The organism is Mesorhizobium sp. ES1-1, assembly GCF_020164785.1.
Classification (GTDB): domain Bacteria; phylum Pseudomonadota; class Alphaproteobacteria; order Rhizobiales; family Rhizobiaceae; genus Mesorhizobium.
Map to the genome: position 1 here is coordinate 1 of NZ_JAIUGX010000009.1, position 55,909 is coordinate 55,909.

Genomic DNA, 55,909 nt, shown 5'->3' on the forward strand with positions numbered 1-55,909 from the left:
CCCCTCTGTCCTGCCGGACATGTCCGGCAGGACAGAGGGGGGTGCCTGGGCGCCCGACGTCGATGGGAGGAACCAATCGATGCGTCCTCCAACCTTGGCTGACGCCGGCAACAACCCCGCTAAGGCCAGTGCCAGCGTGCTCTTGCCGGAGCCGCTTTCGCCTATGATGGCGAGGCGCTCGCCTGCAACGATATCGAGGCTGATCCCCTCCAGCGCTGCCGCCGCGCTGCCGTCGCGGCGGTAGGTCACGGAAAGGTCGCGGATCGAAGCCAGCACCGTCACGACAGGCCTCGCCTTGTCGCCGTCGTCTCGACAATGCCTTCACCGGCGAGATAGACGCCGAGAACCGTCAGCATTAACGCTATGCCCGGGACGATCGACAGGAATGGCGCGGTGCGCAGGACGGCGCGGCCTTCGGCGATCATGCCGCCCCAGGTAACCCGGTTTGGGTCGCCCAGGCCAAGAAAGGACAAGGCCGCCTCGGTGAGGATCGCCGCGGCGACGATCACAGACGACATCGCCAGCACCGGAGGCAGCGCATTGGGCAGCACTTCGCGAAAGGCGATTTCGAGCGGATGCATGCCGATAACCCTAGCGCCGGCGACGAAATCGCGTTCGCGGATGGAAAGCACTTCCGCCCGTGCAACCCTGGCGGGTCCGGTCCAGGTTCCGAGCGCGATGGCAGCGACGACAACGCCGAGCGACGGTCCGACCACGCTGACGAAGGCCAGCGCCAGCAGGAAGCTCGGCACGGTCTGGAAGGCATCGGTGATGCGCATCAGCACCTCGTCGACGAGGCCGCCGGCAAAGCCGGCCAGCGTGCCGACGAAGGAGCCGATGGCGAGTGCCGCCGCCGCTGCCGCAAGCCCAACCGCCAGCGAGGCGCGGGCGCCATGGAACAGTTCGGCCAGCACGTTTCGACCAAGGCGATCGGTGCCGAGCGGTAGCGACCAGTCGTGAAATGGCGGCAACAGGGGGGGGCCGGCGATCGCTTGCGGGTCGCCTGGAAAAATCAGCGACGCCGATAGCGCCATGGCGATGAGCGCCGCCAGGAGCAGCGTGCCGGCAAGGGCCTCGGGCGTGCGCAGGAAACGGCGAAGAGGGCTCACGCGCCGGCCTCATTGGCACCGACGCGTGGGTCCAGCAAGGCATAGGCGATATCGACGAGCAGGTTGATGACGATGACCAGAACGGCGCTGACGAGAATGATGCCAAGCAGCAGAGGGGTGTCGCGCGCGGCCACAGCTTCCTGGGCCAACCGGCCGAGGCCCGGCACCGAAAAGACGCTCTCGACGACAACGCTGCCGCCAAGCATCTGCGCCGACTGCAGGCCGAGCATGGTGACCAGGGGCAGCAGTGCATTGCGGGCGACATGGGCAAGCACGATGCGGGGGCGAGACAATCCCCTGGCGAGGGTGGCCAGCACGAAATCCTGCCGCCATGCCTCGGCCATGCCGGCGCGCATCATGCGCAGATAGAGCGCAAGGTAGATGAAGCCGAGCGCCGACACCGGCAGGACGAGATGGGTGGCGATGTCGGCGGCACGGTCGAGGCCGGTCTTGTCGGAGGCCAGCGTTTCGATGCCGCCGATCGGCAGCCAGCGAAGGTTGACCGCAAAGACGACGATCAGCAGCAGGCCGAACCAGAAGCCAGGCACGGCATAGAGCGCGAGCGAGCCGATCGACAGGAGGCGGTCGCGGGCACTGCCGGGTCTGGCGCCGGCATAGATGCCGAGCAGCGAGCCCAGCCCGAAGGAGAGCGCGGTGGCGCTGCCCATCAAGAGCAGCGTGTTGGGCAGCCGCTCAACGATGACGTCGCGTATCGGCCTCGAGAAGGTAACCGACTGGCCGAGATCGAGATGCAGCAATGCCCAGAGATAGGTGGCAAGCCGTGTAAGCTCCGACTGATCGAGGCCCCAGCGATGACGCAACAATTCGATCATTCCGGCGTCGCCACCGGTCGCGACGACATAGGCGTCGACTGCGTCCCCCGGCGCTGCCTCGAGCAAAAGAAACGTGCCGATGATGACGATCATCAGCACGAAGATGCTGCCGACGACGCGACGGCGCAGCAGGATGAGGGCTCGGCTCATGGAGGCGGGAGCGCGATATGCTGGCAAGGTCGGTGACGAGGCACCCCCCTCTGTCCGGCAGGACAGAGGGGGGCCTCGTACAACTCAATGGCCACGATTCTACTGCGAATTTTCATCCGCGAAATACTGTCATGATTCCAGATACGTGTCGGCCCAGTTCGACACCGCCCAGCGCGGGTTGTTGGCGATGTTGCCGACCGTCTCGCGCGCGACGCTGATGAAGCTCCATTCCGCGACGTTGATCAGTGGCAGGTCGGCGGCTACCTGCTTCTGGAACTCCTTGTAGAGATCGGTGCGGGCAGCGCTGTCGAGTGTCTCGGATGCCTTGGCGATCAGGGCATCGAGAGCGTCGTTCTTGTAGCCGCCCTGGTTAGAGAACGGCACGCCGCTGGGAATTCCGCTCTGCACCAGGATGGTTGTCGAGATCGCCGGGTCGCCTCGGAACACGGGCGGACCGACCGCAAGGTCGAAGGCGTGGTCGGTGTAGACGGCCTTTATGTGCGCGGCGGAATCATTGTTGACCAGCTGGGCGTCTATGCCGATTGCGGCGAGCGCCTGGCGCAGATAGTCGCCGAACTGTTTGGTCTCGTTGAAATAGGGTGCCGGCAAAAGCCTGAGGGTGAAGCGCTTGCCGTCCGGACCCTTCTTGTAGCCGGCTTCATCGAGCAGGGCATTGGCCTTGGCGACGTCGAAGGCATAGTTCGGCACATCAGCGGTGTAGAATTGGGGATCGTTCTTGGGCACGGGGCCGGTGGCGGTAGCGGCGTAGCCGAGGAACACCGTCTTGACGACGAAATCCTTGTCGATGGCATGCGCGATTGCCTGGCGTACTTTCAAATCCGCCAGTTCCTTTCTGCGATGGTTGATCTCGACGACGAGCTGATAGGTCAACCCTTCGTAGCCTTTGCTTATGACCTTGAGGCCAGGCACTTTGGAGATGCGGTCGAGGTCGGCCAGCGGGACGGCTGAAAAGGCGGCGAGCTGGATTTCTTCTGCTTCCAGCGCGCTGGCAGCCGAGGTGCGGTCGGGCAGCACCTGGTATATGATCTCGTCCAGATAGGGCTCGTCCTTGCCCCAGTAATCGTTGTTTTTCGTCAGCCGGTAGTATTGTCCGGGCTTGTACTCGCCGAATTTGAACGGGCCGGTGCCGATGGGCGCGTTGTTGGCCGGGTTGTCTTCAATCTTGCCAATTTCGTAAATGTGCTTCGGTACCACGCTGCTCAGCGCCGGCAGTGCGTTGCGGATCAACTGGAACGGCGTCGGCTTGGCGAATTTGAAGACCGCGGTGAGACTGTCGGGCGTCTCGACGGCAGCCAGATCCTTGAAAACTGTGCGGCCAAGGTTCTGCAGCGGCTTCCATATCTGCAGCGCCGAGAAGGCGACGTCGGCCGAAGTGAAGGGCTGGCCGTCATGCCATTTGACGCCGACGCGCAGTTTGAATGTCACCGAGAGGCCGTCGGCCGCGCCTTCCCAGCTCAGCGCCAGCCGTGGCGCAAGCCCATCCTTCCCCTCGTAGGAGGCTTCCGCCAGCGTCTCGACGATCTTGCTAGAGATGAAGAAGACACCGTTGGAGGCGACAATCGCCGGGTTGAGATTGCGGGGCTCGGAATCGGCGGCGAGCACCAGCCGTCCGCCCTTCTTCGGCGTTTGCGTCCAGCCTGATATCGGCATGGCGGCGGAGGCCAACAGCATTGCAGAACCGGCAAGCAGTTTGCGTCTGGAAATCGTGAAACCTGACATGATGGAACTCCGTCCTCTCCGCGACCCGCTAGGTCCCCGAACGCCGGTGAACCGTCAGCGTCCTTGACCTGCGATTATGAGCTTTGCGGAGCGTTTCGCCAGGGCCGTAATTGGCGCTTTCTGGCTTGGCGTTGGAATTTTCGTTCTCTGGACTAGTAGCGTCAAAAACTCGTATGGTAATCTGGTAGGACCAGATGCATGATATCTGCCGCGAAAGATTAGAAGGTGAGGTCCATTACCGGCGGCTTGGCCCTTGCTGGCTGCACCAGTGTAAACAAGAGGGCGCAGATTGCTGGCGGCGACGGGACCGGGAGTAGCGGCGGCGGTCCCAGGCGATATTCGGGGAGAGAGGCAATGAACATAGCTCCGGGCAAGAGTGCCGTCGGCAACGTCCCGTTCGACCAGGCAAGGGTCGACGGCCTCATGGAGGAGGCTGGTGTCGACGTCTTGCTCGCGACCTCGAAGCACAACACGCAATATCTGCTGGGCGGCTACAAATTCATCTTCTTCGCCGCCATGGATGCGATCGGCCACAGCCGGTATCTGCCCATCGTCGTCTATGAAAAGGGCGGACCGGATCATGCGGCCTATATCGGCAACCGCATGGAGGGTGGTGAGCACCAGAACAATCCATTTTGGACGCCGACGCTGCACGCCGCTTGCTGGGGAACGCTCGATGCCGCCAATCTTGCCGTCGAACATCTGCAAAAGATCGGCATGGCGGGTGCGCGCATCGGCATAGAGCCAGCTTTCCTGCCGTCCGACGCTTACATGCTGATCCGTAAGGCGTTGCCAGATGCGAAGCTGATCGACGCGACAGGCATGCTCGAGCGCATGCGCGCCATTAAAACCGATGCGGAGCTGGAGAAGCTGCGCACAGCCTCGGAGCTCATCACCGATTCCATGCTGGCGACCATCGCCTGGGCGCGCGAAGGCTCAACCAAGAGCGACATCATCGAAAGGCTGCGGCGCGAGGAAACCAATCGCGGCATCCATTTCGAATATTGCCTGCTGACGCTGGGGTCCAGCCACAACCGAGCCGCCTCGCCGCAGGCCTGGAAGACGGGCGAGGTGATGTCTATCGATTCCGGCGGAAATTATCATGGCTATATTGGCGACCTTTGCCGCATGGGCATATTGGGAGAGCCCGACGCCGAACTGGAGGATCTGCTGGCCGAGGTCGAGACGGTGCAGCAGGCAGCCTTTTCAAACGTCAGGGCCGGGACGTTGGGCGGCGACATGGTTTCGCATGCGGAATCTGTGCTGAAGGGTTCGAAAGTGGCGCCCTACACGGATTTCTTCGCGCATGGCATGGGCCTGATCACGCATGAAGCACCGTTCCTGATGACCAACCATCCGGTGACTTACGAAGGCACCTATGCGGACAAGCCGCTGGAGAGGAACATGGTGCTGTCGGTCGAGACGACGATGCTTCACCCGACGCGCGGCTTCATCAAGCTGGAAGACACGCTGGCGGTCACGGAAACCGGCTATGTGATGTTCGGAGACCGTGGCCGCGGGTGGAACAGGGGCGGGATTTCATAAGATCGTTGCGCTCGCCCCTCGATACTCTGTGGGGACAATGAGGGGCGGCGCCATTTATGGAAGAGGCGCTCACTGTCCCGGCGGGATCAGCCTGAAATCCGGTAGCTCCCGCAAGCCAAGTTCGGGACCGGCGGGGGAATAGACAACGAAGAGCTGCATCGGCCCGTCGCCCGTATTCAGCGTCGAGTGAAACCGGCTCTCCGGCACATAGATGGTACAGCCGGGACCGACTTTCTCGACCACCGGGTTGCCTTGCTCGTCCTCGACCATCTGTTCGCCATTGCCCGAGACGACGAAGATGATCTCCTCGGCACCAGGATGGTTGTGGCGCGTGTGGCCCTTGCCTGGCGGCAGGTCGACGACGCCGCCCGAAAAGCGGGTCGCGCCATTGACCTCAGGCGCCACGGTCAGCGAAAGCTTGCCCCAGTCGAAGCCAAAGGCGCTGACATCCTTGGGGTAGACAAACACCTTGCTCTTGTCGATCATCGCTCATCCCTTCCTTTTCTTGCCAATCTTCTCGCCGCCAAGCGTCACAGACTTGAAGTCGGCGGTCTGCCTGGCGATCGCTGCTTCCGCCGGCAGCCGTTCCATGGAACTGGCGCCATAGAAACCGTGCAGTCCCTTGCAGCGGCCGAGAATGTAACGGGCATCGTCGGGCATCGAGATCGGGCCGCCATGACAAAGCAGGATAACGTCCTTGCGGACCGAGCGCGCGGCATCGGCGATGGCGTCGATCTCGACCACGCAGTCGTCGAGCGACTTGGCCGAGGTGGCGCCGATCGAGCCGCCTGTCGTTACGCCCATATGGGCGACGATGATGTCGGCGCCGGCCTTAGTCATGGCGCGCGCCTCGTCGGGATTGAAGACATAGGGCGTGGTCAACAGGTCGAGCTTGTGCGCCTCGCCGATCATGTCGACCTCGAGCCCGAATCCCATGCCGGTCTCCTCGAAACTCCGTCGCATGGCGCCGTCGAACAGGCCGATGGTGGGAAAGTTCTGCACGCCGGAAAAACCCATCGTCTTCAGCTCGGCCAGCAGCAGCGGCATGATGACAAACGGGTCGGTGCCGTTGACTCCGGCCAGCACAGGGGTGTGCCTGACAACCGGCAGCACCTCGTAGGCCATCTCCTTGACGATCTCGTTGGCATTGCCGTAGGCGAGGAGCCCCGCGGCCGAGCCGCGCCCCGCCATGCGGTAGCGGCCCGAATTGTAGATGATGATGAGGTCGATGCCTCCGGCCTCCTCGGCCTTGGCCGATAGGCCGGTGCCGGCGCCGCCGCCGACGATGGGCACGCCTTTGTCGATCATTGCGCGGAATCTCTTCAATATATCCTTGCGCGGTATGGCGGGCATGTCGGCCGATCTCACTGTCTTGCGATGTCGAGGAAGGCGGCAGCGGCCGCCCTGGCGAATTCCGGATCGTTAATGTGCAGGGGCAACCGGGTCAGACGCCGCGTCGCATTGGGCTGGATGGTGCGTTCGATGGCATCGAACAGCACGGCATCGGCGGCCGGGTCATGAAACGCGCCGCCTTCGATGTCGAGCGCGGAGACGCCTTTTTCCGGGATCAGAAAATGCACGGGTCCGTCGCAGCGGGCGAGCCTGGATCCAATCCATTCGCCAATCTCCCGGCATTCAGACGCCGTGGTGCGCATCAGGGTGACATTGGGATTGTGCTCGTAGAACAGCCGGTCGCGATACTGAGCCGGAATGGTCGAGGGCGCCCAGAAATTGATCATGTCGAGCGCGCCTACCGACCCGACATAGGGCAGGCGGGTGCGGGCTATGGCGCCGAAACGATCTTCGGTCGCCGGCAGGACGCCGCCGAACAGGAAATCGCAGACTTCCGTGGTGGTGATGTCTATGACGCCGGACAACAGGCCGCTGTCGGCCAGCTTTTCCATGCTGCGGCCACCCGTGCCGGTGGCGTGAAAGACCATGCAGTCATAGGTGGAGCGCAGCTCCTCAACGATTGCCGTGACGCAAGGCGTGGTGACGCCGAACATTGTGAGGCCGATCGACCTTTTGCCGTCGGGCGGCGGCGCCGGCCTTGCTGCCATGCCCGATATAGCCTGGGCGGCATTGTGCAGAACCACGCGCGACAGCCGGTTCAAGCCGGCCATATCGGTCACGGAAGGCATCATGATGATGTCGGAGACGTCGACATAGGGGGCGGTGTCGCCGGAGGCGAGGGTCGAGACCATGATCTTGGGCAGGCCGAGCGGCAGAGCGCGCATGCCCGATGTGACGATCGACGTACCGCCGCCGCCGCCGATGCCGATGATGGCGGCAATGTCGTCTCGCGACTGGACGAAGCGGGCGAAGGCGATGCCCATCGCGGTGACGGCGGCACCGCGATCATTGCCGCCGAGCACGGCTCCGGCGCCGCCAGGGTGATAGCCGGCCATCTTCGTCGCGGTAATGTCCACGGGGACGGCGGCCTCGCGCGTCCCGACATCGACCCGCGAAACTGCAGCGCCGGTGGCGGCGATCGCATCAGCCAGGAAGGCGAGTTCCTCGCCCTTTGTGTCGGCGGTGCCCACTACATAGATGCGCTTCATTGGCGCCTTCCAAGCTTATTGCAAATTTTTGAGACGCGCGTATCGTATTGATATGGATGTCTCACGTCAACACGCTGCAACGGGCGACGACAGCGCTGGGGGAGCCGAGCGCGGTCCCCGCGCGCGCACCAAACGGCTGATGCTGGAGACGGCGATAAGGCTGATGCAGGCGGGCGTCACGCCTTCCGTCAGCGAGGTCGCGGAGGCGGCGGAAGTCTCCCGTGCGACTGCCTACCGTTATTTCCCAAGCCAGGCGGCCCTGGTGAAGGCTGTCGTCGACGAGGGGCTCGGGCCGATCCTGACCTGGCGGTCGAATTCGGCGGACGCCGGGCGAAGAGTAGCCGATCTGTTCGATACGGCCATGCCGCGCATCGATGCCTTCGAGGCGACGTTCAAGGCAGCGCTGAAGCTGTCGCTCGATCAGTGGGCAAGGCGTCAGGCCGGCACGCTGGGCGGCGAACCGGCCTTCACGCGCGGCCATCGCATCGACTTGCTGCAGGAGGCGATCGCGCCGCTCAAGGACAGGCTGCCGCCACGCGAGTTCAAGCGGCTGGCGCAGGCGTTGTCGCTGATCTTCGGGGTCGAAGTCCTGATCGTGCTCAAGGATATCTGGGGGCTCGACAGTGCCGGCACGATGTCGGTGGCGCAGTGGGCGGCTGGAGCGCTGGTGCGAGCGGCGGTCGCGCAATCGGCTGATGAGGGAGGATAGCAACAGCAGTCGATGCCGAAGATCTGGTTCGACCAGATTTAAACGGCTGCCGCTGATATTATCTGGAACCTTGAACGCCGATCAATATCGAAATCTATCATTGAGTAGGAAAAAGCGGGCAAAACAGACAGATAATGCGCCAATCGAGTGGTGGTGGCGTTTTCCCGGCACCAAGAAAGAGCTTGACGGCGGCGCAAAATTGGTAATACCAGATTGTTCAGAAAAAGCGGATCGAATGTGATAACGCGATCCATTTTCCGGCAGGGCGAGGAGGCTCCAACCGGAAAGGTGCGATCATGGGAGGAACTACCAGAGTCGGTCCAGTTGCCGGCTCGCACGATAAGGTAGAACGCGCACAAGGGAGGAAATCATTATGCGCAAGTTAGTGACCAGCGTACTTGCTGGTATCGGCCTGACGCTTGCCTGCGGCACATCCGTTTACGCGCAGGAAAAATCACTCACCATCTTCTGGGCGGAATGGGATCCGGCGAATTATCTGCAGGAACTCGGCAACGAGTACGAGAAGGAAACCGGCGTCAAGATCACGGTGGAAACCACGCCGTGGGCCGACTTCCAGACCAAGGCCTTTACCGAGTTCAATGCCAAGGGCAGCGCCTATGATCTCGTCGTCGGCGACTCGCAATGGCTGGGCGCCGCCTCCGAGGGCGGTCACTATGTCGACCTCACCGATTTCGTGAAAGAGAACAAGGTTCTCGACAAGATGGCTCCGGCCACGGTGAAGTATTACTCCGAATATCCGGGCAATAGCGGCAAATACTGGGCTATCCCGGCCGAGGGTGACGCTGTCGGCTGGGCCTATCGCAAGGACTGGTTCGAGGACCCGAAGGAGATGGAAGCGTTCAAGGCCAAGTATGGCTACGAACTCGCCGTTCCGAAGACCTTCAAGGAACTGACCGATATCGCGGAGTTCTTCAACAGGCCCGACCAGAACCGCTATGGCATCGCCATCTACACGCAGAACCAGTACGATGGTCTGGCCATGGGCTTCGAGAACGCGCTGTTCTCCTATGGCGGCGAACTCGGCGACTTCAGCACCTACAAAGTGGACGGCGTCATCAACTCCGACAAGGCCGTCGCCGCGGCCGAGAACTATCGCAAGCTGTTCGGCTTCACGCCTCCGGGCTGGACCAACGCCTTCTTCGTCGAGAACAACCAGGCGATCACTGAAAACCTGGCCGCGATGAGCATGAACTTCTTCGCGTTCTTCCCCTCGCTGATCAACGAGGCCTCGAACCCCAATGCCAAGAACACCGGCTTCTTCGCCAACCCGGCAGGTCCCGGTGGCGAGCAGTTCGCTGCGCTCGGCGGCCAGGGCATTTCCGTCGTCTCCTATTCCAACAACAAGGAAGAGGCGATGAAATTCCTGCAGTGGTTCATCAAGGACGAGACGCAGAAAAAGTGGGCAGCTCTTGGCGGCTACACCTGCAACAAGTCCGTGCTTGAATCGGCGGAGTTCCAGAACGCCACGCCTTATAACAAGGCCTTCTACGACACGATGTTCAAGGTGAAGGACTTCTGGGCGGTGCCGGAATATGCGGAACTGCTGCAGCAGCTCAACCAGCGTGTCTACCCGTACATCGTCAATGGTGACGGTACGGCCAAGGATACGCTGGACGCGCTGGCAAAGGATTGGGACGCCACGTTCAAGAAGTACGGCCGCGTCAAGTAAGACCACATGCAGTGCGGGGGAGGCACGAGCCTCCTCCGTTTTCTTTTTCAGCTACGGGAGCAGGTCTTGGCGACAACAATGATCACACCGCTGAATACCTCTTCCAGGGCGGCCTCTCGCGGTCTCAGCGATATTTCCATCCGCAATCTCTTCATCATCCCGACGATCGTGTTCCTGATCGTCTTCAACATCTTCCCGCTGATCTATTCTCTTGGCTATTCCTTCACGGATTTTCGCGCCTCGACCAATGCGCCGGCCAATTTTGTCGGCCTCAAGAATTATCGCGAGCTCCTCAACGACCCTTATATCTGGAACAATTTCGCGGTGACCGCGAAATACGTCATCGTCTCGGTCCTCGGCCAGGTCATCGTCGGCTTCGGCACTGCGATGCTGCTCAATCGCGATATTCCGCTCAAGGGCCTGATCACGACATTGCTGCTCTTGCCAATGATGCTTTCGATGGCGGTGGTCGGCCTGTTCTGGAAACTGCTCTATGATCCGTCCTGGGGCGTCATCAACTGGGTACTCGACCTCGGCAAGTTCCAGTGGCTCGGCGACCCGAAGATGGCGCTTTACGCGGTCGCGTTCACCGACATCTGGATGTGGTCGCCCTTCGTCATGCTGTTGTCGCTGGCCGGGCTTTCGGCGGTACCGAAGCATCTTTATGAAGCGGCCGCGATAGACCGCGCCGGACCGTTCTACACCTTCTTCCGCATCACACTGCCGCTGGTTGCGCCGATCCTGATGATCGCGGTCATCTTCCGCACCATGGAGGCCTTCAAGACATTCGACCTTGCCTATGTGCTGTCGACCCAGCCGAGCACCGAAGTGATTTCCATCCGGCTCTACAAGATGGCTTTCCAGGAATGGCAGACGGGGCGCTCCTGCGCGCTTGCCTACATCGTTCTGATCATGGTGCTGGCGATCACCAACATCTACGTGAAATACCTCAACAAAGTTAAGGAGCGCTGAGATGGCGGCCGTCCAGACCTCGGGAGAACGGGCGCTCAACAAGATTGCCATTGTCGCCGTTCTTGTGGTGACAATCATCTTCCTGGCGCCGATCTATTGGATCGTGTCGACCTCGTTCAAGCCGCGCAATCTCGCCACGACCGTGCCGCCGACCGTGGTGTTCGAGCCGACGATCTCGCCCTTCGTCAAACTGTTCACGAAGCGCTCCCAGTTGCGCAGCCCGCCAACGGCCGAAGAATATGCAGCCGCCCCCTGGTGGGAGCGGGTCGTCTTCGACGGCGGCGAAAAGATCGTGCGCGATGGCCAGGGCCAGGTGCAATGGTCGGGATATCCCAGCCGCTTCCTGAACTCGCTCATCATCGCCATCACCTCGACGGTGCTGGCGGTCGGCATGGGAACATTCACCGCCTACGGCTTCTCTCGCTTCAAAGTCAAAGGGGAGGCGGATCTGCTCTTCTTCATCCTGTCGACACGCATGTTGCCGGCAGTGGTGGTCGCCATTCCCATGTTTCTGATGTACCGGGCAGTCGGCCTCAACGACACGCATCTCGGCCTCATCATCCTCTACACCGCCTTCAACCTGTCCTTCTCCGTGTGGCTGATGAAAGGTTTCATGGACGAGATCCCGAAGGAGTATGAGGAGGCGGCCCTTGTCGATGGCTACACGCGAATGGAGGCGTTCTTCAAGATCGTGCTGCCGGAGGCCGCCACCGGCATCGCCGCCACCGCCGTGTTCTGTTTCATCACAGCCTGGAACGAATACGCGTTCGCTCTGATCATGACCAACCGCCGCGCGCAGACCGCGCCGCCCTTCATCCCCAGCCAGGTCGGTTCCGGCCTGCCGGACTGGACGGTGATCGCCTCGGGAACTTTCCTGTTCCTGCTGCCGGTTGCCATCTTCACCTTCCTGCTCCGTAACCACCTGTTGCGCGGCATGTCCTTCGGAGCGATCCGCAAATGAGTTTTCGCGCCATCAACCAGAAATATCTCGAGCCCGGATCGCAGATCCTGATGGTGCTGGGCATCGTTGCGCTCTGTCAGCCCTGGAACCTTTTGTTGCACGCCTATGGCCTGACCATCATCCTGATCGGGCTGATCGGCTTCAACATCACCTCGAAGATCGCGCCTGAGGAGAAGGCCGGCACCGGCCAGGTGCGAAATCCGGGAGCACAGCATTGACCCAGATCGAGCTTCGCGGCGTCCAGAAATTCTTCGGCGCTGTCCAGGTCATCAAGGACCTCAATCTCAAGATCGACGACAACGAGTTCATCGTGCTGCTCGGCCAGTCGGGATGTGGCAAGACGACGACGTTGCGCGCCATCGCGGGACTGGAGACGATCGACGAGGGCGACATCCTCATCGACGGCAAAGCGATCCAGCATCTGAAAGCCGCCGATCGCGACATCGCCATGGTTTTCCAGTCGTTCTCGCTTTACCCGCATATGAGCGTCTACGAGAACATCGCCTTTCCCCTGCGCGCTACGCGCAAGAGCAAGTCCGAGATCGACAGCGAAGTCCGCTCGGTCGCCAAGACGCTGCAGATCACAGATCTGCTCGAAAAGAAGCCGTCGGCGCTCTCGGGCGGTGACATGCAACGCGTCGCCATCGGGCGGGCGCTGGTGCGGCGGCCCAAGGCGATGCTCATGGATGAGCCGATCGGCGCGCTCGACGCCAAGCTGCGCGAGGAGATGCGCGCCGAGATCAAGCGGCTGCACATCAAGCAGGGTTCCACCACGATCTATGTCACGCACGACCAGATCGAGGCGATGAGCCTCGCGGACCGTATCGTCATCATGCATGAAGGCATGCTGCAGCAGGTCGGCTCGCCCGACGAGGTCTACTCGCGCCCGGCCAATCTGTTCGTGGCGCAGTTCGTCGGCAGCCCGGTAATGAATGTCGCGGACGCGGCCATATCCGAGACGACGTCTTCGGCATCGGTGACAGTCGGTGGCGCCGAAGCCGGGTTCGAGTTTCCGCGGACGTTGTTGTCGAAACTCAACGGCCATGCCGGTGGCGAGCTGGCGCTCGGCATTAGGCCGGAGGGCGTCCTCATTCGCCGCGACGCGGCGGAAGGATTCCTGCCTGTCGAGACGCAACTGGTCGAGCCGCTCGGATCCTTCGACATCGTCGATCTCAAAGTGGGCTCCAAAATGCTGCGCGCCCGCACCAGGAGCGGATTCGTCGGCGGGCCCGGCGAGAAAGTGTTTGCACGGATCGACCCAAGCCAGGCGCATTTCTTCGACAAAACGAGCGGCAAATCGCTTGGGGTGAGACTTTAATGGCCCATATCCAGCTCAAGAACATCTCGAAGACATTCGGCAATCATACGGCCTTGACCGGGCTCGACCTCGAGATCGCCGATGGCGAGTTCTTTGTCCTCCTCGGCGAGACGGGCGCCGGCAAGACGACGACCCTGCGATTGGTGGCGGGACTGGAGCAGCCCAGCGAAGGCCAGGTCTTCATTGACGGCGTCGACGTTGCGGCTTGGGGAGCTGCCGAGCGCGACGTGGCGCTGGTGCTGCAGCAATATTCGCTTTATCCGCGCTATACGGTGCGGCAGAACCTCGAATTCCCGCTGAAGCCGAAGAGCCGCCGGTTGCCCGATGCCGAGATCAAGGACCGGGTCGACCGCGCTGCGCGAACACTGAGGATCGAGCACCTGCTGGAGCGCAAGACCGACCGGCTGTCCGGCGGCGAAATGCAGCGTGTCTCGATCGGCCGCGCCATTGTGCGCAAGCCGCGCGTGTTCCTGATGGACGAACCGTTGTCGGCGCTCGACGCCAAGCTGCGCGAGGCGCTGCGTACGGAACTCAAGAACCTGCAGATGCAGCTTGGCGCAACTTTCCTGTTCGTGACACACGACCAGATTGAGGCGATGTCGATGGGCGACAAGGTCGGCGTCCTAAACCATGGCCACATCGTCCAGACCGGAACACCGCACGAGATCTACAACAACCCGCGCGACACCTATGTGGCGAGCTTTGTCGGTTCGCCGCCCATGAACCTGGTCGATGGCAAGCTCCTTAACGGCCGCGCCGTGATGGCGGAACCGAATTTCGAGCTGCCGTTTGCGGGCGGAGCCACGACGTTCGGCGGGTTGAAGACTGACGCGGCAACCGACGGCCGCCCCCTTGTGTTCGGCATCCGCCCGGAGGATGTCTATCTTGAAAGCGGCGCGCCGGTGGAGGCGCGCGTCCACGACGTCGAAAACCATGGCGTGGAGAAGGTCCTGACCCTGCGGGTGGGCGACACCACGTTGCGCGCCACGGTTCCCGCCAGGACTGATGTGGCGATTGAACAATCGGTGCGCTTCGCCTGGAACGCCGACAAGGTCGTGCTGTTCGACAAGGGAAGCGGGGTCAGCTTGCGGCACGCCGTCTGAGGTCCGCTGCTTCGGCGAGCCGAAGCAAGGCGCGGTAGGGAGATCGGCTCAGCTCGCTTCGCGGAGCTCGGCCTGTTCGTCGGCGCGAAGGTGACTTGGCGCCGAGCCTTTGACGCGCTTGAATGCGCGGCTGAAGGCGGCGTCGATTCATAGCCCAGACGCGCGGCAACGACTGAGATTGCGGCTTGATTTCCACGACGATGCCGGCCAACCCGGTTTGACCCTCTGCGACGGACGGCCGGCGAGTTCAGGCCGAGCGTCCGTCGAAGTCTAAGATCGACAAGGTGGAACGGTCGAGATCGGAGACGCAGTTGAGGTTTATGTAGGCGTTGCGCTCGCCGTCCTCGCGGACATCCTCGGCGAAAGGATGGATGCCGCAGGTCCGGCAGAAACGGTGTGCGATCGCACGATTGCCGAATGAGTAGGTGCCGAGGTCATCACCCCAGGCGTGAAGCGTCAGCGATTCATGCGGAATGGCACATAGCAGCGCGCCCTTACGTGCGCAGATCGAGCAATTGCAGCGCAGCGCATCCGTGACTTCAGCCACGAATTCGAAGGCGACCTTGCCGCAATGACAACTGCCTTTATGGAGCATCGGGTTTCCTTCCATTCTCCGAGGGTGCAAAACGGGTTGCGCCGGGCTAAGTCCCATAGCCACGCGCTGGCTGTTGATCCAAGGACGTTCAAGGCACTCGGAGTCCGACACCGAAAATGCAGTCAGTCCGCGACCATCTCGAAACCATGCTTTCGCGCCTTGCGGCTCGTGCCGCCGATGAGCGCGTGTTCACCAGGCTCTATGCCGACGCCGCGCGGGCGGCGGCCGACGCCAGCGATGCCCGCAAGCGCGTTGGCATGACGCTCGGACCGCTCGACGGCAGCATTGTCTCGATCAAGGACCTCTTCGACGTCGCCGGCGAGACGACCACCGCCGGCTCGCTGATGCTCAAGACCGCCGCGCCCGCTTTGCGCGACGCCGCGATCGTCAGCCGGTTGCGGCAGGCAGGTGCCGTCATCATCGGCAAGACCAACATGACGGAATTCGCCTTCACCGCGATCGGCGATAACATGCACCATGGCACGCCCGGCAATGCCGTGGCCGCCAGTCATATTCCCGGCGGTTCGTCATCAGGCGCCGGCGTTTCGGTGGGCGAGGGGACGAGCGAGATATCCATCGGTTCCGATACTGGCGGTTCGGTGCGTATCCCCGCGTCGCTCAACGGCGTCGTCGGCTTCAAGCCGACAGCGCGGCGGGTGCCCCTTACCGGCGCCTTCCCCTTGTCCACCACGCTGGACTCGGCCGGTCCGCTCGCCCGCACAGCCGACCAGTGCGCTGTCGCCGACGCGGTGATGGCCGGGGAGATGCCCGCCCCGCCGGCGCCGACACCGCTCGCCGGAGTTCGCTTCGGCATCCCGCGAGGCGTTCTCTTCGCGGACACGGAAGGCGAGGTCGCCTCAGCATTCGAGCACTGTCTGGGCAAGATCGAGCGCGCCGGCGCTCGCCTCGCGGACATAGCGATCGATGACCTGCTGGCCGACATGCGCGCAGCCACAAAGCGCGGTTCGATCGCTGCGATGGAAGGGGCCGAAGTTCATGCCGACTGGCTGGCGGCGGGAGCATCCGTGCCCGTCGATCCACGTGTCAGCGGACCCTTGTCGAGGGCGGCGATGTTGCCCGCGCCTGTCTATATCAGAGCTCTGCGCCGCCGCGGCGAATTGGCAGTGGCCATGGACAATCGGCTTGCGTTGATTGATGTGCTCGTACTGCCGACCACGCCGGTGATGGCGCCGACCATTCGTTCGATGGCCGAGGACGCGGCCTTGCGCGACCGCACCGAGGGGCTGCTGCTGCGCAACACGCAGGTCGCCAACCAGTTCGACCTGTGCGCGATCTCAATGCCGATGCCAGGCATGACGCTGCCGGCCGGATTGATGCTGGTGGCGCGCAATGGGCATGATCGATATCTGCTTGCGATCGCCGCTGAAGTGGAACGGCTGCTTGGTGCGTAACTGAACCGACGTTCTCAATGCGAAGAACAGTGCTTTCGCTCGCTGTCCTTGGCGGCGCGCAGGATTCGGGTCGCGACCAGCCATGGCATGTTTTGGTTCCTGCCGACGATGGTCTGCGTGCGCTGCCCGATCACGCCTCTGACGACTATCTTTCCGGCATAGAGCGCTTCCGAGAGATCGGTTATCGCCTTGTCTTGCTGCGGCAATCCGCTGACATCGATCGAAAGGCCCTTGGTGATTGCGCCGGTGGTAAGGTCAAGCGCACTGTAGGACGGGCAAGGTGCCTTGAAGTAGCGCAGGCCGTTGTCGCAATAGACATAGCTGCTCTCTGCCGCGGCGACCGACGACGCGGCGCAGATCGAAGCAATTATGGCCAGAGATGCGAAGCGAAGAGCGGACATTGGGTCAGCCTCGCCGCAAAATGGGGCGAAACGGCGATGTGTTATTGGTCCGCCGGAAACCGTCGCCGGTAATGGCCCACGACTTCGGGGTTGCGCAGGTTGACCGGCAGTTTGCCGGCCAGCACCAGCAGCGCCTCGCCGGCCGCGCCGACACCCATGCGCATCATCGACTCCTCGGTGATGCCAGCCATGTGCGGGGTGATGATGACATTGTCGAAGCCGAAATAAGGATGGTTTGGCTGCAGCGGCTGCGTCGAGAATACATCGAGTGCGGCCCCGCCAATACGACCTTTGCGAAGGGCCTCGATAAGCGCATCGTCGTCGATGACAGGTCCGCGCGAGACGTTGATCAGCAGCGCGTCCTGTTTCATGCGAGCAATGCGTTCTCGGCTGATCAGGCCCCGCGTCTCTTCGGTTAGCGGGCAACACAGGACGATGATGTCGCTCTGCTCGACCAGGGCGTCGATAGACAGGAAACCCACCTTGTCCGGTGCCGGCCGCATGCTGCGCGTCGTCGCCACTACTTTCAGGTCGAAGCCGTGCGCGGCGATATGGCCAACAGCCTGACCGACGGCGCCAAGGCCAACGATACCGATGGTCTTGCCGGCCAACTCGCTATTGGAATTGGCATGCTCGCGTCCGGCGAGCCAGCCCTTTGCCCGCAGGTCGCGGTCGACGACGCGGAAATTGCGAAGCAGGGCGAGCGCCGCGAACATGGCGTGCTCGGCAACCGAGCGGGCATTGACCGCGGGAACATTCGCGACCAGCACGCCGGCGGCGGTTGCCGCTTCCATCGGGATCATGTCGAGCCCGGCGCCATGGCGAATTGCCGCCCGCAATTTCGGCGCGCCCTGGAACAGGGCCGGCGGCAGAGGCGCGCGGACGATGACGATGTCGGCGTTCCTGGCATCGACGGCAAGGGTCTCCGCGTCCAGGGCGGATGCGACGACAAGCTCGCCGGCGCCGGCCAGCATGGCCGAAGCGCGCGGATGCAGAGGGTGCGTCGTGAGGATACGGGGCATGCCGGTCAGGCTTTCTCCAGCGCCGGACGTGGCGCTGCCTCGCCATGGCCCTCGATCAGGCCCTTCCAATAGCTCTCCGCGCCTTGCAGATGCGCGCTCATCAGCGCCTGGGCAAGATTGCCGTCGCGGCGCAGCAGCGCCTCGTAGATATGGATGTGATCGGCATGCGAGCGCACGTTGCGCTCGGGATCGTTGAAGTAGATCGGCAGGCGCTGTTCGCCCATCATGTAGTAGACGCTGCAGACATTGTGGAAGACGCTGTTCTTGGTCGCGCGCACGATCTCGAGATGAAATTCGCGGTCTTCCCTGGCGAGGCCCTCGCCAGCGGCGATGCGCTCTTCCGAGGCTTTGAGGATTTCGCGCAGCCGCTCGAAATTCTCTTCGGTGGCCCGTGAGCAGGCAAGCTCGGCCGCCTTGATCTCATGGATCTTGCGAAGTTCGACGGTTTCGTAGATCTGGATCGGATCCAAGGGCAGGCCCGCGCGCGCAAAGAGCGCCATGGCTTCCACGCTGGCCTGCTTGGTGTCGATGTAGATGCCGGACTTGGCCCGGCGTTCGACGATCCGCATGGCTTCGAGGATGGCCAGCGCCTCGCGTAGCTGGCCGCGGCTGACGCCGAAATGCTCCGCCAGTTCACGTTCGGACGGCGTCCGCCCCGTCTCCTTGTCGGATTGCGAGAACAGATAGGCGGCGAGCTCGGCGAGAAGGTTCTTTTCTTTCATCTTCAACCGCGTTGCGCGTGCGCCTCCAGGAACCGCTCCGAGATGGTGAACCCCAGCCCCGGCGTTTCCGGGATCGCTATCATACCGTCCCTGACTTCGACAGTCTCTTCGACCAGATCGTGGATCATCGGGTTGGCGCCCAGCGAATATTCGACCGTGAAGCTCGACGGCGACGCGGCGCAGACATGCAAACCGGCGAAGAAGCAGGGCGCGCCGGCCCACAGATGCGGCGCGAAACGCAGGTTGAAGGCGCTGGCGATGGTGCCGATCTTCATGGCCTCGCTGATGCCGCCGCAAAAGGCTGGATCCGGCTGGAAGATATCGGCCGCCTTGAGCACGGCAAGGTCGCGGAAGGCATAGCGTGTCGCCTCGCTCTCGCCGGTGGCGATGGGGACGGTTCCCGATGCCCGAACCTCGGCCATGCCGGATTTGTCGTCGGCGATGACCGGCTCCTCGAACCAGGCGAGATCGAGGTCGCTGACAAGCCTTATGAAGCGCTTGGCTTCCGCCACCGTGTAGGTTCCATGAGCGTCGACCATCAGCTCGACATCAGGGCCGAGCGCCTGTCTGGCGGCGCGGACGCGTGACGCGGATATATGCGCGGCGCCGTCCATTGCCCCGATGCGCATCTTAAGGGCCTTGAAGCCACCCTTGGCGATATAGGATTTCAACTGCTCGCCAATGGCGTCGGCCGCCGCCCAACCGCCGGAGGCATAGGCCGGCATGCGGTCCAGCTTGCGGCCGCCCAGCAGCCGCCAGACCGGCACGCGAAGCGATTTGCCGAGAATATCCCACAACGCGATGTCGACGGCGCTGATCGCCGCGACGCTCATGCCGCGTCGCGCCAGCTGGGGCATGGCGTGGCCTGCCCGTACGGCGCTGTCGTGGCGCACGCCGTTATAGAGCATCTCCCAGATGACGCCGATGTCGGCCGGATCACGGCCGATCAACTGAGGGCCGACCTCATGGTTCAGCATGTGGACGAGGGCGCCATAGCTGCCGGCGCTGCCGGCAGCGTTCTTGCCTTCCCCCCAGCCGACCAGGCTGTCATCGGTCTCGATGCGCAGGATCGCGGCGTCAAAGGTCGTCACCTGGCCAAAATCGCTGCGATGTTGCCGAGCGGCTTCGATCGGGACGCTGACCCACCAGGCTTGGACGTTCTTGATGCGCATGGTCTTCCCCAGCCCTGCCGCCAGTCAGGCGAAAGGGCGAATTCCTGAGAGCCGTCGGCTACTTGATCAGCGGCAGCAGCGTTTCGGCGTTGATGCGCATCTGATCGGTGTAGAACTTCTCAGTGAGCACGCTGGAGCCGTGATCCTGAATGAACTTCAGCTGCTCAGGCGAAATGTCGACAGGGTGGCGCTCGACCATGTCGGGATAGGGTGCGGCCGGCGTGCGATCGACCGGCGCGACGAACTCGTTGGTCAGCGCGCCGTCATAGCCGATCTCCCGCAAGGTGGAGACGATCTTGGGCCAGTCGATCTGGCCGAGGCCGGCGGCGAAGCGGTTGTTGTCGGCGACATGGAAGTCGAACAGGCGCTTTCCAGCATTTCGGATTGCGTCATAGACGTTAAATTCTTCCATGTGGATGTGGTAAGCGTCGAGGCAGATGCCGCATTCGGGATCGACCGCGTCGGCCAGCGCAAGGGCCTGCGAGCCCCGGTTGAACAGATAGGTTTCGAAGCGGTTGAGCGGCTCGATCGCGATCTTGACGCCGACCTTCTTGGCATGGGTGAAACATTCCCGGGTCGCATCGACAACCCATTTCCATTCCTCTTCCTCGGTGCCGTCCGGAACAACCTTGCCGACCGTCGCCGGAACCAGGGTGATGATTTCGCCATCGAGCTCGCTGACCATGGTCAGCACGTCCTTGACATATTGCACCGAGCGCTCGCGCTGACCCTGATCCCTGGCGGCGAGGTTGCGCTCTCCCAGCATCAGCGTAACCGCGCCCCAGCAGCGGATACCATGCTCCTTCAGGAGCGCGCGGGTCTCCGTGGGCTTGTACTGTTCGGGCTCGCCGGAAATCTCGATCGACTCGTAGCCGAATTTCTTGATGCGCTTGAGCGTCGTCTCCAAAGGTTCGGCTCGCATCCAGTTGTGCGTCGAAAGATGCATGGTCTGTCCTTCCCAATCGTCTTGATCGTTCGCCTGCCACTTGCGTCACAAGAGACGACGCATAGGTTCCTCCCCAAGGCGCCCCAGCTTCTCCTCGCAAACTGGTTCGACCAATTGGGCCTGCAATGACCTCTACAGGAAATTGCGGTGGACGGCAAGAAGCGCGAGGACGCAACTTGGCCTATATGGTAGTTGATTGATTATGTTGGCATAAGCGGTGCTGGACAGCGCTTGGTAGACATTGCCTTGACGCATCGCATGACTTGACCAAATTCCGATATTTGGTAATACCAGAATTAGCGTATGTACCAAGCGACCGGGCAGCGACCAAAGTGGCTGGCCCTGCTTTCAATCGGCGCTATGCTGGCCGCACAATGTAAGGGGAGGATGCCGATGCCGACGACAATGAAAGGTCCGGGGCTGTTCCTGGCGCAGTTCGCGGGCGATGCCGCGCCATTCAATTCACTGGCTTCGATCACGAAATGGGCCGGGGGGCTCGGCTATAAGGGTGTGCAGATCCCGACCTGGGACGCGCGGCTGTTCGACCTCAAGAAGGCGGCGTCGTCCAAATCCTATTGCGACGAAATCCAGGGCATCTGCGCGGAGGCCGGCGTCGAGATCACCGAGCTGTCGACGCATCTGCAGGGGCAACTGGTCGCTGTGCATCCGGCCTATGACGCTCAGTTCGATGGCTTCGCGCCGGCGTCGGTGCACAACAACCCGAAGGCCAGGCAGGAATGGGCGGTCGAACAGATGAAGTTCGGCGCCCAGGCGTCGCGCAATCTCGGCCTGAACGCTTCGGTCACCTTCTCCGGCGCGTTGGCTTTCCCCTATCTTTATCCCTGGCCGCAGCGCCCAGCCGGATTGATCGAGGAGGCGTTCGCCGAACTCGGCAAACGCTGGAAGCCGATCCTCGATGTCTACGAAGAGCATGGCGTCGACGTCGGCTACGAGATCCATCCGGGCGAGGATGTGTTCGATGGCTCGACGTTCGAGATGTTCCTCGACGCGGTCGGCGGCCACAAGCGCTGCAACATCAACTACGATCCGTCGCACTTCCTCCTGCAGCAGCTCGACTATCTTGAGTTCATCGACATCTATCACGAGCGCATCAAAGCGTTCCACGTCAAGGATGCCGAGTTCAACCCGACCGGCCGGCAAGGCGTCTATTCCGGCTATCAGAGCTGGACCAACCGCGCCGGCCGCTTCCGCTCGCTGGGCGACGGACAGGTGGACTTCGGCGGCATCTTCTCCAAGCTCACTCAGTATAATTACGACTCCTGGGCGGTGCTCGAATGGGAGTGCTGCCTCAAGCATCCCGAAGACGGCGCAGCGGAAGGCGCGCCTTTCATCCAGCATCACATCATCCGGGTGACGGAGAAGGCATTCGACGACTTCGCCGGCGGCGCGACGGACAAGGACATGTTGCGCAAGATGATGGGGATCTAGCGCGATCTTCCCTCCCATGGAGGGTGGTTGGCCGGATCGACGCCCTTCAAAGGGCGCTGAGCAAACGAGGGAGAGAGACATGGTCGGCGCATCGAAGTCGGAAACGGGAGGCGGCCCGATCCGCTATGGCATGGTCGGCGGCGGGCAGGGTGCCTTCATAGGTGCGGTGCACCGCATCGCGGCGCGCATGGACAATGATTTCGTGCTGGTTGCCGGCGCGCTGTCGTCCGATCCGGCGCGCGCCAAGGCATCGGCCGCCGAACTCGGGCTCGATCCGGACCGCAGCTACGCCTCTTATGCCGAGATGGCCAAGGCCGAGTCGCAGCGGCCCGACGGCATCGAGGCGGTCGCCATTGTCACGCCGAACAATGTGCACGTGCCCGCTGCCAAGGCCTTTCTCGAAGCCGGCATCCACGTGATTTGCGACAAGCCGCTGGCGACGACGCTGGCGGAGGCCAGGAAGCTGGCGGCGGTCGTCGAGAAGACCGGCAAGGTGTTCGTTCTCACCCACAATTACACTGCCTATCCGATGGTACGGCAGGCGCGCGAAATGGTCGCCAAGGGGGTGCTCGGCGATATCCGCATCGTGCAGTCCGAATATCCGCAGGACTGGCTTACCGAGGATCTCGCCGCCACCGGCCAGAAGCAGGCGTCGTGGCGCGCCGATCCCAAGCAGGCGGGCGCCGGCGGCGCGCTGGGGGACATCGGCACCCATGCCTACAACCTCGCACGCTTCGTCTCCGGGCTTGAACTCGATTCGCTGTCGGCGGATCTCGATGCTTTCGTGCCGGGGCGCCAGCTCGACGACAATGTCAACGTCATGCTGCGCTTCAAGCCTATTGGGAAGGCCCATCCAGCCAAGGGCATGATCTGGGCGAGCCAAGTGGCACCCGGCCATGAAAACGGGCTGAAGCTGCGCATCTATGGCTCGAAAGGCGGGCTGGAATGGGTGCAGGCCGATCCGAACTATCTCTGGTACACGCCGTTCGGCCAGCCGAAGCAGCTGATCACCCGCAATGGCGCCGGCGCGCTGCCGGTGGCGGGGCGTGTCAGCCGCGTACCGTCAGGGCATCCGGAAGGCTATCTCGAAGGTTTCGCCAACATATACCAGGAGGCCGCGCGCGCCATCCGCGCGGCGCGCGGCAAGGGCGGCAAGCCGGCAAAGGATGTCGTCTACCCGACCATCGATGATGGCGTCGAGGGCATGGCCTTCATCGAGGCGTGTGTGAAGTCTTCTAGGAAGAACGGCGCCTGGACGAAACTTTAGAGGCGCACGGGGAGCGAGTGCATGGCCGGCACGACATTGCCGGCCGAAAAAGGGGGAGGGGCATCGATGAAGATCGGCATGTGCATGTTCTTGTGGACGACGGCGGTGTCGAAGAAGCACGAGCCATTGCTTCGCGACATCAAGGCGACAGGGTTCGATGGGGTCGAGATCCCGATTTTCGCCGGCTCTCCGGACGATTACAAGAAGCTGGGCGAGATGCTTGACCGCATAGGACTGGAGCGCACCGCGGTTTCGGCCATGGGCGATCCGGCGATGAATTTGATTTCGGCCGACGCAGCCACACGCAAGGCCGGTGTCGACTTCATGAAATGGGCGATCGACTGTGCCGATGCGCTTGGCGCCCGCACATTGAGCGGTCCGCTGCATTCGACGCTCGGCGCCTTTTCAGGCAGCGGGCCGACGGCGGCGGAGAAGAAGCGTTCCATCGCCTCGCAGCGTGCGATAGGCGACCATGCCGGCAAGAAGAATGTCACCATCGGCCTCGAGGCGCTCAACCGCTTCGAGTGCTATCTTTTCAATACGATGGCCGATCTGTCCGAGCACATCGATGCGATCGATCGCCCGCACATCAAAGCCATGTACGATACTTTCCATGCCAATATCGAGGAGCCCGATCCGACCGGCGCCTATACGAAGCACCGCGGCAACATCGTGCATATCCACATTTCCGAGAACGATCGCGGCGTGCCGGGGCGCGGCAACATTCCGTGGAAAGAGACCTTCTCCGCGATCCGCAAGAGCGGTTATGACGACTGGCTGACGATCGAGGCCTTCGGCCGTTCGCTCAAGGAACTGGCGGCGGCAACCAAGGTGTGGCGAGACTTTTCCGAGACGCCGGAGGCCGTGTATCGCGAGGGGTACAGGCATATCAGGGATGGGTGGAAGAAGGCGGCTTAGCGCCTTTCCGGGGCCTCCGTCACGACGATGCTGGGCACTCTTTCCCACTTCCGCTGCTTTCGCGGCGGTTGGCAGGTGGTTCCCCCACTCCGTCTCGGCTTCGCCGAGCCACCTCTCCCCCCTCCGGAGGGAGAGGAAGGGAGCCAGGCCAGATAAGTTCGCGCCTTTCCTCTACCCCGTCGACCGGGGGAGAGGTGTCGAGCGAAGCTCGACGGAGTGGGGGTCGACCCCTGGCGCGAGGCGCAACGATGCTCGCTTCCATGTTGCAGGGCTACACCTGCTCCGCCTGGCTCCTGTTGTAATCATGGATGGTGGGGCTCAGTTTCCGCCGCAGGAAGTTCGATATGGCGTCGAAGGTGAAGACCACGAGAAGCGTCAGCAGCACCATGTAGAAGACGTTGGCCCAATTGGAATTGGTGCGCATGGCTTCCCATAATTTCAGGCCGATGCCGCCGGCGCCGACGGCGCCGATGATGGTGGCGCCCCTGGTGTTGGATTCCCACTGGTAGAGTGTCTGGCTGATGAACACCGGCACCACTTCCGGGATCACGCCGTAACGCTGCACCAGGAGGCCGTTGGCGCCGGTCGATATGACGCCTTCGCGAGGCTTGTCGTCGATGTTCTCCAAAGCTTCGGAATAGGTTTTGCCGAGCGTGCCTACCTCGGTGAAGAAGATGGCCGCGCTGCCGGCCAGCGGGCCTGGTCCGAAGGCGCGGGTGAAGAACAGCGCCCAGATCAGCATGTCGACCGAGCGCATGAAGTCGAAGAAGCGCTTGAGCACCTGGCTCAGCCAGCCGCTCGGCGTGATGTTGCGGGCGGCGAAGAAAGCGAGCGGGAAAGCGACGAGGCCGCCGAGCAGCGTGCCGAGAAACGCCATGACGATGGTCTGCAGCATCTTTGTCCAGACGTCGCCATGTTGCCACTGGGCGTTGTACCAGATGTTGTCGCCGGCAAGGGCGAGGTTCGAAGTGCCCGGCTTGAGCTCAGGCCCGGACAGGATCAGCGTCACAACTTCGCCAGTGGACTTGCCAAAGAAGGGGGAGCGGGTGTCGAAGACGAAATTCGCCCAGCCGAGGAAACGCTTGCGCACCTTGACGCGGTCAACGGTGACGCGCACCTCGCCGGCGAAGCCCATCCTTGCGACCACCTCGTCATCATGCGCGGTAATCCAGTCCGGTACTGGGCCGGCAATCACCGGCTTGCCGCTGGCCAGCGCCACGGGGATGGTTTGGCCGTTGGCCGTGATGATCGCTTGCGTTTTGTCGAAGGTGACGGATTTCGCCAGGCCATCGATCAGCACGGTGAAAGTGCCGTCCGCATTCCTGGTCACCCAGTCGGGGTTCGGACTGTCGCCAAGTGCTGAGAAACGCGGATATTTAGGTGTGATCTGCGGCTGGTCGAGACGGAACTCAGGCTGCAGATCGTAACTGACCCATTGCGACAGGAAGAGCGGCAACCGCTCCCAATGGGAGTCCCGCAGCACCTGCGGCAGGCTGAAGAACCACAAGGCGTAGGCGAGATAGAGCACGGTGCCGGCAAGCAGGAGTAACGGCCCAAAGCGCTTGTAGACCGGCCGGCGGAACAGCAGCGGGAAGCGGTCCTCGATCGCCCTGATCTCGCCGGCGGTCATAGCAGCCATGTCAGGCTCCCATCAGGAAGGCCTGTTCGCCGACGAGCTTGCGGCGGACCCAGGCGGAGAACTGGTCGATGATGAAGATTGTGGTGAACAGCAGCAGCACCAAAGCCAGCGTCTTGGCGCCGAAGCCGCGCGAGATGGACAGCTTCAGCTCCTCGCCGATGCCGCCGCCGCCGACCGCGCCCATGATGGTCGAGATGCGCACGTTGATCTCGATGCGGAGCAATGTGTAGGACATGAAATTGGGCATCACCTGCGGCAGGCCGGCAAACCGGACACGCTCGAACCAGTTGGCGCCGACCGCGCGCAGACCTTCCTCGGCCCGCATGTCGATGTTCTCGTTGATCTCGTAGAACAGCTTGCCCAGCGCGCCGAGCGAATGCAGGCCGATGGCGATGATGGCGGCGACCGGGCCGGCTGAGACGATGGCTGCGAACAGGCCGGCGATAACGATCTCGGGGAAGGCGCGCAGCAACTCCATGAACCGCTTGACGACAAGGCGCAGCACCGGGTGCGGCGTCAGGTTGCGCGCCGCGATGAACGAGAACGGCACGGCGAAGATGAAGCCGATGAAGGTCGAGACTAGCGCCACGTTCACCGTGGTCAGCATCAGCTCGAAATATTCGGGAATGTAGAAACCACCCCAGACATAGGAACGGCCAAGTGGGAAGTTGAACTCCTGCGTGCCGGTGTCGTGCGGTGAGGCGATGTCGAACAGGGCCCGCCAGACGTCGTTCCAATCCTTGGGGACGAGCCAGCTCAGGAAATCCAGAATGTGCGGCAAGCGGTCGAAGAAGTGCCCGGCATTGGCCTCGTCGGCGAACCAAATGCTGGTGAACATCGCGACAAGCAGCAAGGCGACCCCAAGCACCGCATAAAACCGGCGCAGCGATGTCTGGCGTCGCCAGGCATCGGCCATCTGGTGGGTGCGGCCGGAGGAGGGGGCTGTTATCGAAAGGGTCATGATCGGGATGCAAAAAGGGCGGCGCTTTCGGCGCCGCCCTTCCTGATTTCGCCGTCAACCGCCGATGGCGGCCTTACGGGCTTCGATGATGACGTTGTAGAAGTCGGGCTTCACGGGCACGTAGCCGGTAAAATCGCCACCCTCGACACCTTCGAAGCAGGCCTTGTCCTTCTTGGGCAGGTCGGTGAAGAAGGCAGTAAGCTTCGCGGTCATGTCGTCGCCGAGCGCGGTGCGCACGACCAGCGGGCCGTTCGGGATCAGCCCGGAGCGCCAGACTTCCATGAAGTCGTTGGGGTCGACGGCGCCCTTGGCGACTTCCTTGTGGAAGGTGCCGGAGGTGTAGCCGTTCTTGAAGTCGCCGATGCCGGAGGAATCGTCAACCGCCACATCGACCTTGCCGTCGCGCACGGCGAGCACGTTGTTCTCATGGCCACCGCTGAACTGCGTGGAGGCGAAGAAGGTCTCGTTCGAAGCCCCGGTATCCTTCGGGATCTGGGTCAGCGGGATCAGATAACCGGAGGTCGAATCCGGATCGGCATAGCCGAGCTTCTTGCCCTTGGCGGACTGGATGTCGGTGATGCCCGACGATTTCAGCGCCAGGCCGATCGAATAATATCCCGTGGCGCCGTCCGTCTGCTGGGTGGTGAGAATAGGGGTAACGGCCTTAGGATCCTTGAGGGCGATGCTGGCGTAGCCTGATGCGCCGAGTTCTGCGAAGTCCAGCGTGCCGCCAAGCAGGCCCTGGATGACGCCGTCATAATCGGCGGCGGGGAAGAGCGACACCTTTTCGAAGCCGAATTCGGTCTTCAGATGATCTGCGAGGCACTGGAAGTTGCGCAGCCGGTCTGTCTCGTTTTCGCCGCCGAGAATGCCGACGCGAAACTCCTTCATGTCGGCCGCGTGAGCGGCGCTTGTCGCCATGGCGAGCACCGAAACGGCGCTGAGAACCATTTTCCTGAACATTGGATATATTTCTCCTGTGGGTTCCGGCCCCGCGCCGGCAGCGTTGTTATCGATGTGACCAGTGCCCTTGACGCGGGCTGACGACCCCGGCCGCCCTCAGTAGCCGGGGAATGCCGGTTCGAGCGGTCCGGCGGATGCGAGGATCCTTTGCCTGAAGGCGAAGCTGGTCGAGGTGATAGCCTCGGAGATTTCGCCGCCATTGTTGTCGACGCCATAAACCAAGCGGACGGCCTCACGGTTGAGTTCTTCCGGCGGGCCGTCGAAGACGACCTTGCCGGCGGCCATGCCGATGATCCGGTTGCAATAGGTGCGGGCCGTGTCCAGCGTGTGGAGATTGGTGATGACGGTGATGCCCTCGCGCAGATTGATGTCCTGCAGGGAATCCATCACCACCTTGGCGTTGAGCGGGTCGAGCGAAGCGATCGGCTCGTCGGCAAGGATCACCCTTGGCTGCTGCATCATGGCGCGGGCAATCGCGACGCGCTGCTGCTGTCCCCCCGACAGGGTTCCGGCGGGCTGCAACGCGATGCGGGCAATATCGAGCCGGTCGAGAGCGGCGACAGCCTCGGCGCATTCGGCGCGGGAAAAAATGCCCAGGAGATTGGTGAGGGTCGAACGGTGGTTCAGCTTGCCGAGCAGCACATTGGTCAGCACGTCGAGGCGCGGGACCAGATTGAACTGCTGGAAGATCATGGCGCAGTCGCGCTGCCAGCGCCGCAGCGGCGGACCCTGCAGCTTGGACACGTTGGCGCCGTCAAAAAAAATCGACCCCTGGCTGGGATCGATGAGACGGTTGATCATGCGCAGCAGCGTCGACTTGCCAGCGCCCGAACGGCCGATGATGCCGACCATCTGGCCTTGCGGGATCGAGATGTTGATGTCGCTAACGGCGGTATTCCTGCCGAAACGTCGGCTGACACCGCGGATATCGAGGGTGGCGGAAGTGGCTGACATGGGCTGGGCTCCGATCCGGGCCTTATTGATCGTCAGGCTCTCGCCTAACGCAGCCGCATGAACCTGCCATGTCGCCACCATGTCAGTTTTGTAACGCTCCACAGGCAGTGCTGCGGGGCGCGAGATCGCGGCCTGTCAGCGGCCGTGCTTCTCCAGAAACGCCTCGGCAGATAATTGCCGAAAATCCTCGAGAGACGCGCGCAGCCTGGCATGGTCCCAGTCCCACCAGGCGAGCGCCTGGTAGCGCTCGGCGGTGCGGCGGTCGAAGCGTTCGCGGATCGGCTTGGCCGGCACGCCGGCGACGATGGTGTAGGGCTCGACGTCCTTCGAGACGACGGCTCCAGCGCCGACAGCAGCGCCGTCGCCGACGGTGACGCCGGGCAGGACGGTGGAGCCGTGACCAAGCCAGGTATCGTGGCCGATCTTGACGCGCCTGGCGCGGCGCTCAGCGAAGAACGCGCTCTCGTGCTCGGCATCGTCCCAATAATCCGCGGCGCGATAGGTGAAATGGTGCAGGGTCGGCCGCGACATCGGGTGATTGGTGGCATTGAGACGCACGCTGGCCGCGATGTTGGCGAACTTGCCGATCGTTGCGCACCAGACGGCACAGTCCTGCATCATGTAGGAATAATCGCCGAGCTCGCTCTCCGAAACCCGGCTGCGCTCGGCGATCTCGGTCCAGCGCCCGACCACGGAGTTTTCGATCTCCGCCGTCGGGTGGACCAAGGGCGTCTCCGACAATTTCCTGGTCATGCGGCGATCTTTCCCGGAGCGAACGCGGTGACGTCGATGACGCGGTCGGCGACCGCCTCGCGCACGTCTTGGTCGTGGAAGATGCCGAGCAGCGCCACGTCGGACGCCTTCTTGGCGGCGATGAGCTCGATCACCACGTCGCGGTTTTTGGCATCGAGGGATGCCGTCGGTTCGTCGAGCAGCAGGATCGGATGCCCGGTGATGAAGCCGCGAGCGATGTTGACGCGCTGCTGCTCGCCGCCCGAGAAGGTTGCCGGCGGCAATGCCCATAATTTCTCCGGCAGATTGAGCCTGGCCAGCAAGTCGCGAGCCTTGCTTCTGGCACTTTCGCGTTCCTCGCCGCGCTCGACCAGTGGCTCGGCGACGACGTCGAGTGCCGAAACGCGCGGCACCGTGCGCAGGAACTGGCTGACATAGCCGATCGTTTGCCGGCGTACCGCCAGCACGGTGCGCGGGCCGGCGGTGGCGAGATCGATCAATCCACCATCGTGCGTCACGATGATTTGGCCTTCGTCGACGGCATAGTTGCCGTAGAGCATCTTCAGGATCGAGCTCTTGCCAGCGCCGGATGGACCGCCGAGCACGGTGCATTCGCCGGCCCTGATCGAAAACGAAACGTCGGCGACGACCGGCAGTTTGATGCCATCGCGCAGATGCATGGTGAAGCTCTTGGCGACGTTGGAGACAACGAGGGGCGTGGGCATGGCTATACCTGCAAAATGGAAGAAACCAGCAATTGCGTATAGGGCGCGCGGGGATCGTCGAGCACACGGTCGGTGAGGCCGCTTTCGACGACACGGCCGTCCTTCATGACCATCATGCGCTGCGACAGGAGCCGCGCCACTGCGAGGTCGTGGGTCACGACGATGGCCGCCAGGCCGAGATCGGTGACCAGGCCCCGCAACAGATCGAGCAGGCGCGCCTGCACCGAGACGTCGAGGCCGCCGGTCGGCTCATCCATGAAGACCAGCCTTGGTCCGGTGACGAGGTTGCGGGCAATCTGCAGGCGCTGGCGCATGCCGCCGGAAAAGGCGCGTGGCTCGTCGTCGATGCGGTCTTCTTCGATCTCGACGCGCGACAGCCAATCGACAGCCGTGGCGCGGATCTTGCCGTAGTGGCGGTCACCGACCGCCATCAGCCGCTCGCCGACATTGGCGCCGGCCGAAACGGTCATGCGCAGGCCATCGGCCGGGTTCTGATGGACGAAGCCCCAGTCGGTGCGCATCAGAAAGCGGCGTTCGGCCTCGCTCATGCGGTAGAGCTCACGGAAATGGCCGTCGCGCATGCGGTAGCTGGCGGTGCCGGATGAGGGCAACAACCGCGTCGACAGGCAGTTCAGAAGCGTGGTCTTGCCGGAACCGGACTCGCCGACGACAGCCAGGACTTCGCCCGGCCAGAGGTCGAAGGTGACGTTGTCGCAGCCGACGCGCGAGCCGTAGGACTTGGAAAGCGCCGAGACGCGCAGCAATGGTTCGTCGGTCATTGCGCCGGCTCCATGTTTCCTGGGGCAGAGTGGGTTTCGGGGGCAAGGTCGGTTTCCGGCGCAAGATGACCGCGATGGCCGTCTCCGCGCCGCTTCTCGCAGTAATCCGTGTCGGAGCATACGAACATGTGGTCGCCATGGTCGTCGAGAATGACCTCGTCGAGATAGACATTCTTGGCCGCGCAAAGCGCACAAGGCTGGTCGAAGGTCTGTACTTCGAACGGATGGTCCTCGAAGTCGAGGCTGACGACCTCGGTGAAGGGCGGCAGCGCATAAATGCGCTTCTCGCGGCCGGCGCCGAACAGCTGCAGAGCCGGCGAGTGGTTCATTTTCGGATTGTCGAATTTCGGCGTCGGCGATGGGTCCATCACATAGCGGCCCTCCACCTTGACCGGATAGGCATAGGTGGTGGCGATGCGCCCGTGCCTGGCGATGTCTTCGTAGAGCTTCACATGCATGAGGCCGTATTCCTCCAGCGCATGCATTTTCCGGGTCTCGGTTTCGCGCGGCTCGAGGAAGCGTAGCGGCTCGGGGATCGGCACCTGGTAGACCAGCACTTGCCCGGCCGCCAACGGATGTTCGGGGATGCGGTGCCGGGTCTGGATGATGGTGGCGGAGGCGGTGTCCGTCGTCACCGCGACATTGGCTACCTTCCTGAAGAAGGCGCGGATCGAGACGGCATTGGTGGTGTCGTCGGCGCCCTGGTCGATGACCTTCAGCACATCGTCGGGGCCGATGATCGAGGCGGTGACCTGGACGCCGCCAGTGCCCCAGCCATAAGGCATCGGCATTTCGCGCGAGGCGAACGGCACCTGGTAGCCGGGGATGGCGATGCCTTTGAGGATCGCCCGGCGGATCATCCTTTTGGTCTGCTCGTCGAGATAGGCGAAGTTGTAGGTGGCGATGTCGGTCATGGCGATCACATCCACATTGTGCTATTGCAGTGGCGTCCGGGACGCGGGGACAGGGGCGAAATTAGATGAGCTCGACCGGGTGGATGCATCTCGCAATTGTGTTGGTGGGGTTCGTCGGCGTCGTTGTCTTTTTCCTTCGGCGCATGGTTTTTCCCGTTGCCAACGGAGGCTCTCAAGGTCAGTACGAGAGCATGGGTGGCGATTACTCCGGGTATGACAGCTATGGCGGTCACAGCCATGACGGTGGCGGTCATGGTGGAGGGCACTGAATTCATTGGGCCGTCTCCAATCCTCTGGCGTAGCGCGCCAGTCGCTCATTGAGCGTGCCGGTGTGCAGTTCGAACAGGTGGTTGTCGTCGTCGTAGAAATAGATCGAGCGACCTTCACCCTCGACGCGGGGACGCGGCGGGTGCATGTCTAGGCCGAGCTTGCCGACGCGCTCGAGGTAGCGGCCGAAATCGGCCTCATCAATCTTGAAGGCGATGTGGTTGTAGCTGCGCTTGGGCAGCGCCTCGCCTTCCATGATGGCGACCCAGATGTCGCCGATCAGGAAGAATTTTTCGCGTGACAGCGAGAATTGCCGGATACCGCTGTCATACACTTCGCTTGCGTCGAAGACTCCGGTCAGGATCTCGGTCATCCGGTTGAGATCGCGGACGATGAAGGTGATGTGGGAGAGACCTTCGATCATTCGGCGGCCTCCCGCTTCTCGTCGATCTTCGTCGGGTTTCCCCGCGCCTCATATTCGGCGCGCATGCGGCGCACGAGGTCGAGTTCGGCCTGGAAGTCGACATAGTGCGGCAGCTTCAGGTGCTCGACGAAGCCGGTTGCCTGGACATTGTCGGAATGCGAGATGACGAACTCTTCGTCCTGCGCGGCGGCAACGACATCCTCGCCGAGTTCCGTGGCGCGCAGCGCCCGGTCGCATAGAGCCATCGCCATCGCCTTGCGCTCGCTCTGACCGAAGACGAGGCCATAGCCTCGGGTGAATTGCGGCGGCGCCTTGGCCGAGCCCTTGAATTGGTTGACCATCTGGCACTCGGTGACACGAACGGTGCCGAGCGGGACAGCAAAGGGCAGTTCGGGCACGTCGAGTTCCAGCTCGACCTCGCCGATGCGGATTTCGCCGACGAAGGGATGGTTGCGGGCATAGCCGCGCTGGGTGGAATAGCCGAGCGCCAGCAGGAATCCTTCGTCGCCGCGCGACAGTGCCTGCAGGCGGATGTCGCGCGCCATCGGAAATTCCAGCGGCTCGCGGGTGATATCGCCGGGGACACGATCCCCAGGCATCTCGCCATCCGGCTCGATCAAGCCCTCGCGAGCCAGGATCGCCGAGACGCGCGGCATGGCCTGCGCTTCCGTCTCTCGCTGCAAGGGCTCGGCGACATCGGCGCCGGCGGCTAGTTCGGGATCGAGCAGCCTATGCGTGTAGTCGAAGGTCGGCCCGAGCAACTGGCCGCCTGGCAGGTCCTTGTAGGTCGCCGAGACGCGACGCTCGACCCGCATGGCGCCGGTGTCGATGGCCCTGGTGTAGCCAAAGCGCGGCAGCGTGGTGCGGTAGGCGCGGACGAGGAAGATCGCCTCGATCATATCGCCGCGCGCCTGGACGATGGCCAGCGCGGCAAGCTCGCGGTCATAGAGCGAGCCTTCGCTCATCACCCGGTCGACGCCGAGCGCCAGCTGCTCGACGATCTGGTCGAGGCGTAGCGCGGGCACCGAACGGTCGCCACGCCGGCGGTCCGCAAGCAGGCTGTGTGCGTTGGCGATTGCGGTTTCGCCGCCTTTTACCGCGACATACATCGTCAAGCCTCCATCGTCTTGATGCGCGTCGTGCGCGGCAGGCAGGCGATGCCGTCCGGTGCGGCGAGTATGATGTCGACGCCACGTGGGAAGCGCTCGGTATTCTGCCTCCACTGCTCGACGAAGTGGCGCGGCATCTGTGCCGGCGCGATCGTCGCCGTGATTTCGATGCCGGGGCCTTCAAGCAGGAACGGGGTGCCGGAGATGAGGTCGCCGACCTGCAGGATCAGCGTGGTTGACCGGTCGGGGTAGTCCTGGGTGCCTTGCGAGAAGCTGTCGAGTGCCATCAGCTCGGCCGGCTTGGCGACCAAGGCAAAGTGTGCGTCGGCCGGTGTGTTTGCCAAGGGCGCGCCGGAGTGAAATCCCAACCAGGAACCGGTGGCGGCCGAGGCCTGCAAGGCTGGATCGAGCCAGAGCGGGGTGTCGTTGTCGCACAGCGTGAGGGCGACGGCGCCGGCGGTGATCGACAAGGGCGACGGCGGTCGCGCGAAGGCCGGTAGCGTCTGCACGCTGCCCGGGCAGGCCATCGCGTCCATGACGGCGCGGAACACGGCCTGCGCGTTGAAGACCGGATCGGCGAAGCCGCCCTCGATCGATTGTGCCGCGACATCCATCAGTCTTCTCCGCGAACCATGGTGAAGAAATCCACCTTCGTCGCCGCTGTCTCGGCGCGGCGTTTTTCCTGGGCGGTGGCCAGAGCGGCCTGCAGCGGCGCAATCAGCCTGGTCTCGACCTCGTTGCGGCGGGCAGGGTCCTGCCACAGCGCGTCTGCGATCGCCGCCAGCTTGGCTTTCTGCCGGTCGCGCCCGAGGGCGTAGCAATGGCCAATCTGTCCGGTCGGCAACCGCACGGTGGCGCGGGTGACAGTTGCCTCGCCGACATTGAACGGTGCGCCGCCGCCGCCGATGCGGCCGCGCAGCGTCACAAGGCCGGTCTCGGGGCCGCGCAGCAGCTCAGCTTCGGAGGGCAGGCCGGACTCGTCCCAGAGCCTGGCGATGTCATCGCCGCTTGATTGCGCCAGGGTCGCCATGGCGACCTTCCGTTGCGCCTGGTCACGCGCTTCCTGTCCACGCATCCAAATATCCTTTTAGCAAATTTGTCCATTGATATAGACAACCATACAAATTATACCTTTCACCTATCGGGAGTCCATGACGGGCGGATGACATTCGCGAGAGCGGAGGCAGGGGGATGGCTGCGACAATGTCTGCGGATAGCGTCGAACGCCGCAGCGGCGTGTCGCTGTGGCGGCAGATCGCCGATAAGATCCTGCATGCGATCGCCATGGGCGATTTTCCAGAAAGCGCTGCGCTGCCGCCGGAAGTCGCTCTAGCGGAGCGTTATGGCGTCAACCGCCATACGGTGCGCAGCGCCATCTCGGCTCTCGTGAGGGAGGGCGTGCTGAAGGCGGAGCAGGGGCGCGGCACGTTCGTGCTGTCGCGCAAGCGGCTGTCCTACCCGATCGGCGCGCGCACGCGTTTTTCGACGGGGCTGCAAGGGCAGGCGGTGGAACGGCACATCGTGCTGCTCGTCTCGGCCGTCGAGCCGGCCAGCGAGCGTGTCGCCGCGAGCCTCGGCCTAACTAAGGGCGCCTCGGTAATCAGGTTGGAGACCCGCGGCGAGGCGGACGAGCGGCCCGTGTCGCGTGCTGCCAGCTGGTTCGATGCCGGTCGTTTCGCAGGCATCGATGCCGCGATGGCCGCGACCGGTTCGATCACCGCATCGCTGGCACGGTTCGGCATAGAGGATTATCTCCGGCAATCCACCGTCCTGTCGGCTCGCCATGCCGACGCGGCCGACCTTGCCGACCTCGACCTGCAGCCCGGGGCCATCGTGCTGGTCACGGTCGCCGTCAACATCACGCCCGACGGCCAGCCGATCCAGTTTTCGGAGTCGCGCTTCCCGGCGGAGCGGGTGGAACTCAGGCTGTCTGCGCTGTAAGGAGTGCGGGCCTGTACGGGGCCTCGATCCCGTCCGACAAGATCAGACCAGATCGCTCGCTTGTTGTCAGCGAGCCCGGCGTTTGAGGACCGGCTTCCCCCACTCCGTCTCGGCTCCGCCGAGCCACCTCTCCCCCCTCCGGAGGGAGAGGAAGAGAGCCCGTCTTCATAAGCTCGCAACCTTCCTCTCCCCCGTCGATCGGGGGATAGGTGTCGAGCGAAGCTCGACGGAGTGGGGGTCGACAGCTCGGCGCAGCCATCGGCTCGGACCAGGTCCGGGGCCCGCCGCTATGACCCCACCTCGATCACAGCCTTGATCAGGCCGGATTTCTCGTGCGCCCAGCGGGCGAGATCGCGCGGCGTATCGGCAAGCGATGTGCGGTGGGTGACGAGCTTGGCCAATGGCACGGCGCCGTTGCGGATCGAGGCAGCGACGTGATCGAAGTCGGCGCGCAACGCGTTGCGGCTGCCGATCAATGTCATTTCGCGCTTATGGAACTCCGGATCGGAAAAGACGATGTCGTCCTTGACGACGCTGACCAGCACCAGCGTTCCGCCATGCGCGACATGGGCAAAGGCCGACTGCACCGATTGGGTGTTGCCGGTAGCGTCGAAGACCAAGTCGAAGCCTTCACCCATTGTTGCCTCCTTGACCAGATCGGGCACCGCACCGCGCGAGCCGTCGAGGGTCGGGAAGCCGAGTTCGTTCGCGGCGAAGGCGAGCCTTTCGCTGCTCATGTCGAGCAGCGTCACGTCGAGACTGGCAATGCGGGCGAAAATCGCCGTGCCGAGACCGATCGGACCGGCGCCGATGACCAGTGTGCGGGCGCCGGTATCGGCACGCGCGCGACGCACGGCATGGGCGCCGATGGCGAGGAACTCCACGGCGGCGGCGTCAGCCAGCGACAGGCCGTTGGCGGGGTAGAGATTTCGCGCCGGCATCAGGATCCGTTCGCACATGGCGCCGTCGCGGTGCACGCCGAGCACCTCGATGCGGACACAGCAATTCGGCTTGCCGTGGCGGCAGGCGATGCAGTGGCCGCAGGACAGATAGGGATTGATGACCACCGGTTCGCCGACTGCAAGCTCGACTCCGTCGCCTGTCTCGACGATCGTTCCCGAGACCTCATGGCCCATGATGCGGGGATAGGCGAGAAACGGGTGCTTGCCTTCGAAGATGTGGTAGTCGGTGCCGCAGATGCCGACATGGCTGACCGCGACCAGCGCCCAGCCGGCAGGCGGCGTGCCGGGGGCGGGACGGTCTTCCACGACCAGTTCGCCGGGTGAATGGCAGACGACGGCTTTCATGCTTCGATCCAGTCGGTGGTCAGATCGCCGGCTCGTCGATCTTGGCGGGCCGGCGACTGGTTGCGGGTTGGCTCACTTGCCGCGGCGGCGGAGTCCGTCGAAATAAACGATGATGATGATCAGCGCGCCGGTGATAATACGCTGCCAGAACGAGTTCACGTTGAGCAGGTTGGCGCCATTGTTGATGGTCGCCAGGATGAAGGCGCCGAGCAATGGGCCATGCACGGAGCCAACCGCGCCAAACAGCGAGGTGCCGCCAATCACCGACGAGGCGATGGCCTGCAGTTCCCAGCCTTCGGCCTGTGTGGGGTTGCCGATGCCGATGCGGGCGGCGAGCAGCACGCCGACAAAAGCCGCGCAGAGGCCGGACAGCGTGTAGGCCATGTAGATGGTGCGCTGCACGTTGACGCCGGAGAGGCGTGATGCCTCGGCATTGGAGCCGACCGAAAACAGGTACCGGCCCCAGCGGCTGTGATGCAGGAAGACATAGGCCGGAATGCCGACCAGGATGACCATCCAGAACAGGTTGGGAACGCCGATGAAGGAGTTGCGGGAGAAGGCGGTGAAGGTGTCGCTATTGATGTTGATGGAATTGCCATTGGTCATCAACAGGCCAATGCCGCGCAGCGAGGTCAGCGTCGCCAAGGTGATGATGAAGGGCGGCAGGCCCATCTTGACGATGCCGAAGCCGTGAAACATGCCGATGGCGACGCCGACCAGCAGCGTCACCAGAATGGCGAGCCAGATCGGGAAGCCGGCATTGATCATCATGGCGACGACGACCGTGGCGAAGCCGACCACGGCGCCGACCGACAGATCGATACCGCCGGTGATGATGACGAAGGTCTGGCCCACCGCCATGATGGCGATCATCGAACCCTGGCGCAAAAGATTGGCGATGTTGTTGCCGGTGGCGAAACTCGTCGTCGCCACCGAAAGCAGGATCCAGAGCAGAACCAGCAGCGCCAGCAGCGTCAGCCCGAACAGGACGTTGTAATTACGCTTCGGTTTTTCGACCGGAATGACTTCGGTGCTCATGGTTCCTCCCGTTTCTTCTTTTTACATTTTTCTTGTTTGAGCATGATCTCGTCCGAAAACCGGCTTCCACTTTTCGGGATCATGCTCCTAGCCGATCGCCTGGGTTAGAACGTCCTCGTGGCTGGCGGCACGAAAGCCGTGGCTTGCCACCAGTCTGCCGCGTCGGAACACATGCAGCGTGTCGGAGAGTTCGTAGACTTCGGGCAGGTAGGACGAGATCAGGATGATACCGGCGCCTTTTGACAAGAGCGCCCCGAACAGGCGGTAGATCTCGGCCTTGGTGCCGACATCGACGCCGACCGTCGGCTCGTCGAAAATGAACAGTTTGGCGCCGTGGGCAAGCCATTTGCCGATGACGATCTTCTGCTGGTTGCCACCTGAAAGGCTGGAGGCGAGGGCGCCGCGCGACGGCGTCTTGATGCGCAGGTCGGCGATCTGGCGGTCGGCCTGCACCTTCTCCTGCGCGCTCGATATCAGCAGATTGCTGGAAATGCGCTTGTAGATCGGCAGGTTGAGATTGAGGCCGACCGGCAAATTGAGGCAAAGGCCCTGGTCGCGGCGGCTTTCAGGCGCCAGTGCCATGCCGAGCTTGATCGCGTCATGCTCGGAATTCACCTGGACAGGCTTGCCTTCCCACAGGATCTCGCCGGCCGATTTCTTGTGCCGGCCGTAGAGCGTGGTGACGAATTCGCTGCGCCCAGCGCCGATCAGCCCGTAGAGGCCGACGATCTCGCCGGCACGGACGGTCATCGAGACATCCTCGAAGCCTTTGCCCGACAGGTTCCTTGCCTCGAGGATCGTGGCGCCCGGGGTAAAGTGCTCCTTGTGGTAGACCTGCTCGATCGAGCGGTTGATCATCATCTTGACCAGTTCGGCATCGTTGGTCTCGGCGATGTTGCGGGTCCCGACCAGCGTACCGTCGCGAAGCACGGAAACACGGTCGGCCAGTTCGAACACTTCTTCCATGCGATGGCTGATGTAGATGATCGTGACGCCTTCACCCTTGAGCCGGCGAATGAGGGTGAACAGCTGGTCGGCTTCCTTGCGGGTCAGGTAGGCCGTCGGTTCGTCGAAGATGAGGAATTTGGTGCCGCGCACCGTGGCGCGGGCGGCGGCGATCAGCTGCTGCTGGCCGATGGTGAGGTCGCCCAGCGTGACATGGGCGGGCAGGTCGAAGCCGAGATCGTCGATGATCTTCTGCGCTTCCCTGACCATGGCGCGTTGCTGCAGGATGCCGAAGCGAGAATTTTCCTCGCCAAGGAACATGTTGGCGGCGACGGTGAGGTGGCGGCAGAGCACGACCTCCTGGTGCACGGCATTGATCCCGAGCGCCATCGCCTCATGCGGCGTCGCCAGGGCGGCGGGCTGGCCTTCCCAGATGACCTCTCCGGAGGTGCGCGGCATGACGCCGGTCAAAAGCTTGATGAGGGTGGATTTGCCGGCGCCGTTCTCGCCAACGATGGCGTGGATCTCGCCGGACTTGAATGCGAGGTTCACCGGTTTCAGCGCGTGGGTGCCGGGATACCGCTTTTCCAGCCCGCGCAATTCGAGGATCGTGCGTCCTGGTTCCAGCACGGGGGCTGGATGGAGGTCCTGCGCTGTCGAAATCATGACAATCCTCCCAGATCGGCGTTCACGATTGGCACGCGGCGAGGCAAGGATATGCCCCGGGACAGCCTAGCTCAAGCCTGCCTATTGCCAAGCGATTGGTGCGCGGATGTTTCCGGGGCGCGGCGGCCCCGGAAACGATGCGGTCGAGCGATGCTCAGAGTTTCGGGTTGAGCAGCGCGTCGATCTTGGGATCCTTCATGTTGTCCTTGGTCACCAGATTGGCGCCGGTGTCCACATTGGCCTCGACCTTTTCGCCCTTGGAGGCGGCGAGCGCGGTCTTGATGCCATCGTAGCCCATCCGGTACGGATCCTGGACGACGAGGGCGGAGATAACGCCGTCATTGAGGAACTTGATCAGCTTCTCGTCGCTGTCGAAGCCAACCAGAGCCACCTTGCCGCCAAGGTTGTTTTCGGCGACAGCCTGGCCGACGCCCTGCGCCATGATCAGGTTGGAAGCGAAGATGCCCTTGAGGTTGGGGTTGGCGGTGATCAGGTCGGTGGCGATGTTGAGGCCGGTTGTGGCCTGGCCATCGGCGTATTTGTCGGCGACCAGCTTAAGACCGGGATATTTTGCCTTGAGCTGTTCGGTGAAGCCTTGCTTGCGCTGTTCGAGCGAGCCGGCACCGGGGGCGTTGGTGATCAGCGCGACATCACCCTCGATCTTGCCGCCATTGGCGGCGCCGATCGCGGCGGCGAGGCCGTCGGCGGCGACACGGCCGCCTTGCACGTTGTCGGTGGTCAAGAACGAGGTGAAGGCCTTGGAGTCGGCGCCGGAGTCGATGCCGATGATCTTGACCTTGGCCGCTGCTTCGTCGATCGGCTTGCCGAGCGCCTTGAATTCGGTCGGCGAGATGACGATCGCCGCCGGGTTGCTGGCGACGGCGTTTTCGAGGATCGAGATCTGGCCGTTGACGTCGGTTTCAGCCTGGGCGCCGAGTTCCGGCACGTTGACGCCGAGGTCCTTTCCGGCCTTGCGGGCGCCGGCCAGAACGATCTGCCAATAGAAGGACGTGGTATCCTTGACGATGATCGGAATGGTCACGTCCGCCGCCGAAACAGGCGCCGAATGCATGACGCCTGCGAGCATCGACGCCGCTGCCAGCGCCATCACGGCGCGGCGATTGAGAATGCTGGTTACGAATTTCATAGGTTTCCTCCCTAAGTCGCCCGGTGAACGTTAAGAAAGCCCCGTTCGGAAGGCGCAGCCAAACAGAACTTTATCAATAAAAAACAGTTGCAATATTTTGATAGTGCATCGATCAAGACGATGCAAGCGCTGTTTCAAGCCGGCCCTGCCTACATCCGACAGGTAACCGCCGCACACCCCTGGCGGCGGCGATCCCGTGCTCCGCCTTCGGCTACCTGTCATGGAATATTAGTTCCATCACGCCGTCAATATGGAATGGCTATTCTTCATGTTCGAGCCTTTTGGGGAGGCCAAAGAATCCGGATACCTGGTGCTCGCGGTCAAGTGATGGCTGCTTCACGCAAGGTCCTGGACCACCGTATAGGGACGATATTTGGCGTATTCCGTTTGCGGCACGTCGATATCGAGCAGATCAAGATTGCGTGCCAGATTGGCCGGCTTGGCGGTCCCGGTCAGCACGGTGGCGACCACGGGCTCGTGCAGCGGAAACTGGAAGGCGGCGGCAGCCAGGGGATAACCGCCCTCAGCGGCGATCCTTCCCATTGCATCGACCCGGGCAAGAATATCCTCGCTCGCCGGCGCATAGTCGAAATTCGCGCCCATTACCGGGCCCGTGGCCAGTATGCCGGAATTGAACACACCGCCGATGACAAGGGAGGTCTGTCGCGCCCTGCACAAAGGCAGCAGTTCGGCTTCCGCGCTGCGGTCGAGCAAGGTGTAGCGGCTGGCAAGCAGGATGCAGTCGAGTGGCGCGCGGCGCATCACGTCCAGGCAGATGGGGACTTCGTTGACGCCGAGCCCATAGGCGGAAATCGTGCCGGAACGTTTCAATTCATCAAGCGCCTTGAGGCCGCCATCCATCAGTTGGCGAAAGTGGAGCTTGGTCTTCTCGACGCCGTGCGTGTAAGCGCCGATGTCATGGACGTAGAGGATGTCGATCTTGTTCAGGCCGAGCCGCGCATAGCTGAAATCGACGGATCGCATGATGCCATCGTAGGAATAGTCATAGTCGAGCGCGAAAGGCAGCGGCTCGACATAGGCGTGATCGGGAACCTGGTCTTCCGGCACCGGGCGGAACAGCCGACCGACCTTGGTGGACAGCACATAGGAATCGCGCGGCTTCGCGCGCAGGAAGTCGCCGAAGCGGCGTTCCGAGAGGCCGAAGCCGTAGAAGGGCGCGGTGTCGAAATAGCGCAGGCCAGCGTCCCAGGCGCCCTGCAGCGTTTCCATCGCCGCCGCGCGCGAACAGGCGCGGTAGAGGCCGCCTATGGCGGCGCCGCCGAAACTAATCTCGGTAACCTCGAGCGCCGTCTGGCCGATGCGGCGTGTTTGCATGCGAAAATCCTCTCCGTTCCGGGCCGCGGCCGGCTCGACAGATTGCTGCTCGGTCCGGTTTAGAGCGTCGCTCCGAGGTGCCACGGCACGAATTCATTGTCGCCGTAACCGAACTCCTCGCTCTTGGTCTTGCGGCCGGAAGCCGTCTCCACGATCAGTTCGAAGATCTCGCGGCCCATGCCGGCGATTGTCTTTTCGCCGGAAGCAATGACGCCGCAGTTGACGTCCATGTCCTCTTCCATCTGATGATACATGGTGGAGTTGGTGGCGACCTTTATCGACGGCGTCGGCCGGCAGCCGAAGCAGGAACCCCGGCCGGTGGTGAAGACGATGACGTTCGCGCCGCCCGCGACCTGGCCGGTTGCCGACACGGGGTCGTAGCCGGGCGTGTCCATGAACACCAAGCCGCTGCCGGTGACCTTTTCGGCGTAGCCGAAGACGCCGTTGAGCGGCGTCTGGCCGCCCTTGGCGACAGCCCCAAGCGATTTCTCGAGAATGGTGGTGAGGCCGCCACGCTTGTTGCCGGGCGAGGGATTGTTGTCGATCGAGGCGCCATGCTTGGCGACATGGTCCTCCCACCATTTGACGAAACCGTCGAGCTTCTGGGCGATTTCCGGCGTTGCCGCGCGATAGGCGAGCAGATGTTCGGCGCCATAGATTTCGGTCGTCTCGGACAGGATGCCGATACCGCCGACGCCGGCCAGGATGTCGACAGCCGCGCCCAGCGCCGGATTGGCTGTGATGCCCGACATGCCGTCGGAACCGCCACATTGCAGGCCAACGACGATCTCGCTGACCGGGATCGGCTCGCGCTTCAGCTGGCCGACTTCCTCGGCAATGTCGGCCAAGACCAACATCGCCTTTTCCACCGATTTGCGCGACCCGCCGGACTCCTGGATGTTGAAATGGCGTTTGCCCGCAGCGACACCCTTCTGGCCGTAAAGGGTGAGCTGGTTGACCTCGCAGCCGAGGCCGACCATCAGCACGCCGCCGAAATTCGGGTGGCGGGCATAGCCGGCCAGAGTGCGGTGCAGCACCATCATCCCGTCGCCGGTGCCGCTCATGCCACAGCCCTGGCCGTGGACGATCGGCACGAAGCCGTCGATGCCGGGATATTTCGGCAGCAAGGTCCGGTTGGCGGCGTCGGCGATGGAATGGCAGACCGTGGCCGAGCAATTGACGCTGGCAAGGATGCCGATGAAGTTGCGCGTACCGGCGCGGCCGTCGGCGCGGCGATAGCCCATGAAGGTGCGGGCGCGGTCGGCCTCGGTGGCGTGCTCGGCTTCACTGGGCGGCACCACCGGCAAGCGGCCGGATTCGAAGACCAGATTATGCGAATGGACATGCTCGCCGGGCGCGATGTCTTGCGTGGCGCGGCCGATCGCCTGCGCGTATTTCACCACCGCCTCGCCTGCGGCGATCGCTTTGATCGCCACTTTGTGGCCGGGTTCGATGAGGGTCGCGGCAAGCGCGCCGCCTGGCAGCGCCGTGCCGATCTCGATGCGGCCATTGGCAACCGCAACATTGTCGGCCGGGGATAGAAGAATGGTGTTGGAGACGTTCACGGGCGGGTTCCTGGGTAATCCTGGGATGCGCGCGGATTGACACGCGCTTGATAAGAGTTAATGTCTTTTATCGTGAAAAAACAGTTTTCCGTCAATTGTTTTTTCGCTGGCGTTGTGGCGCCTCCGGCTCAAGGGCATTGCGGCCGATGAAGACCCGAGCGGAAGCGATTTGCTGCTTTCCAGGGCCAGGGGAACGTCATATTGCGCTTCGAGCCGGTCATGCAAGCACCGGCATTGGGTGGGGCAGGGATGTCGAAGAGCAACAACGTCTACAAGGACGCCTACAACAGGTGCCTCAGGCTCCTCGACGAGACGCGCAGCCTGCCTTCGGAGCCGGAGCTCGGAATTTTGCTCGGCGTCAGCCGCACCACGGTGCGCAGCATCCTGGCGCGCATGGAAGAAACCGGCCTGATCGCCTGGAACAAGCGCGCCAAGACGGTGCTGCGCGAACCGGGCGCCGACGATTTCTTTCCCGAGGAGGAGACCGACACGCTGGCGCAGATCATCGAGCGGTCGTTCATGCGGCGGCTGCTCGCCGGCGGCGCCGAAGCCGGCATGCAGATCAACGAGCTTGAGCTGGCGCGCGAGATCGGAGTCGGCACCACCAGCGTGCGCGAGTTCCTGATCCGCTTCTCCCGTTTCGGCCTCATAGAAAAGCGCCGCAACAGCCATTGGGTGCTGAAAGGCTTCACCCGCGCCTTCGCGCTGGAACTGACCGAAATCCGCGAGATATTCGAAATGCGGTCGGCTGCAGCTTTCGCGGCTTTGCCGAGCGACAGCCCGGTCTGGGCCGATCTCGACCGTCTGGAGGCCGAGCATCATCTGCTGGCCAGTCAGATCGCCACGCGCTTCAACGAATTCTCGGAGCTGGACGAGCGCTTCCACCGGCTTATCCATCGCGCCTCCCACAACCGCTTCATCGTCGATTTCTACGACGTCATCGCGATGATCTTCCACTACCATTATCAGTGGAACAAGGCGCAGGAACGCGAGCGCAACGAAGTCGCGGTCGGCGAACATCTGGCCTATATCGAAGCCCTCAAATCGCGCGACCTCGGCAAGGTGGACGCCGCCTGCCGCAGGCATCTGAAGTCGGCGCGCCAGACATTGCTCACCTCGATCCCCGAAAGCCGGCTGCCGATGAAATCCTGACCATGCCGCGTTGCCGCAGGATCGAATTGCCGATTTTCGGCCTGTCGCCGACATGGTAGATATGGCTCGTGACTGCTGAGGCAAATCGTTCGAGGGGGCAAGTCGCCTGAACAAGAGGGCAAGACAGTGGAGCATGCCGGTCGCGCTTGTCGCGGCCTATTTGCTGCTGCTCCAGTCGACGCTCGGCGCTTTCGCCTTCGGCATCGGCCCTGAGGGTTCGCAACTCGACGCCTTCGGCAATGTCATCTGTACGCATGAGGGCGCCGCGGAGCGTCCGGGCGGCAATCCGCCGTCGCATCTGCCCGCGTGCTGCGTGCTTGGCTGCGGCACGTTTTCGTCGGCCTTCGCGCCACCGCCCGATGCGGCACCGGCGATGGGCAGCCATTCCTTCGAAGCGGTCGTCTTCGTCTTTCCAACGGCCGTTCATCTCGAATTCGCACGCCAGCGCTCGCCCTCGAACCCACGCGCGCCGCCGCTGGCCTGAGCCGCGCGCCTATTCACGGCCGTACTCACCCCAGATCAAACCAGTCGCGGCCGGCAACGGCGCGATCGTCATTTCCATGGAGAAACCATGTCCCGTTCTTTCCGAAACGCCGCGCGTCCGACGCCCGGCGCCCTCCGGCACAGGATCGAGGAGCGTCTCGGCATTGCCGTGTTCACCCTTGCCCTTCTGTTTCTGTGCGCACAGACCGTTTTCGCACATGAGTTCAAAATCGGCGATCTTGAGATCGGTCATCCCTGGTCGCGTGCCACGCCGGCCGGCGCCAAGGTAGCCGGCGGATATTTCACCATCACCAACAAGGGCGGCACGGCGGATCGGCTGCTGTCGATTTCCTCCGACATCTCCGACAAAGCGGAACTGCACGAGATGGGCGTCGAGGATGGCGTCATGACCATGCGGCCGGTTGCCGGAGGCCTGGAGATCCCCGCCGGCGGCAAGGTGGCCCTGGCGCCCGGCGGCTATCACCTGATGTTCGTCGGCCTGAAGCGGCAGCCCAAGCAGGGCGAAACATTCTCCGCCACGCTGACCTTCGAGAAGGCCGGCGTCGTCAGCGTCGATTTCGCCGTCGAAGGCATGGGCGAGACTGGCGCAATGGACGACCACGCAAATTGATCGCGCCAAACAGATTTGAAATCGGAGGGACCAACATGAACAAGTATCTTTTATCGGCGGGCGCGCTTCTCGCCTTGGGGACAAGTGCCGCCTTCTCGCATATCACGCTCGAAACCCAGGAGGCCGCGGTCGGCTCCACCTACAAGGCCGTGCTGCGCGTACCGCACGGCTGCGACGGCAAGGCGACCACCGCCGTGCGCGTGCAGATTCCGGAAGGGGTGATCGCGGTGAAGCCCATGCCGAAGCCCGGCTGGACGCTGCAGACCAAGAAGGGGAAATACGAGAAGTCGTACGAACTCTACGGCCAGGCGGTGACCGACGGGGTCAAGGAAGTCGACTGGAGCGGCGGCAGCTTGCCGGATGAGTTCTACGACGAGTTCGTCTTTCGCGGGACACTGACGGCGGACCTCCCTGCCGACCGGAAACTCTACTTCCCGGTGGTGCAGGAATGCGACGGCGTCGTCGAGCGCTGGATCGAGATTCCGGCGGCCGGCCAGGATGAGGACGCGCTGGAGACCCCCGCTCCCGGCATCAAGCTCTTGCCAAAGAAATGACCTCATGGCGGCGCGCCTTGTTCGCAGGGCACGCCGCGGTTCTGTGGCTGTGACATGAACGCGATACGCCCCCTTCAGAGTACCGATAAGGCCGGCGGACCGGCGGCCCGGATTGCCGGATGGCTGTTAGCCGTGGTGATCGGGCTCATCGTCATGGCCTCGCCCAGCCAAGCCTTCGGCCATGCCGCGCTGATCAAGGCTGACCCGGCCGACGGCGCGGTGCTGGCGCAGTCTCCGGCGCGATTTTCGCTGATTTTCAGCGAGCCGGTATCGCCCCTGGTGCTGACCCTGGTGAAGCCTGACGGCGCTCCGGTCCCGCTAACAAGCTTCCGTCTCGCCGACCAGACGGTCACAATCGATAATCCGCAGGCGCTTGGATCAGGCACGCATGTGCTGAGCTGGCGCGTCATCTCGGCGGATGGTCATCCGGTCGGTGGCTCCTTGCTGTTTTCCATTGGCGTGCCGACGGAGGCACCGGCAGTTTCGGAGGCGATCGACTGGCCGCCGCGGTTGGCGCTCTGGGTGGGCAAGGTCTTTCTCTACATCGGCCTTTTCCTCGGCGTCGGAGGCGCCTTCGCCCTGGTCTGGCTGGCGGGGCATGGTCGTGTCGGCCAAAGTTTCGTCACGGCCACGCTCCTGTGCGGGCTGATCGCTGCGCCGTTTTCACTGGGTTCTCAGGGTCTCGACGCGCTCGGAGCGCCCTTCTCCCGTTTCGCCGAGCCAATCATCTGGCGAACCGGGCTCGCGACAAGTTTCGGCTGGACCGTATTGATCGCCCTGGTCGCGCTAGGCCTTGGCCTGCTGTCGCTGGCCGGACCGCGCCAAGCTGCCAAGCCGCTGGCGCTTGCCGGGCTGGCCGGCGTGGGTGCCGCGCTTGCCGCAAGCGGCCACGCCAGCGCGGCCGAACCGCAATGGCTGACACGGCCGATGGTGTTCCTGCACGGCATCGGCATCGCCTTCTGGGCGGGGGCGCTGGCACCGCTTGGTCTTGCACTGAAAGGTACATCGGTAGAGGGCGGTACATTCCTGCGGCGCTTCTCACGCATGATCATGCCCGTGGTGGGCGTGCTTGCCGTCGCCGGTATCGTGCTGGCAGTCATCCAGGTGCAGACGCCCGCCGCGCTGCTCGCGACCGCCTATGGCCGGCTGCTTCTGGTCAAGCTGGGGCTGCTGGTGTTCCTGTTCACGCTCGCCGGCATAAACCGCTGGAGACTGACCGCATCGGCCGAGGTCGGGGCGACGGAAGTGCAACGCAGGCTCGCCCGTTCGATCGGCGTCGAGATGCTGATCGTCCTGGCGATCTTCGGCGTTGCCGCGGGCTGGCGCTTCACGCCGCCGCCTCGGGCAATAGCCATTGCGGCCGCCCAGCCGGTGTCGGTTCACATCCATGCATTGCAAGCGATGGCGGATCTGACAATTATGCCCGGCCATGCTGGGCCGGTCTCCGCCTCGATGATCATCATGACCGGCGACTTCGGGCCGCTCGACGCCAAGGAAGTGACATTGGTGCTGTCCAAACCCGATTCCGGCATTGAGCCACTGAAGCGCGCGGCGACCAAGCCCGGCGACGGCAGCTGGCGTGTCGACAATCTCGTTATCCCGGTTCCCGGCCGATGGACGGCGCGCATCGACATGCTGGTCTCAGATTTCGAGATGGTGAAGATCGAGGCGCCTGTCGACATCAGGCCGTAAATCGACCACATGCGAGAAGAGCTGCCGAAGGCGCTGTAAACATGGCTGGCTGAAACACAATTCGGCGAGGCGGTTGACGTGACTTGAAAGGCCCGTCAATCATCGCCGCAAATTACGGGCTCCAACCAACAAAATCCGAAGCAGGGAAGAACGATGGAAAAAGCCGAAATCGGTCTGATCGGCCTTGGCACGATGGGCTCCAATCTGGCGCTCAACATAGCCGAGCATGGCCACCGCATCGCCGTCTTCAATCGCACAAAGGCACGGACCGACGCTTTCCTCAACAATGCCGGGGCGCTTAGGGACATGGTTGTGCCTTGCTACAGCCTGGAGGAACTCGCCGCCGCGATCAAACCGCCGCGCCCGGTCATCATCATGGTGCTGGCCGGCAAGCCGGTCGACGAGCAGATCGAGGCGTTGCGCGGCGTTCTTTCGGCAAACGACATCGTCATCGACGCCGGCAACGCCAATTTCCGCGACACGATGCGCCGTTTCTCCGAGCTCTCCAGCTCCGGCCTGACCTTCATCGGCATGGGTGTGTCCGGCGGCGAGGAGGGCGCGCGCCACGGGCCGTCGATCATGGTCGGGGGCACTGAAGAGTCCTGGAAGCGGGTCGAGAAGGTGCTGACCGCCATCTCGGCCAAGTTCAGGGATGAACCCTGCGCGGCATGGCTCGGCACCGATGGCGCCGGGCATTTCGTCAAGACCATCCATAATGGCATCGAATATGCCGACATGCAGATGATCGCCGAGATCTACGGCATCCTGCGCGATGGGCTCGGCATGGGGCCGAAGGAGATCGGCGCCGTTTTTGAAGAGTGGAACAAGGGCCGGCTGAACTCCTACCTGATCGAGATCACTGCGAAAGTCCTCGCGGCCGACGATCCGAAGACCGGCAAGCCGGTGGTCGACATCATCCTCGACCGCGCCGGCCAGAAGGGCACCGGCAAATGGTCGGTCATCGAGGCGCAGCAGCTCGGCATTCCTGCGACCGCGATCGAGGCCGCGGTGGCGGCGCGCGTTCTGTCGTCGATCAAGGACGAAAGGCTGGCGGCCGAAAAAGCCTATGGCGATATCGGCGTTACGAAAATTTCCGGGGACAGGGACGTGCTGCTGAAAGATCTCGAACTGGCGTTGTTCGCCGGCAAGATCGCCGCTTACGCCCAAGGTTTCGCGGTGATGAGCGGCGCCTCGAAGGAGTTCAATTGGAACCTGCCAATGCCGACCATCGCCAAGATCTGGCGGGCGGGCTGCATCATCCGCTCGCAATTGCTGGACACCATGGCGGACGCTTTCGGCGCCGGCGGCGCAGCCACCAACCTCCTGATGGCGCCGGCCTTCATCTCGTTGATGCAGGAGGCGCATCCATCCCTGCGGCGCGTCGTGGCCAAGGCGTCGGAGGCAGGCACGCCGGTGCCGGCATTGTCGTCGGCGCTGGCCTATTTCGACAGCTATCGCCAGGGCCGGGGCACGTCCAACCTGATCCAGGCGCAACGCGATTTCTTCGGCGCGCATGGCTTCGAGCGCATTGGCGAGCAGGGCGCGTTCCATGGACCCTGGGGCAGCGGCGCGGCCGGATAGACCTCAGAAAGTAGTCTGGACCGTCGCGGGCGGACTGAACGCCTGAACGTCGCCGGCTGCGACCAGCCTCTGCAGGGAGCCGGGTTCGGCGCCGCCGATCAGGCCGAGCACCGAGCGGGCAAGCTCGGCGCCGGCCAGGCGGAAGTTCTCATTGACGACCAGCAACTCCCTGCGAAACAGGTGCAGCAGGTCGGCCGACTGTTTCGACACCACATCCACGTCGCGGCCAAGCACGAGGCCGGCATCCTCGATGCCTGCGACAATAGCGAGCGTCGCGGCCGCGGCGCTGCTGACGAAACCGTCCGGCCTGATGTCGCGGCGCATCAATTGCGCGGTCCTTGTCCTGATCTGCTCGAGCGTGTTGTCGATCGACACTGTGTTGAACGGGATTTCGCTGGCGCCGACCTCGCCCAGCGCGTCGGCGAAGCCATTAATGGTGTGGGAATGGTAGGTCAGCTCGGGCGGCGGCGCCAGCAGCGCCAGCCTGCGCCGACCCATGCTGGCCAGACGTCGCACGGAAGCTGAAGCGAAGGCATAATTGTCGAAGTCATGGTAGGGGTGGATGAGGCCCATATCGGTACGGCCATGCGTGGCAAAAGGCATGCCGTGCTCCAGCATGTAGCGGGCACGGGGATCGTTGGGCTGCGTCCGCGAGATGATGACGCCGTCCGCCGAGCCGGTCTCGACAAGATAGCGGATCGGCTCCATCGGATCCTGCGAGCGCGAATAGGGCGTGACGATCAGGTGATATGGCGTTTCGGAGAGCACTTCCGAAACGCCGTAGATAATATCCGACACGAAGCTCATGATTTCGCGATCGGTGTTGAGCACGAGGCTGATGACATTGGTCCTGCCGGTGCGCAGCCGAACGCCGGCCCGGTTCGGCCGGTAGCCGATCTGCTTGGCCACCAGTTGCACCCGGCGCCTGGTTTCGGCGCCGATTTCGGGTGCGTCCTTCAAGGCACGTGACACAGTGGTGACACCCAGGCCGGTCATGAAGGCAAGCATCTTCAATGTCGGCCGTTCTTGCGCCGATGTCGTCTCGTTCTTTTCGGTCCGCTGTCTGTCCATTCATCCCGCCCGTCAGGCGCATAGCAGGTCGCATGGTCGGTCGGCAATCGCCGCCATCGGTGCCCGAAATACGTTCCCACCCTCGTCAATGGTCGTAAACTGAAACGTTACAGATTGCCAGCCTAGCGCTTAGGATCTGCGGCAACGTCAGAGCGGCTTCCGGTCAAACCTATGGAAACCCATGGGAAATTATTGGACTAGGCATGTTTGGTAGGTCGTGTCGCATTTGGTTTGTGCAGCTCGAAGCATATACTACTGCGATGCAACATCAGCTTGAGCTTGTGTTCGGTTCCAAGAGCTTCGGAGTTGCCCGGACAAGAGGGTTGCACAGTTCACGTAATTCAAGTATCGAAAATCTGTAACGTTTCAGATTCTGGGAGGAACCGAAATGCGATACGGATTAGTGACCGCCGCGCTGGCGGTGTCGACCGCGCTGCAGTTTGCCGGCCAGGCCGCTGCCGCCGACGTGGAAGTGATCCATTGGTGGACCTCGAAGGGCGAGTCGGCCGCGGTCTCGCAATTCGCGAAGGCGTTCGACAATGACGGTCATGGCGACAAGTGGGTGGACAGCGCGATCGCGCTCGGGGAAACCGCTCGCTCGACCGTGATGCAGCGTGTGCTGGGCGGCGATCCTCCCGGTGCGGCCCAGTTCAATCCCGGCCGGCAGTACGAGGAACTGATTTCGGGTGGCAAGCTGCTCGACCTCACCGATGTCGCGACGGCGGGCAAGTGGGATGAGGTCATTCGCCCGAAAGCGATCGGTGGCGCCTGCCTGGTCGACGGCCATTGGTGGTGCGTCCCGGTCAACATCCATTCCAATTACTGGGCGTGGTATTCCAAGCCGGTCTTCGAAAAGGCCGGGGTGCCGGAGCCGAAGAACCTGGACGAGTTCATCGCGGCGGCGCCAAAGATCAAGGAGGCAGGCCTCATTCCCTTCGCCATAGGCGGCGACGGCAATGGCTGGCAGATCCAGCTCCTGTTCCAGGACATGGTCACCGCAGCCCTCGGCGTCGCCAAGCGCGACGAGATGTATACGAAGAAGAGCGCCGACATTGCCGGCGGAGCCGAAATGAAGGGCGTCTTCACGCAGCTGCGGGCCCTGAAGCAGTTCAGCGACAATGGCTACGCCAACCGCAACTGGAACGACACCACCAATCTGGTGATCACCGGCAAGGCCGGACTTCAGGTGATGGGCGACTGGGCGCGCGGCGAATTCGCGGCTGCCGGTATGACCGGCGTCAAGGATTTCGGCTGCATGATCGGCTTGAACGAGGCAAAGCCGGTGGTCAGCACCGACGGCGACATCATCGTCTTCTTCAAGCAGGACAATACCGATGTCGAGGCGGCGCAGAAGCGTCTGGCGGCGCTGCTGATCAGCCCTGAAGTCCAGGTCGCTTTCAACAATGCCAAGGGCTCGATGCCGGTGCGTGGCGATGTCGACATGTCGACCGCCGACCCCTGCATGCAGAAGGCGCTGAAGGCAGTCGAAGACCCGGCCAACATCGTCACAGCGACGAACCGGTTCATCACCGAGAACACCAATCAGCAGATCAATGAACTCGTTGCGCAGTTCTTCGCCGATGACACCATGACCGCTGACGACGCGACTGCGAAGTTCGCCACCATCATCGGCAATTCCGACTAGCACCGATCATCGACCGAGGCGCTGACCTGACGACGGCGCCTCGATCGCCTTTGGCCCGTCGAGGATCGGGTGAAGGGCCGGCGTTGGTCGGTTCGCCCGGCGGTTTTCGGACAGAGCGGTGGGGCGGTGAAAGCGGAGAAAAGACCGAGGATGCAGAAGAGCTGGAGACGCGGATTCCATCTGCCCGCCGTCATCGGCACCGTACCGATGATACTCGTGGCCGTCGGCGTGTTCGTGATCGGCGTCGGCTTCTCGGTGCTCTGGTCGTTCACCAGTTCCAAGCTGTTCCCGACCTATGACTTCGTCGGTCTGGCGCAGTACAGGCGCCTCTGGGCCGATAATCGCTGGCTGATTTCGGTCAACAACATCTGGTTCTTCGGCCTGATGTCCATCACATGCAACATGCTGTTCGGATACCTGCTTGCTGTCTTCATGGACCAGCGCATCCGCCAGGAAGACCTGTTCCGCTCGATTTTCCTCTATCCCTTCGCCATGTCGCTGATCGTCACCGGGCTCGTCTGGCAATGGGTGCTCGATCCCAATCTCGGCCTGCAGGCGGCAATGCGCAATTGGGGCTGGTCGAGCTTCAGCTTCGCCCCGCTGGTCAGTGCCGACACCGCGCTCTACGCGCTGGTGGTGGCGGGCATCTGGCAAGGCTCGGGCGTGACGATGGCGATCCTGCTCGCCGGCCTGCGCGGCGTCGACGAGGAGATCTGGAAGGCGGCGAAGGTCGACGGTATCCCGACATGGCGCACGCACGTCTCCATCGTGGCGCCGATGATGAGGGGCTCCTTCGCCACCGCCTTCGTTCTCCAGTGCGTCGGGGTCGTGCGCGTCTATGACCTTGTCATCGCCATGACGGGCGGCGGTCCGGGCATCGCCACGTCGATGCCCGCGGTCTACGTCATCCAGCTTATCACCGTCCGGCAGAATGTCGGCCAGGGCATGGCGGCGGCGACGATGATGCTGCTGCCCGTGCTGGTAGTCCTGGCTTTCGGCGGACTCGTCGCATGGCGGCGAAAACGCCAGGGGGAGACAGAAGCATGAGCGCCGCCCCGATCGCGATCCAGGAACGATCGGACCTCGCTGACGTCAGGCCCTACGGCCCCAAGCCGCGTCGGATGTCGCCCGGCCGTATCGGCATTTATGCCTTCCTTATTGTCGCGGCCCTCTTCTTTCTCATCCCGGTCTACATCATGATCGTGACCTCGCTGAAGGGAATGCCGGAGATCAGGCTCGGACATCTTTTCAGCCTTCCCCACGAGCCGACCTTTCAGCCCTGGGCCGACGCCTGGCTGCATGCCTGCACAGGCCGCGACTGCAACGGCCTCAGCCCAGGGTTCTACAATTCGGTGAAGATCACACTGCCGAGCGTGGCCATCTCCATCGTCTGCGCTTCGATCAATGGCTACGCGCTCACCTTCTGGCCATACAAGGGCGCCAACCTTCTGTTCGGCCTGCTCGTCTTCGGCGCCTTCGTCCCTTATCAGGTGGTGATTTATCCCTTGATCATCGGACTGAGTTCGGTCGGGCTGTTCGCGACACTTCCCGGCATCATCATCGTGCACACGATCTTCGGAATGCCGATCCTGACGCTGCTGTTTCGGAATTTCTACGCCGCACTGCCGGCCGAACTTTTCAAGGCGGCGCGGGTCGATGGCGCGGGCTTCTGGCGCATCTTCTTCTCCATCATGCTGCCGATGTCGGTGCCGATCGCGGTCGTCGCCGTCATCCTGCAAGTCACCGGCATCTGGAACGACTTCCTGTTCGGCATCGTGTTTGCCGGGCGGTCCAACTGGCCGATGACGGTCCAGCTCAACAACATCGTCAACACCACGACCGGCGTGAAGGAGTACAATGTGAACATGGCAGCCACGATCCTGACGGCGGCCGTCCCCCTTGTCATCTACTTCATTTCCGGACGATGGTTCGTGCGCGGCATCGCCGCCGGCGCGGTGAAAGGGTGATGGATATGGCCGCGACCGATACCAGCGTGTCGATCCAGGACCTGTCGTTGAGTTTCGGCGCCGTGACCGTGCTGCAAACGCTCAATCTCGATGTCGCCGATGGCGAGTTCATCGTGCTGCTCGGGCCATCGGGCTGCGGCAAGTCGACCTTGCTCAATTGCATCGCCGGCCTGCTCGACGTCTCGGGAGGCCGCATTGTCATCAAGGGCAAGAATGTCACCTGGGAAGAGCCCAAGGACCGCGGCATCGGCATGGTGTTCCAGTCTTATGCGCTTTATCCGCAGATGACGGTGGAGAAGAACCTGTCGTTCGGCCTGCGTGTCGCGGGTACTCCGAAGGACGAGATCGCCAAACGCATCGCAAGGGCAGCCGAAATTCTGCAGATCGAGCCCTTGCTGCAGCGCAAGCCGACAGCGCTTTCCGGCGGCCAGCGCCAGCGCGTGGCGATCGGACGAGCACTGGTGCGCGATGTCGATGTCTTCCTGTTCGACGAGCCGCTGTCCAACCTCGACGCCAAGCTGCGCGCCGAGCTGCGCGTCGAGATAAAGCTGCTGCACCGCAAGCTGCAGAACACGATGATTTACGTCACTCACGACCAGATCGAGGCGATGACGCTGGCGGACCGGATCGCCGTCATGAAAGGCGGCGTCATCCAGCAGCTCGATGCGCCGCAGATTATCTACAACCGACCGGTCAATCGCTTCGTTGCCGGCTTCCTCGGGTCGCCGGCGATGAACTTCCTCGACGGCAGGCTGGAAAACGCTGGTGGCGGATGGCACTTCTTGGCGGACGATCTCAAGATACCGCTCGGCACCTACCACTTCGATCGGCAACCGGCGCCCGGCCCAACCGTGTTCGGCATCAGGCCCGAGCATGTCAGTCTGAACAGCGGAACGGGCTGGCCGTTCTCAACGGCTGCCAATGTCGAAGTGGTCGAACCGATGGGCTCCGACACGCTGGTCTGGCTGAGGCTTGCCAAGCAGAATTTCAGCGTCCGGGTCACGTCGGAACGCACGCCCCGGAATGATGAGCCGGTGACGGTCGGCTTCGACCCGATGCGCGCCTCGCTTTTCGACACCGTAACAGGCAGCCGACTCTAGTTTCCGAGATCCATCACCAACACATCC

The 55,909-nt window shown here is 62.9% G+C and carries 55 protein-coding genes; 23 read left to right on the forward strand and 32 right to left on the reverse strand.

Annotated features, from left to right (window positions below):
- From LB513_RS16295 to LB513_RS16310, 4 genes are all read right to left on the reverse strand, one after another.
- The coding region (locus tag LB513_RS16295; protein ID WP_224664526.1) for an ATP-binding cassette domain-containing protein at window positions 1-282 on the reverse strand (282 nt) is incomplete at its 3' end.
- On the reverse strand, window positions 279-1,109 hold the full coding sequence (locus tag LB513_RS16300; protein WP_224664527.1) for an ABC transporter permease: 831 nt from the start codon (window positions 1,107-1,109) through the stop codon (window positions 279-281). The genes LB513_RS16300 and LB513_RS16295, both read right to left, overlap by 4 nt.
- Entirely contained in the window at window positions 1,106-2,092 is a 987-nt protein-coding gene (locus LB513_RS16305) for an ABC transporter permease (RefSeq protein ID WP_224664528.1), read from the reverse strand. Before LB513_RS16305 ends, LB513_RS16300 begins: the two co-directional genes overlap by 4 nt.
- Before the next feature lie 129 nt (window positions 2,093-2,221).
- On the reverse strand, window positions 2,222-3,832 hold the full coding sequence (locus LB513_RS16310; RefSeq protein WP_224664529.1) for an ABC transporter substrate-binding protein: 1,611 nt from the start codon (window positions 3,830-3,832) through the stop codon (window positions 2,222-2,224).
- Window positions 3,833-4,186: 354 nt separating this feature from the next.
- Here LB513_RS16310 and LB513_RS16315 point away from each other — a divergent pair, with 354 nt between their 5' ends.
- Window positions 4,187-5,377: a M24 family metallopeptidase gene (locus LB513_RS16315; RefSeq protein ID WP_224664530.1), complete on the forward strand. Its 1,191-nt coding sequence runs from the start codon at window positions 4,187-4,189 to the stop codon at window positions 5,375-5,377.
- Between the two features lie 69 nt (window positions 5,378-5,446).
- Here LB513_RS16315 and LB513_RS16320 read toward each other — a convergent pair whose 3' ends face one another.
- The 3 genes from LB513_RS16320 to LB513_RS16330 are packed head-to-tail and all read right to left on the reverse strand — an operon-like array spanning window position 5,447 to window position 7,938.
- Complete coding sequence (locus LB513_RS16320; RefSeq protein ID WP_224664531.1) at window positions 5,447-5,863, reverse strand: cupin domain-containing protein; 417 nt, start codon at window positions 5,861-5,863, stop codon at window positions 5,447-5,449.
- Window positions 5,864-5,866: 3 nt separating this feature from the next.
- Window positions 5,867-6,730, reverse strand: a complete 864-nt coding sequence (locus tag LB513_RS16325) for a phosphoenolpyruvate hydrolase family protein (RefSeq protein ID WP_224664532.1) — start codon at window positions 6,728-6,730, stop codon at window positions 5,867-5,869.
- Window positions 6,731-6,741: 11 nt separating this feature from the next.
- Window positions 6,742-7,938, reverse strand: a complete 1,197-nt coding sequence (locus tag LB513_RS16330; protein ID WP_224664533.1) for a Tm-1-like ATP-binding domain-containing protein — start codon at window positions 7,936-7,938, stop codon at window positions 6,742-6,744.
- Between the two features lie 52 nt (window positions 7,939-7,990).
- Here LB513_RS16330 and LB513_RS16335 point away from each other — a divergent pair, with 52 nt between their 5' ends.
- The 7 genes from LB513_RS16335 to LB513_RS16365 all read left to right on the forward strand — a co-directional run bounded on the left by LB513_RS16335 (window position 7,991) and on the right by LB513_RS16365 (window position 14,691).
- Window positions 7,991-8,647, forward strand: coding sequence for a TetR/AcrR family transcriptional regulator (locus tag LB513_RS16335; RefSeq protein ID WP_224664534.1), 657 nt, complete (start codon window positions 7,991-7,993; stop codon window positions 8,645-8,647).
- Window positions 8,648-9,020: 373 nt separating this feature from the next.
- Window positions 9,021-10,337 (forward strand): ABC transporter substrate-binding protein, encoded by a 1,317-nt coding sequence (locus tag LB513_RS16340; RefSeq protein ID WP_224664535.1) that lies wholly within the window; start codon window positions 9,021-9,023, stop codon window positions 10,335-10,337.
- Between the two features lie 66 nt (window positions 10,338-10,403).
- Window positions 10,404-11,309 carry a carbohydrate ABC transporter permease gene (locus LB513_RS16345; RefSeq protein ID WP_224664536.1) on the forward strand — a complete coding sequence of 302 codons (906 nt, stop codon included), beginning with the start codon at window positions 10,404-10,406 and terminating at the stop codon, window positions 11,307-11,309.
- 1 nt (window position 11,310) lies between these two features.
- Window positions 11,311-12,270 (forward strand): carbohydrate ABC transporter permease, encoded by a 960-nt coding sequence (locus LB513_RS16350; protein WP_224664537.1) that lies wholly within the window; start codon window positions 11,311-11,313, stop codon window positions 12,268-12,270.
- Window positions 12,267-12,488, forward strand: a complete 222-nt coding sequence (locus tag LB513_RS16355; RefSeq protein ID WP_224664538.1) for a hypothetical protein — start codon at window positions 12,267-12,269, stop codon at window positions 12,486-12,488. Before LB513_RS16350 ends, LB513_RS16355 begins: the two co-directional genes overlap by 4 nt.
- Complete coding sequence (locus tag LB513_RS16360) at window positions 12,485-13,588, forward strand: ABC transporter ATP-binding protein (protein WP_224664539.1); 1,104 nt, start codon at window positions 12,485-12,487, stop codon at window positions 13,586-13,588. The genes LB513_RS16355 and LB513_RS16360 overlap by 4 nt, the downstream gene beginning before the upstream one ends.
- Window positions 13,588-14,691 (forward strand): ABC transporter ATP-binding protein, encoded by a 1,104-nt coding sequence (locus LB513_RS16365; protein WP_224664540.1) that lies wholly within the window; start codon window positions 13,588-13,590, stop codon window positions 14,689-14,691. The genes LB513_RS16360 and LB513_RS16365 overlap by 1 nt, the downstream gene beginning before the upstream one ends.
- A 247-nt stretch (window positions 14,692-14,938) precedes the next feature.
- On the opposite strand, the gene LB513_RS16370 is transcribed toward LB513_RS16365, so the two are convergent.
- Window positions 14,939-15,286: a GFA family protein gene (locus LB513_RS16370; RefSeq protein ID WP_224664541.1), complete on the reverse strand. Its 348-nt coding sequence runs from the start codon at window positions 15,284-15,286 to the stop codon at window positions 14,939-14,941.
- Window positions 15,287-15,402: 116 nt separating this feature from the next.
- Between LB513_RS16370 and LB513_RS16375 the strand changes: the two genes are divergently transcribed.
- Window positions 15,403-16,698 carry an amidase gene (locus tag LB513_RS16375; protein WP_224664542.1) on the forward strand — a complete coding sequence of 432 codons (1,296 nt, stop codon included), beginning with the start codon at window positions 15,403-15,405 and terminating at the stop codon, window positions 16,696-16,698.
- A 14-nt stretch (window positions 16,699-16,712) separates the two neighbouring features.
- Here the strand turns inward: LB513_RS16375 and LB513_RS16380 are convergent, their stop codons facing one another.
- The 5 genes from LB513_RS16380 to LB513_RS16400 are packed head-to-tail and all read right to left on the reverse strand — an operon-like array spanning window position 16,713 to window position 20,961.
- On the reverse strand, window positions 16,713-17,099 hold the full coding sequence (locus tag LB513_RS16380) for a hypothetical protein (protein WP_224664543.1): 387 nt from the start codon (window positions 17,097-17,099) through the stop codon (window positions 16,713-16,715).
- 41 nt (window positions 17,100-17,140) lie between these two features.
- Window positions 17,141-18,121 (reverse strand): hydroxyacid dehydrogenase, encoded by a 981-nt coding sequence (locus tag LB513_RS16385; protein WP_224664544.1) that lies wholly within the window; start codon window positions 18,119-18,121, stop codon window positions 17,141-17,143.
- A 5-nt stretch (window positions 18,122-18,126) separates the two neighbouring features.
- Window positions 18,127-18,843 carry a FadR/GntR family transcriptional regulator gene (locus LB513_RS16390; protein WP_224664545.1) on the reverse strand — a complete coding sequence of 239 codons (717 nt, stop codon included), beginning with the start codon at window positions 18,841-18,843 and terminating at the stop codon, window positions 18,127-18,129.
- A 2-nt stretch (window positions 18,844-18,845) separates the two neighbouring features.
- A complete protein-coding gene (locus LB513_RS16395) occupies window positions 18,846-20,015 on the reverse strand; it encodes a mandelate racemase/muconate lactonizing enzyme family protein (protein WP_224664546.1) in 1,170 nt (389 codons plus the stop codon).
- Window positions 20,016-20,073: 58 nt separating this feature from the next.
- Entirely contained in the window at window positions 20,074-20,961 is an 888-nt protein-coding gene (locus tag LB513_RS16400; RefSeq protein WP_224664547.1) for a sugar phosphate isomerase/epimerase family protein, read from the reverse strand.
- 393 nt (window positions 20,962-21,354) lie between these two features.
- On the opposite strand from LB513_RS16400, the gene LB513_RS16405 reads away from it, so the two are divergent.
- From LB513_RS16405 to LB513_RS16415, 3 genes are all read left to right on the forward strand, one after another.
- Window positions 21,355-22,410, forward strand: coding sequence for a sugar phosphate isomerase/epimerase family protein (locus LB513_RS16405; protein ID WP_224664548.1), 1,056 nt, complete (start codon window positions 21,355-21,357; stop codon window positions 22,408-22,410).
- 79 nt (window positions 22,411-22,489) lie between these two features.
- Entirely contained in the window at window positions 22,490-23,677 is a 1,188-nt protein-coding gene (locus LB513_RS16410) for a Gfo/Idh/MocA family protein (RefSeq protein ID WP_224664549.1), read from the forward strand.
- 66 nt (window positions 23,678-23,743) lie between these two features.
- Entirely contained in the window at window positions 23,744-24,595 is an 852-nt protein-coding gene (locus tag LB513_RS16415) for a sugar phosphate isomerase/epimerase family protein (protein ID WP_224664766.1), read from the forward strand.
- Window positions 24,596-24,866: 271 nt separating this feature from the next.
- Here LB513_RS16415 and phnE (LB513_RS16420) read toward each other — a convergent pair whose 3' ends face one another.
- The 12 genes from phnE (LB513_RS16420) to phnG all read right to left on the reverse strand — a co-directional run bounded on the left by phnE (LB513_RS16420) (window position 24,867) and on the right by phnG (window position 35,137).
- Window positions 24,867-26,234 (reverse strand): phosphonate ABC transporter, permease protein PhnE, encoded by a 1,368-nt coding sequence (gene phnE / locus LB513_RS16420; RefSeq protein ID WP_224664550.1) that lies wholly within the window; start codon window positions 26,232-26,234, stop codon window positions 24,867-24,869.
- A gap of 1 nt (window position 26,235) precedes the next feature.
- Window positions 26,236-27,195: a phosphonate ABC transporter, permease protein PhnE gene (gene phnE, locus LB513_RS16425; RefSeq protein ID WP_224664551.1), complete on the reverse strand. Its 960-nt coding sequence runs from the start codon at window positions 27,193-27,195 to the stop codon at window positions 26,236-26,238.
- A gap of 54 nt (window positions 27,196-27,249) precedes the next feature.
- Entirely contained in the window at window positions 27,250-28,158 is a 909-nt protein-coding gene (gene phnD, locus LB513_RS16430; RefSeq protein WP_224664552.1) for a phosphonate ABC transporter substrate-binding protein, read from the reverse strand.
- A 96-nt stretch (window positions 28,159-28,254) separates the two neighbouring features.
- A complete protein-coding gene (gene phnC / locus LB513_RS16435; RefSeq protein ID WP_224664553.1) occupies window positions 28,255-29,112 on the reverse strand; it encodes a phosphonate ABC transporter ATP-binding protein in 858 nt (285 codons plus the stop codon).
- 135 nt (window positions 29,113-29,247) lie between these two features.
- A complete protein-coding gene (locus tag LB513_RS16440) occupies window positions 29,248-29,865 on the reverse strand; it encodes a DapH/DapD/GlmU-related protein (RefSeq protein ID WP_224664554.1) in 618 nt (205 codons plus the stop codon).
- Window positions 29,862-30,569 (reverse strand): phosphonate C-P lyase system protein PhnL, encoded by a 708-nt coding sequence (phnL, locus tag LB513_RS16445; RefSeq protein ID WP_224664555.1) that lies wholly within the window; start codon window positions 30,567-30,569, stop codon window positions 29,862-29,864. Before phnL ends, LB513_RS16440 begins: the two co-directional genes overlap by 4 nt.
- A gap of 2 nt (window positions 30,570-30,571) precedes the next feature.
- On the reverse strand, window positions 30,572-31,348 hold the full coding sequence (gene phnK, locus LB513_RS16450) for a phosphonate C-P lyase system protein PhnK (RefSeq protein WP_224664556.1): 777 nt from the start codon (window positions 31,346-31,348) through the stop codon (window positions 30,572-30,574).
- On the reverse strand, window positions 31,345-32,262 hold the full coding sequence (locus tag LB513_RS16455) for an alpha-D-ribose 1-methylphosphonate 5-phosphate C-P-lyase PhnJ (RefSeq protein ID WP_224664557.1): 918 nt from the start codon (window positions 32,260-32,262) through the stop codon (window positions 31,345-31,347). The genes phnK and LB513_RS16455 overlap by 4 nt, the downstream gene beginning before the upstream one ends.
- 271 nt (window positions 32,263-32,533) lie before the next feature.
- A complete protein-coding gene (fosX, locus tag LB513_RS16460) occupies window positions 32,534-32,953 on the reverse strand; it encodes a FosX/FosE/FosI family fosfomycin resistance hydrolase (RefSeq protein WP_224664558.1) in 420 nt (139 codons plus the stop codon).
- Complete coding sequence (locus LB513_RS16465) at window positions 32,950-34,062, reverse strand: carbon-phosphorus lyase complex subunit PhnI (protein ID WP_224664559.1); 1,113 nt, start codon at window positions 34,060-34,062, stop codon at window positions 32,950-32,952. Before LB513_RS16465 ends, fosX begins: the two co-directional genes overlap by 4 nt.
- Before the next feature lie 2 nt (window positions 34,063-34,064).
- A complete protein-coding gene (gene phnH / locus LB513_RS16470; RefSeq protein WP_224664560.1) occupies window positions 34,065-34,676 on the reverse strand; it encodes a phosphonate C-P lyase system protein PhnH in 612 nt (203 codons plus the stop codon).
- On the reverse strand, window positions 34,676-35,137 hold the full coding sequence (gene phnG, locus LB513_RS16475) for a phosphonate C-P lyase system protein PhnG (protein WP_224664561.1): 462 nt from the start codon (window positions 35,135-35,137) through the stop codon (window positions 34,676-34,678). Before phnG ends, phnH begins: the two co-directional genes overlap by 1 nt.
- A 116-nt stretch (window positions 35,138-35,253) precedes the next feature.
- Here phnG and phnF point away from each other — a divergent pair, with 116 nt between their 5' ends.
- Complete coding sequence (gene phnF / locus LB513_RS16480) at window positions 35,254-36,003, forward strand: phosphonate metabolism transcriptional regulator PhnF (RefSeq protein WP_224664562.1); 750 nt, start codon at window positions 35,254-35,256, stop codon at window positions 36,001-36,003.
- Between the two features lie 287 nt (window positions 36,004-36,290).
- Here the strand turns inward: phnF and LB513_RS16485 are convergent, their stop codons facing one another.
- The 6 genes from LB513_RS16485 to LB513_RS16510 form a co-directional block, all read right to left on the reverse strand.
- Complete coding sequence (locus tag LB513_RS16485) at window positions 36,291-37,310, reverse strand: zinc-binding alcohol dehydrogenase family protein (RefSeq protein ID WP_224664563.1); 1,020 nt, start codon at window positions 37,308-37,310, stop codon at window positions 36,291-36,293.
- A gap of 72 nt (window positions 37,311-37,382) precedes the next feature.
- On the reverse strand, window positions 37,383-38,348 hold the full coding sequence (locus LB513_RS16490; protein ID WP_224664564.1) for an ABC transporter permease: 966 nt from the start codon (window positions 38,346-38,348) through the stop codon (window positions 37,383-37,385).
- Window positions 38,349-38,435: 87 nt separating this feature from the next.
- On the reverse strand, window positions 38,436-39,959 hold the full coding sequence (locus LB513_RS16495; protein WP_224664565.1) for a sugar ABC transporter ATP-binding protein: 1,524 nt from the start codon (window positions 39,957-39,959) through the stop codon (window positions 38,436-38,438).
- 154 nt (window positions 39,960-40,113) lie between these two features.
- Window positions 40,114-41,106 (reverse strand): ABC transporter substrate-binding protein, encoded by a 993-nt coding sequence (locus tag LB513_RS16500; RefSeq protein WP_224664566.1) that lies wholly within the window; start codon window positions 41,104-41,106, stop codon window positions 40,114-40,116.
- A gap of 336 nt (window positions 41,107-41,442) precedes the next feature.
- Window positions 41,443-42,441, reverse strand: coding sequence for an aldo/keto reductase (locus tag LB513_RS16505; RefSeq protein WP_224664567.1), 999 nt, complete (start codon window positions 42,439-42,441; stop codon window positions 41,443-41,445).
- Window positions 42,442-42,500: 59 nt separating this feature from the next.
- Window positions 42,501-44,006: a UxaA family hydrolase gene (locus LB513_RS16510; protein WP_224664568.1), complete on the reverse strand. Its 1,506-nt coding sequence runs from the start codon at window positions 44,004-44,006 to the stop codon at window positions 42,501-42,503.
- 249 nt (window positions 44,007-44,255) lie between these two features.
- On the opposite strand from LB513_RS16510, the gene LB513_RS16515 reads away from it, so the two are divergent.
- The 6 genes from LB513_RS16515 (at window position 44,256) to gndA (ending at window position 50,099) form a co-directional block, all read left to right on the forward strand.
- Window positions 44,256-45,158 carry a GntR family transcriptional regulator gene (locus LB513_RS16515; RefSeq protein WP_224664569.1) on the forward strand — a complete coding sequence of 301 codons (903 nt, stop codon included), beginning with the start codon at window positions 44,256-44,258 and terminating at the stop codon, window positions 45,156-45,158.
- Window positions 45,159-45,291: 133 nt separating this feature from the next.
- Window positions 45,292-45,642 (forward strand): DUF2946 family protein, encoded by a 351-nt coding sequence (locus LB513_RS16520; protein ID WP_224664570.1) that lies wholly within the window; start codon window positions 45,292-45,294, stop codon window positions 45,640-45,642.
- An 87-nt stretch (window positions 45,643-45,729) separates the two neighbouring features.
- Window positions 45,730-46,272 carry a copper chaperone PCu(A)C gene (locus LB513_RS16525; RefSeq protein WP_224664571.1) on the forward strand — a complete coding sequence of 181 codons (543 nt, stop codon included), beginning with the start codon at window positions 45,730-45,732 and terminating at the stop codon, window positions 46,270-46,272.
- 35 nt (window positions 46,273-46,307) lie between these two features.
- The gene (locus LB513_RS16530) at window positions 46,308-46,826 is read left to right on the forward strand and encodes a YcnI family protein (RefSeq protein WP_224664572.1); all 519 of its coding nucleotides are present in this window, start codon (window positions 46,308-46,310) and stop codon (window positions 46,824-46,826) included.
- A gap of 54 nt (window positions 46,827-46,880) precedes the next feature.
- On the forward strand, window positions 46,881-48,518 hold the full coding sequence (locus LB513_RS16535) for a copper resistance CopC/CopD family protein (protein WP_224664573.1): 1,638 nt from the start codon (window positions 46,881-46,883) through the stop codon (window positions 48,516-48,518).
- A gap of 153 nt (window positions 48,519-48,671) precedes the next feature.
- On the forward strand, window positions 48,672-50,099 hold the full coding sequence (gndA, locus tag LB513_RS16540) for an NADP-dependent phosphogluconate dehydrogenase (RefSeq protein ID WP_224664574.1): 1,428 nt from the start codon (window positions 48,672-48,674) through the stop codon (window positions 50,097-50,099).
- A 3-nt stretch (window positions 50,100-50,102) separates the two neighbouring features.
- On the opposite strand, the gene LB513_RS16545 is transcribed toward gndA, so the two are convergent.
- Window positions 50,103-51,170: a LacI family DNA-binding transcriptional regulator gene (locus LB513_RS16545; protein WP_224664575.1), complete on the reverse strand. Its 1,068-nt coding sequence runs from the start codon at window positions 51,168-51,170 to the stop codon at window positions 50,103-50,105.
- 388 nt (window positions 51,171-51,558) lie between these two features.
- On the opposite strand from LB513_RS16545, the gene LB513_RS16550 reads away from it, so the two are divergent.
- The 4 genes from LB513_RS16550 (at window position 51,559) to LB513_RS16565 (ending at window position 55,882) form a co-directional block, all read left to right on the forward strand.
- Window positions 51,559-52,815: an ABC transporter substrate-binding protein gene (locus LB513_RS16550; protein WP_224664576.1), complete on the forward strand. Its 1,257-nt coding sequence runs from the start codon at window positions 51,559-51,561 to the stop codon at window positions 52,813-52,815.
- A 150-nt stretch (window positions 52,816-52,965) separates the two neighbouring features.
- Complete coding sequence (locus tag LB513_RS16555; protein ID WP_224664577.1) at window positions 52,966-53,862, forward strand: carbohydrate ABC transporter permease; 897 nt, start codon at window positions 52,966-52,968, stop codon at window positions 53,860-53,862.
- Window positions 53,859-54,782, forward strand: coding sequence for a carbohydrate ABC transporter permease (locus LB513_RS16560; RefSeq protein ID WP_224664578.1), 924 nt, complete (start codon window positions 53,859-53,861; stop codon window positions 54,780-54,782). Before LB513_RS16555 ends, LB513_RS16560 begins: the two co-directional genes overlap by 4 nt.
- Before the next feature lie 5 nt (window positions 54,783-54,787).
- Window positions 54,788-55,882 carry an ABC transporter ATP-binding protein gene (locus LB513_RS16565; RefSeq protein ID WP_224664579.1) on the forward strand — a complete coding sequence of 365 codons (1,095 nt, stop codon included), beginning with the start codon at window positions 54,788-54,790 and terminating at the stop codon, window positions 55,880-55,882.
- Window positions 55,883-55,909 lie beyond the last annotated feature (27 nt).

Bases quoted from the DNA above. Each gene is read 5' to 3' on its own strand.
- LB513_RS16305 (WP_224664528.1), bottom strand. From the start codon at position 2,092: ATGAGCCGAGCCCTCATCCTGCTGCGCCGTCGCGTCGTCGGCAGCATC.
- LB513_RS16310 (WP_224664529.1), bottom strand. From the start codon at position 3,832: ATGTCAGGTTTCACGATTTCCAGACGCAAACTGCTTGCCGGTTCTGCA.
- LB513_RS16315 (WP_224664530.1), top strand. From the start codon at position 4,187: ATGAACATAGCTCCGGGCAAGAGTGCCGTCGGCAACGTCCCGTTCGAC.
- LB513_RS16320 (WP_224664531.1), bottom strand. From the start codon at position 5,863: ATGATCGACAAGAGCAAGGTGTTTGTCTACCCCAAGGATGTCAGCGCC.
- LB513_RS16325 (WP_224664532.1), bottom strand. From the start codon at position 6,730: ATGCCCGCCATACCGCGCAAGGATATATTGAAGAGATTCCGCGCAATG.
- LB513_RS16330 (WP_224664533.1), bottom strand. From the start codon at position 7,938: ATGAAGCGCATCTATGTAGTGGGCACCGCCGACACAAAGGGCGAGGAA.
- LB513_RS16335 (WP_224664534.1), top strand. From the start codon at position 7,991: ATGGATGTCTCACGTCAACACGCTGCAACGGGCGACGACAGCGCTGGG.
- LB513_RS16340 (WP_224664535.1), top strand. From the start codon at position 9,021: ATGCGCAAGTTAGTGACCAGCGTACTTGCTGGTATCGGCCTGACGCTT.
- LB513_RS16350 (WP_224664537.1), top strand. From the start codon at position 11,311: ATGGCGGCCGTCCAGACCTCGGGAGAACGGGCGCTCAACAAGATTGCC.
- LB513_RS16355 (WP_224664538.1), top strand. From the start codon at position 12,267: ATGAGTTTTCGCGCCATCAACCAGAAATATCTCGAGCCCGGATCGCAG.
- LB513_RS16365 (WP_224664540.1), top strand. From the start codon at position 13,588: ATGGCCCATATCCAGCTCAAGAACATCTCGAAGACATTCGGCAATCAT.
- LB513_RS16370 (WP_224664541.1), bottom strand. From the start codon at position 15,286: ATGCTCCATAAAGGCAGTTGTCATTGCGGCAAGGTCGCCTTCGAATTC.
- LB513_RS16375 (WP_224664542.1), top strand. From the start codon at position 15,403: ATGCAGTCAGTCCGCGACCATCTCGAAACCATGCTTTCGCGCCTTGCG.
- LB513_RS16380 (WP_224664543.1), bottom strand. From the start codon at position 17,099: ATGTCCGCTCTTCGCTTCGCATCTCTGGCCATAATTGCTTCGATCTGC.
- LB513_RS16385 (WP_224664544.1), bottom strand. From the start codon at position 18,121: ATGCCCCGTATCCTCACGACGCACCCTCTGCATCCGCGCGCTTCGGCC.
- LB513_RS16390 (WP_224664545.1), bottom strand. From the start codon at position 18,843: ATGAAAGAAAAGAACCTTCTCGCCGAGCTCGCCGCCTATCTGTTCTCG.
- LB513_RS16395 (WP_224664546.1), bottom strand. From the start codon at position 20,015: ATGCGCATCAAGAACGTCCAAGCCTGGTGGGTCAGCGTCCCGATCGAA.
- LB513_RS16400 (WP_224664547.1), bottom strand. From the start codon at position 20,961: ATGCATCTTTCGACGCACAACTGGATGCGAGCCGAACCTTTGGAGACG.
- LB513_RS16405 (WP_224664548.1), top strand. From the start codon at position 21,355: ATGCCGACGACAATGAAAGGTCCGGGGCTGTTCCTGGCGCAGTTCGCG.
- LB513_RS16410 (WP_224664549.1), top strand. From the start codon at position 22,490: ATGGTCGGCGCATCGAAGTCGGAAACGGGAGGCGGCCCGATCCGCTAT.
- LB513_RS16415 (WP_224664766.1), top strand. From the start codon at position 23,744: ATGAAGATCGGCATGTGCATGTTCTTGTGGACGACGGCGGTGTCGAAG.
- phnE (WP_224664550.1), bottom strand. From the start codon at position 26,234: ATGGCTGCTATGACCGCCGGCGAGATCAGGGCGATCGAGGACCGCTTC.
- phnE (WP_224664551.1), bottom strand. From the start codon at position 27,195: ATGACCCTTTCGATAACAGCCCCCTCCTCCGGCCGCACCCACCAGATG.
- phnD (WP_224664552.1), bottom strand. From the start codon at position 28,158: ATGTTCAGGAAAATGGTTCTCAGCGCCGTTTCGGTGCTCGCCATGGCG.
- phnC (WP_224664553.1), bottom strand. From the start codon at position 29,112: ATGTCAGCCACTTCCGCCACCCTCGATATCCGCGGTGTCAGCCGACGT.
- LB513_RS16440 (WP_224664554.1), bottom strand. From the start codon at position 29,865: ATGACCAGGAAATTGTCGGAGACGCCCTTGGTCCACCCGACGGCGGAG.
- phnL (WP_224664555.1), bottom strand. From the start codon at position 30,569: ATGCCCACGCCCCTCGTTGTCTCCAACGTCGCCAAGAGCTTCACCATG.
- phnK (WP_224664556.1), bottom strand. From the start codon at position 31,348: ATGACCGACGAACCATTGCTGCGCGTCTCGGCGCTTTCCAAGTCCTAC.
- LB513_RS16455 (WP_224664557.1), bottom strand. From the start codon at position 32,262: ATGACCGACATCGCCACCTACAACTTCGCCTATCTCGACGAGCAGACC.
- fosX (WP_224664558.1), bottom strand. From the start codon at position 32,953: ATGATCGAAGGTCTCTCCCACATCACCTTCATCGTCCGCGATCTCAAC.
- LB513_RS16465 (WP_224664559.1), bottom strand. From the start codon at position 34,062: ATGTATGTCGCGGTAAAAGGCGGCGAAACCGCAATCGCCAACGCACAC.
- phnH (WP_224664560.1), bottom strand. From the start codon at position 34,676: ATGGATGTCGCGGCACAATCGATCGAGGGCGGCTTCGCCGATCCGGTC.
- phnG (WP_224664561.1), bottom strand. From the start codon at position 35,137: ATGCGTGGACAGGAAGCGCGTGACCAGGCGCAACGGAAGGTCGCCATG.
- phnF (WP_224664562.1), top strand. From the start codon at position 35,254: ATGGCTGCGACAATGTCTGCGGATAGCGTCGAACGCCGCAGCGGCGTG.
- LB513_RS16485 (WP_224664563.1), bottom strand. From the start codon at position 37,310: ATGAAAGCCGTCGTCTGCCATTCACCCGGCGAACTGGTCGTGGAAGAC.
- LB513_RS16490 (WP_224664564.1), bottom strand. From the start codon at position 38,348: ATGAGCACCGAAGTCATTCCGGTCGAAAAACCGAAGCGTAATTACAAC.
- LB513_RS16495 (WP_224664565.1), bottom strand. From the start codon at position 39,959: ATGATTTCGACAGCGCAGGACCTCCATCCAGCCCCCGTGCTGGAACCA.
- LB513_RS16500 (WP_224664566.1), bottom strand. From the start codon at position 41,106: ATGAAATTCGTAACCAGCATTCTCAATCGCCGCGCCGTGATGGCGCTG.
- LB513_RS16505 (WP_224664567.1), bottom strand. From the start codon at position 42,441: ATGCAAACACGCCGCATCGGCCAGACGGCGCTCGAGGTTACCGAGATT.
- LB513_RS16515 (WP_224664569.1), top strand. From the start codon at position 44,256: ATGTCGAAGAGCAACAACGTCTACAAGGACGCCTACAACAGGTGCCTC.
- LB513_RS16520 (WP_224664570.1), top strand. From the start codon at position 45,292: ATGCCGGTCGCGCTTGTCGCGGCCTATTTGCTGCTGCTCCAGTCGACG.
- LB513_RS16525 (WP_224664571.1), top strand. From the start codon at position 45,730: ATGTCCCGTTCTTTCCGAAACGCCGCGCGTCCGACGCCCGGCGCCCTC.
- LB513_RS16530 (WP_224664572.1), top strand. From the start codon at position 46,308: ATGAACAAGTATCTTTTATCGGCGGGCGCGCTTCTCGCCTTGGGGACA.
- LB513_RS16535 (WP_224664573.1), top strand. From the start codon at position 46,881: ATGAACGCGATACGCCCCCTTCAGAGTACCGATAAGGCCGGCGGACCG.
- gndA (WP_224664574.1), top strand. From the start codon at position 48,672: ATGGAAAAAGCCGAAATCGGTCTGATCGGCCTTGGCACGATGGGCTCC.
- LB513_RS16545 (WP_224664575.1), bottom strand. From the start codon at position 51,170: ATGGACAGACAGCGGACCGAAAAGAACGAGACGACATCGGCGCAAGAA.
- LB513_RS16550 (WP_224664576.1), top strand. From the start codon at position 51,559: ATGCGATACGGATTAGTGACCGCCGCGCTGGCGGTGTCGACCGCGCTG.
- LB513_RS16555 (WP_224664577.1), top strand. From the start codon at position 52,966: ATGCAGAAGAGCTGGAGACGCGGATTCCATCTGCCCGCCGTCATCGGC.
- LB513_RS16560 (WP_224664578.1), top strand. From the start codon at position 53,859: ATGAGCGCCGCCCCGATCGCGATCCAGGAACGATCGGACCTCGCTGAC.
- LB513_RS16565 (WP_224664579.1), top strand. From the start codon at position 54,788: ATGGCCGCGACCGATACCAGCGTGTCGATCCAGGACCTGTCGTTGAGT.